This is a genomic window from Halomonas sp. IOP_31 (genome assembly GCF_021151495.1).
Lineage (GTDB): Bacteria > Pseudomonadota > Gammaproteobacteria > Pseudomonadales > Halomonadaceae > Modicisalibacter > Modicisalibacter zincidurans.
Genome location: NZ_JAIRBP010000018.1, coordinates 1 through 56,722, shown reverse-complemented (window position 1 = coordinate 56,722; position 56,722 = coordinate 1). Strand labels below are relative to the sequence as shown.

General features: G+C 64.6%; 52 protein-coding genes, 4 tRNA genes and 1 pseudogene. 39 read left to right on the top strand and 18 right to left on the bottom strand.

Annotation, left to right across the window (positions count from 1 at the left end; all coding sequences use genetic code 11):
* Positions 1-71: 71 nt before the first annotated feature.
* Positions 72-806, bottom strand: a complete 735-nt coding sequence (gene flgA, locus K7I12_RS10845; RefSeq protein ID WP_231664127.1) for a flagellar basal body P-ring formation chaperone FlgA — start codon at positions 804-806, stop codon at positions 72-74.
* 161 nt (positions 807-967) lie between these two features.
* On the opposite strand from flgA, the gene flgB reads away from it, so the two are divergent.
* The 11 genes from flgB (at position 968) to flgL (ending at position 11,870) form a co-directional block, all read left to right on the top strand.
* Positions 968-1,381, top strand: a complete 414-nt coding sequence (flgB, locus tag K7I12_RS10840; protein WP_031383751.1) for a flagellar basal body rod protein FlgB — start codon at positions 968-970, stop codon at positions 1,379-1,381.
* A 5-nt stretch (positions 1,382-1,386) separates the two neighbouring features.
* Positions 1,387-1,794, top strand: coding sequence for a flagellar basal body rod protein FlgC (gene flgC / locus K7I12_RS10835; RefSeq protein WP_031383750.1), 408 nt, complete (start codon positions 1,387-1,389; stop codon positions 1,792-1,794).
* 174 nt (positions 1,795-1,968) lie between these two features.
* Entirely contained in the window at positions 1,969-2,652 is a 684-nt protein-coding gene (gene flgD / locus K7I12_RS10830) for a flagellar hook assembly protein FlgD (protein WP_031383749.1), read from the top strand.
* 74 nt (positions 2,653-2,726) lie between these two features.
* Positions 2,727-3,998, top strand: a complete 1,272-nt coding sequence (gene flgE, locus K7I12_RS10825; protein WP_031383748.1) for a flagellar hook protein FlgE — start codon at positions 2,727-2,729, stop codon at positions 3,996-3,998.
* Between the two features lie 65 nt (positions 3,999-4,063).
* Positions 4,064-4,801 (top strand): flagellar basal-body rod protein FlgF, encoded by a 738-nt coding sequence (gene flgF / locus K7I12_RS10820; protein ID WP_031383747.1) that lies wholly within the window; start codon positions 4,064-4,066, stop codon positions 4,799-4,801.
* 25 nt (positions 4,802-4,826) lie between these two features.
* A complete protein-coding gene (flgG, locus tag K7I12_RS10815) occupies positions 4,827-5,609 on the top strand; it encodes a flagellar basal-body rod protein FlgG (protein ID WP_031383746.1) in 783 nt (260 codons plus the stop codon).
* A 50-nt stretch (positions 5,610-5,659) separates the two neighbouring features.
* Positions 5,660-6,334 (top strand): flagellar basal body L-ring protein FlgH, encoded by a 675-nt coding sequence (locus tag K7I12_RS10810; RefSeq protein ID WP_231664126.1) that lies wholly within the window; start codon positions 5,660-5,662, stop codon positions 6,332-6,334.
* Positions 6,335-6,447: 113 nt separating this feature from the next.
* Positions 6,448-7,500 carry a flagellar basal body P-ring protein FlgI gene (locus K7I12_RS10805; RefSeq protein ID WP_231664133.1) on the top strand — a complete coding sequence of 351 codons (1,053 nt, stop codon included), beginning with the start codon at positions 6,448-6,450 and terminating at the stop codon, positions 7,498-7,500.
* Complete coding sequence (gene flgJ, locus K7I12_RS10800) at positions 7,500-8,609, top strand: flagellar assembly peptidoglycan hydrolase FlgJ (RefSeq protein ID WP_231664125.1); 1,110 nt, start codon at positions 7,500-7,502, stop codon at positions 8,607-8,609. The genes K7I12_RS10805 and flgJ overlap by 1 nt, the downstream gene beginning before the upstream one ends.
* Positions 8,610-8,698: 89 nt before the next feature.
* Positions 8,699-10,645: a flagellar hook-associated protein FlgK gene (flgK, locus tag K7I12_RS10795; protein ID WP_031383742.1), complete on the top strand. Its 1,947-nt coding sequence runs from the start codon at positions 8,699-8,701 to the stop codon at positions 10,643-10,645.
* Positions 10,646-10,676: 31 nt separating this feature from the next.
* A complete protein-coding gene (gene flgL / locus K7I12_RS10790; protein WP_031383741.1) occupies positions 10,677-11,870 on the top strand; it encodes a flagellar hook-associated protein FlgL in 1,194 nt (397 codons plus the stop codon).
* Positions 11,871-11,904: 34 nt separating this feature from the next.
* Here flgL and K7I12_RS10785 read toward each other — a convergent pair whose 3' ends face one another.
* The 5 genes from K7I12_RS10785 to K7I12_RS10765 form a co-directional block, all read right to left on the bottom strand.
* The gene (locus K7I12_RS10785) at positions 11,905-13,626 is read right to left on the bottom strand and encodes a proline--tRNA ligase (protein WP_231664124.1); all 1,722 of its coding nucleotides are present in this window, start codon (positions 13,624-13,626) and stop codon (positions 11,905-11,907) included.
* 187 nt (positions 13,627-13,813) lie between these two features.
* Positions 13,814-14,557, bottom strand: coding sequence for a DUF3307 domain-containing protein (locus tag K7I12_RS10780; protein ID WP_231664123.1), 744 nt, complete (start codon positions 14,555-14,557; stop codon positions 13,814-13,816).
* A complete protein-coding gene (locus tag K7I12_RS10775; protein ID WP_231664121.1) occupies positions 14,554-15,189 on the bottom strand; it encodes a SatD family protein in 636 nt (211 codons plus the stop codon). The genes K7I12_RS10780 and K7I12_RS10775 overlap by 4 nt, the downstream gene beginning before the upstream one ends.
* 277 nt (positions 15,190-15,466) lie before the next feature.
* Positions 15,467-16,393 carry a GGDEF domain-containing protein gene (locus tag K7I12_RS10770; protein WP_051907439.1) on the bottom strand — a complete coding sequence of 309 codons (927 nt, stop codon included), beginning with the start codon at positions 16,391-16,393 and terminating at the stop codon, positions 15,467-15,469.
* A 270-nt stretch (positions 16,394-16,663) separates the two neighbouring features.
* Positions 16,664-18,436, bottom strand: a complete 1,773-nt coding sequence (locus tag K7I12_RS10765; RefSeq protein ID WP_231664120.1) for an ABC transporter transmembrane domain-containing protein — start codon at positions 18,434-18,436, stop codon at positions 16,664-16,666.
* Between the two features lie 191 nt (positions 18,437-18,627).
* Here K7I12_RS10765 and K7I12_RS10760 point away from each other — a divergent pair, with 191 nt between their 5' ends.
* On the top strand, positions 18,628-18,843 hold the full coding sequence (locus tag K7I12_RS10760) for a hypothetical protein (RefSeq protein WP_160171094.1): 216 nt from the start codon (positions 18,628-18,630) through the stop codon (positions 18,841-18,843).
* A complete protein-coding gene (locus K7I12_RS10755; RefSeq protein ID WP_031383735.1) occupies positions 18,807-19,358 on the top strand; it encodes an O-acetyl-ADP-ribose deacetylase in 552 nt (183 codons plus the stop codon). The genes K7I12_RS10760 and K7I12_RS10755 overlap by 37 nt, the downstream gene beginning before the upstream one ends.
* 155 nt (positions 19,359-19,513) lie before the next feature.
* On the opposite strand, the gene betA is transcribed toward K7I12_RS10755, so the two are convergent.
* The 3 genes from betA to betI all read right to left on the bottom strand — a co-directional run bounded on the left by betA (position 19,514) and on the right by betI (position 23,404).
* The gene (betA, locus tag K7I12_RS10750) at positions 19,514-21,208 is read right to left on the bottom strand and encodes a choline dehydrogenase (RefSeq protein ID WP_031383734.1); all 1,695 of its coding nucleotides are present in this window, start codon (positions 21,206-21,208) and stop codon (positions 19,514-19,516) included.
* A gap of 79 nt (positions 21,209-21,287) precedes the next feature.
* Positions 21,288-22,757: a betaine-aldehyde dehydrogenase gene (gene betB / locus K7I12_RS10745; protein WP_231664119.1), complete on the bottom strand. Its 1,470-nt coding sequence runs from the start codon at positions 22,755-22,757 to the stop codon at positions 21,288-21,290.
* A gap of 47 nt (positions 22,758-22,804) precedes the next feature.
* Positions 22,805-23,404 (bottom strand): transcriptional regulator BetI, encoded by a 600-nt coding sequence (gene betI / locus K7I12_RS10740; RefSeq protein ID WP_231664118.1) that lies wholly within the window; start codon positions 23,402-23,404, stop codon positions 22,805-22,807.
* 227 nt (positions 23,405-23,631) lie between these two features.
* Between betI and K7I12_RS10735 the strand changes: the two genes are divergently transcribed.
* From K7I12_RS10735 to K7I12_RS10715, 5 genes are all read left to right on the top strand, one after another.
* A complete protein-coding gene (locus K7I12_RS10735; RefSeq protein WP_031383731.1) occupies positions 23,632-24,585 on the top strand; it encodes a choline ABC transporter substrate-binding protein in 954 nt (317 codons plus the stop codon).
* Between the two features lie 99 nt (positions 24,586-24,684).
* Positions 24,685-24,761 (top strand) — tRNA-Met (locus K7I12_RS10730).
* 125 nt (positions 24,762-24,886) lie between these two features.
* Positions 24,887-24,962, top strand: a tRNA-Asn gene (locus tag K7I12_RS10725).
* 45 nt (positions 24,963-25,007) lie between these two features.
* Positions 25,008-25,083, top strand: a tRNA-Asn gene (locus K7I12_RS10720).
* A 31-nt stretch (positions 25,084-25,114) separates the two neighbouring features.
* Positions 25,115-25,190 (top strand) — tRNA-Asn (locus K7I12_RS10715).
* A 54-nt stretch (positions 25,191-25,244) separates the two neighbouring features.
* Here the strand turns inward: K7I12_RS10715 and K7I12_RS10710 are convergent.
* The 5 genes from K7I12_RS10710 to K7I12_RS10700 form a co-directional block, all read right to left on the bottom strand.
* Positions 25,245-25,778, bottom strand: coding sequence for a hypothetical protein (locus K7I12_RS10710; RefSeq protein ID WP_201448185.1), 534 nt, complete (start codon positions 25,776-25,778; stop codon positions 25,245-25,247).
* Positions 25,753-25,893 (bottom strand): cation transporter, encoded by a 141-nt coding sequence (locus K7I12_RS17690; protein WP_422723644.1) that lies wholly within the window; start codon positions 25,891-25,893, stop codon positions 25,753-25,755. Before K7I12_RS17690 ends, K7I12_RS10710 begins: the two co-directional genes overlap by 26 nt.
* A gap of 196 nt (positions 25,894-26,089) precedes the next feature.
* A complete protein-coding gene (locus K7I12_RS17520; RefSeq protein ID WP_150113097.1) occupies positions 26,090-26,458 on the bottom strand; it encodes a TFIIB-type zinc ribbon-containing protein in 369 nt (122 codons plus the stop codon).
* A 133-nt stretch (positions 26,459-26,591) separates the two neighbouring features.
* The gene (folK, locus tag K7I12_RS10705) at positions 26,592-27,029 is read right to left on the bottom strand and encodes a 2-amino-4-hydroxy-6-hydroxymethyldihydropteridine diphosphokinase (protein ID WP_031383728.1); all 438 of its coding nucleotides are present in this window, start codon (positions 27,027-27,029) and stop codon (positions 26,592-26,594) included.
* A 92-nt stretch (positions 27,030-27,121) separates the two neighbouring features.
* Complete coding sequence (locus K7I12_RS10700) at positions 27,122-28,246, bottom strand: ISAs1 family transposase (RefSeq protein ID WP_231664117.1); 1,125 nt, start codon at positions 28,244-28,246, stop codon at positions 27,122-27,124.
* Between the two features lie 226 nt (positions 28,247-28,472).
* Between K7I12_RS10700 and folE the strand changes: the two genes are divergently transcribed.
* The gene (gene folE / locus K7I12_RS10695; protein WP_031383726.1) at positions 28,473-29,075 is read left to right on the top strand and encodes a GTP cyclohydrolase I FolE; all 603 of its coding nucleotides are present in this window, start codon (positions 28,473-28,475) and stop codon (positions 29,073-29,075) included.
* A gap of 48 nt (positions 29,076-29,123) precedes the next feature.
* Here the strand turns inward: folE and ligB are convergent, their stop codons facing one another.
* Together ligB and K7I12_RS10685 are read right to left on the bottom strand one after the other, a co-directional pair.
* A complete protein-coding gene (ligB, locus tag K7I12_RS10690; RefSeq protein WP_051907438.1) occupies positions 29,124-30,857 on the bottom strand; it encodes an NAD-dependent DNA ligase LigB in 1,734 nt (577 codons plus the stop codon).
* Positions 30,858-30,948: 91 nt separating this feature from the next.
* Positions 30,949-33,033: a carboxy terminal-processing peptidase gene (locus tag K7I12_RS10685; RefSeq protein WP_231664116.1), complete on the bottom strand. Its 2,085-nt coding sequence runs from the start codon at positions 33,031-33,033 to the stop codon at positions 30,949-30,951.
* 128 nt (positions 33,034-33,161) lie between these two features.
* Between K7I12_RS10685 and K7I12_RS10680 the strand changes: the two genes are divergently transcribed.
* Entirely contained in the window at positions 33,162-34,460 is a 1,299-nt protein-coding gene (locus tag K7I12_RS10680; protein WP_031383723.1) for a M18 family aminopeptidase, read from the top strand.
* A gap of 255 nt (positions 34,461-34,715) precedes the next feature.
* On the opposite strand, the gene rne is transcribed toward K7I12_RS10680, so the two are convergent.
* On the bottom strand, positions 34,716-37,862 hold the full coding sequence (gene rne / locus K7I12_RS10675) for a ribonuclease E (protein WP_031383722.1): 3,147 nt from the start codon (positions 37,860-37,862) through the stop codon (positions 34,716-34,718).
* Positions 37,863-38,586: 724 nt separating this feature from the next.
* Between rne and K7I12_RS10670 the strand changes: the two genes are divergently transcribed.
* The 18 genes from K7I12_RS10670 (at position 38,587) to K7I12_RS10585 (ending at position 54,588) form a co-directional block, all read left to right on the top strand.
* Positions 38,587-39,543: an RluA family pseudouridine synthase gene (locus K7I12_RS10670; protein WP_231664115.1), complete on the top strand. Its 957-nt coding sequence runs from the start codon at positions 38,587-38,589 to the stop codon at positions 39,541-39,543.
* Between the two features lie 29 nt (positions 39,544-39,572).
* On the top strand, positions 39,573-40,274 hold the full coding sequence (locus K7I12_RS10665) for an HAD family hydrolase (protein ID WP_231664113.1): 702 nt from the start codon (positions 39,573-39,575) through the stop codon (positions 40,272-40,274).
* On the top strand, positions 40,267-41,334 hold the full coding sequence (gene sppA / locus K7I12_RS10660) for a signal peptide peptidase SppA (RefSeq protein ID WP_031383719.1): 1,068 nt from the start codon (positions 40,267-40,269) through the stop codon (positions 41,332-41,334). The genes K7I12_RS10665 and sppA overlap by 8 nt, the downstream gene beginning before the upstream one ends.
* A gap of 284 nt (positions 41,335-41,618) precedes the next feature.
* Positions 41,619-42,146, top strand: coding sequence for a YceD family protein (locus K7I12_RS10655; protein WP_031383718.1), 528 nt, complete (start codon positions 41,619-41,621; stop codon positions 42,144-42,146).
* Between the two features lie 32 nt (positions 42,147-42,178).
* Complete coding sequence (gene rpmF / locus K7I12_RS10650) at positions 42,179-42,349, top strand: 50S ribosomal protein L32 (RefSeq protein ID WP_031383717.1); 171 nt, start codon at positions 42,179-42,181, stop codon at positions 42,347-42,349.
* Positions 42,350-42,383: 34 nt separating this feature from the next.
* The gene (gene plsX / locus K7I12_RS10645) at positions 42,384-43,475 is read left to right on the top strand and encodes a phosphate acyltransferase PlsX (RefSeq protein WP_084173443.1); all 1,092 of its coding nucleotides are present in this window, start codon (positions 42,384-42,386) and stop codon (positions 43,473-43,475) included.
* Between the two features lie 5 nt (positions 43,476-43,480).
* Positions 43,481-44,446 (top strand): ACP S-malonyltransferase, encoded by a 966-nt coding sequence (fabD, locus tag K7I12_RS10640; RefSeq protein WP_231664112.1) that lies wholly within the window; start codon positions 43,481-43,483, stop codon positions 44,444-44,446.
* 13 nt (positions 44,447-44,459) lie between these two features.
* The gene (gene fabG, locus K7I12_RS10635) at positions 44,460-45,203 is read left to right on the top strand and encodes a 3-oxoacyl-ACP reductase FabG (protein WP_031383714.1); all 744 of its coding nucleotides are present in this window, start codon (positions 44,460-44,462) and stop codon (positions 45,201-45,203) included.
* A 100-nt stretch (positions 45,204-45,303) separates the two neighbouring features.
* On the top strand, positions 45,304-45,537 hold the full coding sequence (gene acpP, locus K7I12_RS10630; RefSeq protein WP_031383713.1) for an acyl carrier protein: 234 nt from the start codon (positions 45,304-45,306) through the stop codon (positions 45,535-45,537).
* A 194-nt stretch (positions 45,538-45,731) separates the two neighbouring features.
* Positions 45,732-46,970, top strand: a complete 1,239-nt coding sequence (fabF, locus tag K7I12_RS10625) for a beta-ketoacyl-ACP synthase II (RefSeq protein WP_031383712.1) — start codon at positions 45,732-45,734, stop codon at positions 46,968-46,970.
* 22 nt (positions 46,971-46,992) lie between these two features.
* Positions 46,993-47,787, top strand: a complete 795-nt coding sequence (gene pabC, locus K7I12_RS10620; protein WP_031383711.1) for an aminodeoxychorismate lyase — start codon at positions 46,993-46,995, stop codon at positions 47,785-47,787.
* 48 nt (positions 47,788-47,835) lie between these two features.
* Entirely contained in the window at positions 47,836-48,837 is a 1,002-nt protein-coding gene (gene mltG, locus K7I12_RS10615; RefSeq protein WP_031383710.1) for an endolytic transglycosylase MltG, read from the top strand.
* Between the two features lie 9 nt (positions 48,838-48,846).
* Entirely contained in the window at positions 48,847-49,491 is a 645-nt protein-coding gene (tmk, locus tag K7I12_RS10610) for a dTMP kinase (protein WP_031383709.1), read from the top strand.
* Positions 49,479-50,465, top strand: a complete 987-nt coding sequence (locus K7I12_RS10605) for a DNA polymerase III subunit delta' (RefSeq protein WP_031383708.1) — start codon at positions 49,479-49,481, stop codon at positions 50,463-50,465. The genes tmk and K7I12_RS10605 overlap by 13 nt, the downstream gene beginning before the upstream one ends.
* Positions 50,466-50,492: 27 nt before the next feature.
* Positions 50,493-50,828: a PilZ domain-containing protein gene (locus K7I12_RS10600; protein WP_031383707.1), complete on the top strand. Its 336-nt coding sequence runs from the start codon at positions 50,493-50,495 to the stop codon at positions 50,826-50,828.
* An 82-nt stretch (positions 50,829-50,910) separates the two neighbouring features.
* A complete protein-coding gene (locus K7I12_RS10595) occupies positions 50,911-51,759 on the top strand; it encodes a TatD family hydrolase (protein ID WP_231664111.1) in 849 nt (282 codons plus the stop codon).
* A 13-nt stretch (positions 51,760-51,772) separates the two neighbouring features.
* Entirely contained in the window at positions 51,773-52,333 is a 561-nt protein-coding gene (locus tag K7I12_RS10590; RefSeq protein WP_031383705.1) for a DUF1285 domain-containing protein, read from the top strand.
* Entirely contained in the window at positions 52,330-54,588 is a 2,259-nt protein-coding gene (locus K7I12_RS10585) for an ATP-dependent helicase (protein WP_231664110.1), read from the top strand. The genes K7I12_RS10590 and K7I12_RS10585 overlap by 4 nt, the downstream gene beginning before the upstream one ends.
* A gap of 18 nt (positions 54,589-54,606) precedes the next feature.
* Here K7I12_RS10585 and K7I12_RS10580 read toward each other — a convergent pair whose 3' ends face one another.
* Positions 54,607-56,250, bottom strand: coding sequence for an electron transfer flavoprotein-ubiquinone oxidoreductase (locus K7I12_RS10580; protein ID WP_031383703.1), 1,644 nt, complete (start codon positions 56,248-56,250; stop codon positions 54,607-54,609).
* A gap of 351 nt (positions 56,251-56,601) precedes the next feature.
* On the opposite strand from K7I12_RS10580, the pseudogene K7I12_RS10575 reads away from it, so the two are divergent.
* Positions 56,602-56,722: pseudogene (locus tag K7I12_RS10575) on the top strand (electron transfer flavoprotein subunit beta/FixA family protein); the annotation flags it as partial.

Genomic DNA, 56,722 nt, shown 5'->3' with positions numbered 1-56,722 from the left:
ACAGGGCATTAACTTTAATGACCGCCGGCAATCCCCGGCAGTTTAGTTTCCGGCAACTTCGGCGGCTAGCCTCAGAACTCGACGCTCAATCGCTTCGGGCCGATTACCCGTGCCTGAAGCAGTTCGCCGTTGGCGATGCGCAGTCTGACCTGTTCGCCCATCGCGCCGTTATCCATCGCTTGGGCCTCGCGGCGAACCTGAAAGCCCTCGCCGCGGGCAATGACGCTCACCGTCTGTCCGCGCTTGACGAGATTCTCACGACGCAACTGGTAGCTCTGCAGTGTCGTGCCCGCGCGCAAGGCCCGGGTGGCTACCAGCCCGACGGCGCCCTCGATGCGTTTGACGGCCTGTCGCGGCAGCTTTTCCAGGAAACCCTTTTCAAGCATCAGATCCTGCGACGTCAGAGTCGCACCACGCGGAACGTCCCGCGCCAGGACGACGTGTTCAATGGTCACCGAGACGTCGGCCTGAACATACCGGGTGCGACCACCTTCACCGTTGCAATCGACGCCGACCGCGACCCGTCCATATAGCCGTTGATTGTTGCGGGGCAGGAAGGGCTGGGGATTCTCGCAGGCGGGCAGGCGTGCCTGAGCGCGCTGCACGCTGACGCTGACGCTTACGCTGTCACCGAGGGGGCGGGCCTGCTCGATCAGGAAGTCACGAACGCGCTGCTCGATCAGCGCTTCTTCGCTGCTGTCGGCCAGCGCCGGGGGAGCGCCCAGCCAAATCAAGGCGGCGATAGCCAGCAGCTTGATGAAGTGGGCGCCATGATCCGGGTAGACGTTGTGGTTCTGGTTGCGCATCGATTTCTCCCCCCATGCGATGGTGACGATTCTAGTGCTGGAGGGGAATTGCCATGCGCGGAAATAATGAGCAAATCAGGGCCTGTTTCTTCCTTTGGGAAGACAGCTTGGCGTCTATTCTCCAGCCTGAACCTTATCCCAGCCGAGCCAGGGAGCAAGAAATGATCGACATGCTTGACGGAGCGCTGCGCTTCCCCCAGGAAGCTCTGAACCTGCGCGCGGAACGTCAGAAAGTGCTGGCAAGCAATATCGCCAATGCCGACACGCCCAATTATAAAGCGCGCGACTTCGATTTTTCGGCTGAATTGTCGCGTGCCATGCAGCAGGGGCGTCCGGGCGACGGCGGACTGGAACTGGCACGCACTTCAGGCCGGCACATCGCGGCCCAGGCGCCAGCCGGCACGGGCCGCGAGCTGCTTTATCGCGTACCCGACCAGCCAAGCCTCGATGGCAACACGGTCGACATGAACCGCGAGCGCGCTCAGTTTGCCGACAATGCGATTCGCTACCAGGCGGGGCTGACCATCATGAATCGCAAGATTCAGGGGTTGAAGACCGCGATGCAACCGGAGTAATTGGCATGGCCATGTTCAGTATCTTGGATATTTCAGGCTCGGCGTTGACTGCTCAATCTCAGCGCATGAACGTCACGGCGAGCAACCTGGCCAATGCCGACAGCGTTGCCGGGCCCGATGGCGAGGCCTATCGCGCCAAGCAGGTGATGTTCGAGACGCGTTCCGACGTGTCCAGCGGCATCGGCGGTGTTCGTGTCAGCGAAGTCATCGACGATCCCTCGCCGATGCGTCGCGAATATCGGCCGGCGCATCCGATGGCCGACGCGGAGGGCTACGTGACGATGCCCAACGTCGAGCCGGTCAACGAGATGGTCAACATGATTGCTGCCTCTCGTTCCTATCAAGCCAACGTCGAAGTCATGAACACCAGCAAGACGCTGATGCTCAAGACGCTGACGTTGGGCGAGAGCTAAGGGAGCGCTGAATAAATCGACGAGCGGTGTAAAGCGCAAGGCGCACGGAGCACAGGAGCCGGAGCCTATGGGTATAGGTGAGGATTCCGAGCACCGCGCAACGAAGCGATTTCCTCGCGCAGGCATTTATGCAGTGTTCCCACAGCGAACTTTTGGTAGCCATCAGGAGCCCCCATGGCCAATACCATCGATACCAGCGTACTCAACAGCCTGAACCAGACCACGGGGGGATCGGCAGGCAAGGCATCGGCGACCGGCGATCTCAGCAACAGCTTCATGACCCTGCTGGTCACCCAGCTGAAGAACCAGAATCCGATGAAGCCGATGGAAAATGCCGAGATGACCTCGCAGTTGGCGCAGATCAACACGGTCAATGGCATCCAGGACCTGAACAAGACGCTGGAAGGCATCACCAGCCAGGTCAATGCCGGGCAAAACCTGCAGGCGGCGGCGCTGATTGGCCAAGGAGTCTTGGTGCCCGGCAATCGGGTAGTGAAAGACGGTGAGGCAACCACGCCGTTCGGCGTCGAGCTGGAGGGGCCGGCCGATGACGTCGCGATCACCATCGCCAATGACTCCGGTGAAGTCGTGCGCAGCTTCAGTGCCGACGATATAGGCGCACTCGAGGCCGGTGTTCAATCCTTTACTTGGGACGGAACGCTGCAAGATGGCAGTGCTGCGCCCGATGGCCGGTATCGTGTATCCATTGCCGCCAATCAGGGTGACGAGCCGGTGAGCGTGACAGCCCTGAACTATGCCCCGGTTAACGGCGTAGTGTCGACCGAATCGGGCCCGCGTCTCGATCTCGGTGCGATCTACGGCCAGGTCGGCCTCGATGCCGTCCGCCAGATTCTTTAATGGCCGCAGTGCTGCCAGAACCAACCAAGAATCAACTAAGCAGCGGGCGACTTGGCTCGCAGGGAGACTGAAGAATGGGTTTTTCACAGGCATTGAGTGGCGTCAACGCCGCTTCGCAGCAGTTGAATGTCGTCGGCAACAACATTGCCAACTCGCAGACCACCGGTTTCAAGAGCTCATCGGTGCAATTTTCCGATGTGTTCGCCAATAGCCAGGTGGGTCTGGGTACCCGCGTGGCCGATGTCTTGCAGAATTTCAGTAACGGCAACCTGGAGACGACCGGGCGTAATCTTGACCTGGCGATCAGCGGCACCGGTTTCTATCGCTTCGAGCAGGAAGGGCAGATCGGTTATTCGCGCAATGGCCAGTTGACCATGACCGCCGAGGGCGACCTGGTGAATGCCCAGGGCGCCAAGATCATGGGCTACGGACTGGGCGGCGGCCCGTTCTCCGACGTGGTGGCCGGCGGTCAGCCGGTGGCGATGAACATCCCCGCCGATGACATGCCGGCCTCGGCGACGACCCAAGTCAGCGGCACCTACAATCTGGATGCCAGCATCGATCCTGCCGATGCCAGCATGAAGAGTTCAGTCGAGCTTTTAACGTCCAACCCCGGCGTAACGCCCGAGACGACCACCGACGTCACTTATAATTATTCGAATAGTTTCACCACCTATGATTCATTGGGAAATGCTCGTAACGCCACGGTTTACTTTGAAAAGACTGCCAACCCCAACGAGTGGAACGGCAAGGTCGCTCTCGACGGCTTCTACGATACCAGTAACGACTTCACGCTCGGCTTCGATACCAACGGTCAACTCGACTCCATTACTCAGGGTGCTGCGACAGTCGACCAGCCGCAGGTCAACTTCACGACGGCCCAATTGGGCGGCGATCCCGCGCCGCTGGCCTTTGAGCTAGACCTTCAGGGCACGACCCAGTTCGCCAACGACTCGACCCAGAACTCGCTGGCTCAGGATGGCTATACCTCCGGCACCCTGGTGGGAATCTCCATTGCCAATGACGGCACCATCATGCGCAATTTCACCAACGAGAAATCGGTGGCCGCCGGTCAGATTGCCCTGGTCAACTTCCGCAACCCTGAAGGCCTCAAGTCTGCGGGCGACAATATGTGGGCGGCGACCGCCGAGTCCGGCGCCGAGGTGGTGGGTACGGCGGGCGTGGGCCAGTTCGGCTCCATCGAATCTGGCACGCTGGAAGCCTCCAACGTCGATCTGACCAAGGAACTGGTCGACCTGATCATCGCTCAGCGCAACTACCAGGCCAACACCAACTCGATCCGCACCCAGTCCGAGGTGATGGACCAGATTGCCCAGCTGCGTTAATGCCGAACTGATGCCGGGGCTGTATGCCTCGGCATCGTGATGCGTCACGTCGAGAGACAAACATCATGGATCGCATTCTTTATACCGCCATGAGCGGCGCCAGGCAGAGCATGGACCAGCAGGCGGTGGTCAACAACAACCTGGCCAATGTTGCCACGCCGGGCTTTCGTGCCGAGCTCAGCGCCATGCGCGCAGTTCCGGTCCAGGGCGATGGGCTGGCGACCCGCACATCTGTCATGGCCTCCACCCCGGGCAGCGATTTCAGCCCCGGGCCGCTGTCGACGACCGGGCGAGAGCTCGACGTGGCGATCGATGGCGACGGCATGCTGGCCGTGCAGACCGCCGACGGCGAAGCCTACACCCGGCGTGGCGACCTGCAGGTCGATGCCAATGGCGTGGTCAACGTCATGGGGCGTCCGGTGATGGGCGATGGCGGGCCGATCATCGTGCCGCTGGGCGCGGAGGTCAGCATCGGCGCCGACGGTACCCTGAGCGCCGTGGTTCCCGGGGGCGCACCGAATACCCGTGGCCCGGTAGGCCAGCTCAAGCTGGTCGATCCCGAGCCGGGTTCGCTGGTCCGTGGCGGGGATGGCCTGTTCCGTCCGCAAGGCGGTGGCCAGCTTCAGGCCGACGATGCGATCAGAGTGGTCAGCGGGGCGCTGGAAGGCAGCAACGTGAGCGCCACCGAGGCGATGGTCGCGATGATCGACGGCGCACGCCGCTACGACATGCAGATGAAGACCATCGAGAGCGCCGACGAGAACGCCCAGCGCGCCAACAGCCTGCTGTCCGTTACCAGCTAGCGTTAACCCTTCGAGGTATTGAATCATGATTCGTTCATTGTGGACTGCCAAGACTGGGCTGGAAGCTCAGCAGGTGCAGATGGATGTCATCGCCAACAACCTGGCGAACGTCAGCACCAACGGCTTCAAGCGCTCGCGGGCGGTGTTCGAGGACCTGCTCTACCAGAACCTGCGCCAGCCCGGCGCGCAATCGAATGTCCAGGACAACCTGCCGTCGGGCATGCAGATCGGCAGCGGTGTACGTCCGGTCGCCACCGAGCGCCTGCATACCCAGGGCAACCTGGAAAACACCGAGAATTCGCGCGATCTGGCGATCAGCGGCAAGGGTTTCTTCCAGGTGACGCGTGCCGATGGCAGCACGGCCTATACCCGTGATGGCAGTTTCCAGGTCAATCAGAATGGTCAATTGGTGACCGCCAGCGGTTACCCCATCGAGCCGGCCGTTTTCATTCCCGAGAATGCGCTGTCGGTTTCCGTTGGTCGCGACGGCATCGTCTCGGTGACCCAGCCGGGCAGCGCGCAGTCCAACCAGGTCGGGCAGTTGACCCTGGCGACCTTCAGCAACCCCACGGGGCTGGAGAGCATCGGTGAAAACCTCTACCTCGAGACGACCGCCTCCGGTCCGCGCAACGACAACGTTCCCGGGCTGAATGGTGCCGGTACGCTGTATCAGGGTTACGTCGAGACCTCCAACGTCAACGTGGTCGAAGAGATGGTCGGGATGATCCAGACCCAGCGTGCCTACGAGATCAACAGCAAGGCCGTCAAGACTTCCGACGAGATGCTGGCGCGTCTGGCTCAGCTGTGATCGATGATTGCCACATGAATACTGGCCCGATGCGGGAGGTGGGGAAACGCATGCCGAACCGTGTGCTGCGGAGCTTGTGGGTGGGGATCGTGATGCTGGTCGTAGGCGGTTGCGCGCAGTTGCCGCGCCCGTCGGTGGTCGGCGAACAGGAAAAGGTGGTGATCAACGAGCCGCCGCCGCCGATTCCCAATGGCTCGATCTTCCAGCCGGCCACCGGCTATCAGCCGTTGTTCGAGGATCGCCGTCCGCGCAACATCGGCGATATCCTGACTATCGTCCTCGACGAGGATGTCAGCGCCAGCAAGAACTCCTCGGCCAACGCCGGCCGCGATGGCAGCGCGAGCCTGGAGCTCGCTCAGTTGCCCGATGCGCTCGACCAGCTGGCCGAATACGGTTTCGATGTGTCCGGCAAAAACGACTTTTCCGGCAGCGGCGGTGCGGCCGCCAACAACAGTTTTACCGGCACGATCACCGTCACGGTCATCGACGTGCTCTATAACGGCAACCTGAAGGTGCGTGGCGAGAAACAGATCGCCATCAATCAGGGCACCGAGTTCATTCGTTTCTCGGGGGTCGTCAATCCGCGCACGATCAGCGGCCGCAATACCGTCGTCTCGACCGAAGTCGCGGATGCGCGCATCGAGTACGTGGGCGACGGTTATATCAACGAGGCGCAGACCATGGGCTGGCTGCAGCGCTTCTTCCTCAATGTGTCGCCGTTTTGATGTTATATCGCAGGCATCAAGGGTTGATGATCATGTCTATTCACCGCTTCCTTTCATTCTCTCAGCCGGGCTTTCGCTGGCTGGCCGGCTTGTGCCTGCTGGTTGCGCTGACGATGCCGGCACAGGCCGAGCGTATTCGCGACCTCGCTTCCTTCGCCGGGGTCCGTGACAACGCCCTGGTGGGCTATGGCCTGGTGGTCGGTCTGGATGGTTCGGGCGACCAGACCACCCAGGCGCCGTTCACCACCCAGAGCCTGACCAACATGCTTTCCCAGTTGGGCATCAGCGTGCCGGCCGGGACCAACATGCAGCTCAAGAACGTGGCGGCGGTCATGATCACCGCCCAGTTGCCGCCGTTTGCCCGTCAGGGCCAAGAGATCGATGTCGTCGTTTCCTCGGTGGGCAACGCGCGCAGCCTGCGCGGCGGCACCTTGCTGATGGCGCCACTCAAAGGGGCCGACGGCAACGTCTACGCCATGGCTCAGGGCAACGTCTTCGTCGGCGGCGCCGGCGCGCAGGCGGGCGGCAGCAGCGTGTCCATCAATCAGCAGGCCGGCGGCAGCATCAGTGGCGGGGCCACCGTCGAGCGCGAGGTGCCGCTGCAGCTCGGCGCCAACGGTATCCTGGACCTGCAGCTAAACGAATACAGTTTCGACAACGCCCAGCGCGCCGTGACGGCAATCAATCAGGAATTCGGCGCACCGGTAGCCGCGGCGCTCGACGGACGGGTGATCCGTTTAAAGGCCCCCATGGACAGCAACAATCGTGTGCGTTTCATGGCCCGGGTACAGAACATCGACCTGGCGTTGGGGATGGAGCCGGCCCGGGTGATCATCAATTCGCGTACCGGATCGGTGGTATTGACCAGCACCGTGACGCTGCGCCAGGCGGCTGTGGCGTATGGCAATCTGTCGATCACCATCGACAACAATCCGCAGGTCAGCCAGCCGAATCCGCTGTCGCAGGGACAGACGGTAGTGGTGCCCAATGCCGAAGTGTCGGTGTCACAGGAAGGCGGCGCGTTGCAGATGCTCGATACCAGTGCCGATCTGGCCAAGGTGGTCAGTGCGCTCAATGCGCTGGGTGCAACGCCGCAGGATCTGATGTCGATCCTCCAGGCCCTCAAGGCCTCGGGCTCGCTGCGTGCGGAACTGGAGATCATCTGATGTCGATGAATAGTACCGGCGGCCAGTTCGCACTCGACATGCAGGGGTTGCAGCGACTCAAGCAGACGGCCAGCAACCGGCCCGAGGAGGGTGTACGCGAGGCTGCCAAGCAGTTCGAGGCGGTCTTTCTCAAGATGATGCTCAAGAGCATGCGCGACGCGAGCCCTCAATCCGGATTGCTGGACAGTCAGCAGACGCGCTTTTATACGGAGATGCTCGATCAGCAGTGGTCGCAGCACTTGTCGGGGCAAGGCATCGGACTCGCCGAACAATTGGTGCAGCAACTCGAGGATCGTGGCCTGGTGCCCAAGGCCGACAGCGTCAGTGAGTCGCTGATCGCCGGGATACCACGGGGCGCGCCGCGAGTATTGCATGGCGGTCTGCAGGGCGGCGATCTGCCGACTGCTTCTCGGGCTGGCGAGGCGCTAACCGAGGAATCACCGACGCGGTTCCTCGATGCGCTGGAGCTGAAGCCGGCGGGGAGCGGCTATGAATCGACTGCTGGCGGTGCATCGGCGGCCATTGACGCTAGCGGCCGCGAGCGCCCGGCGCACGTCGCCGAGTTCCTGCGCGAGCTCCGCGGCCCGGCGCAGGCGGCCAGCCGCACCACCGGCGTGCCAGCCGAGCTGATTCTGGCACAGGCCGCGCTGGAAACCGGCTGGGGGCGCAATGAAATACCCACCGCGGATGGCAACAACAGCTACAACCTGTTCGGCATCAAGACGGGCAGTCAATGGCAGGGCGAGACCACCGACATCACCACCACCGAATATGTCGACGGGCGGGCGGTCAAGATCGTCGATCGCTTCCGCGTCTATGACGATTTCGAGGCGGCATTCACCGACTACGCCCGGTTGATCGGCGACAACCCGCGCTACGCCGGGGTGGTCACTGCCAGCAATGCCGACGCTGCGGCGCGCGCCTTGCAGGCGGGCGGTTATGCCACCGATCCGGCCTATGCCGACAAGCTGATCGCGATCATGGATACGCTGGGCTTGCGCGGGACGGATGAACCGCAACAGGCTGCGAATGCGTCGAGGCCGGCCAGCGACGCCCGCGCCAAGCTCGATGCCTACGCCATCGACCGGTTGCCGACGCAAATTTTCTGAGTCGTCCAGAAAATGGTGGCCGGCTTCAAGTTTCATGAGCGCCGGCCGATAAATCGGGTAATTGCAAGCTCCTAGATCGGGATGGACCCATGAGCCTCTTCTCCACTGGCCTTAGCGGCCTCAGCGCTGCCCAGGTTGCCCTGCAGACGACCAGCACCAACATCAGCAACGTCTATACGCCGGGCTACAACCGCCAGATCACCCAGCTGGGTGAAACCAGCCCCAGTGGCGGCGGCGTCCAGGTCAACGACATCGAGCGCCAGTTCAACCAGTACATCGCTTCGCAGCTCAACGAATCGAGCAGTCGCTCGAGCGCGCTGCAGGCCTACGATACCCAGGTCAGCCAGCTCGACAATCTGCTTGCCGATGGCGAGGCCGGGCTCGCACCGCTGATGCAGAGCTTCTTCTCGTCGCTCGAGGACCTTTCCGGGGCGCCTTCCGACCCGGCGGCACGCCAGGGGCTGATCGGCAGCGCGGATACGCTGACCGCCCAGTTCCGGGCTTTCGACAGCTATCTCGACGACATGCAGTCGGGTATCAACGGCCAGGTACGCGACGAAGTCACTCAGATCAACAACACCACCGAGCAGTTGGCCAAGCTCAATCGGCAGATCTCGCTGACCCAGGCCAAGACCGGCGAGGTGCCCAACAATCTGCTCAACCAGCGCGATAATCTGGTCGCCGGGTTGAGTGAGCGCATCGATGTCAAGCTGTCGATCCAGGATGGCGGCACCTACAACCTGACCATGGCCAATGGCCAACCGCTGGTCGCCGGCAACAACAGCTATTCGCTGGAGGCGGTCCCGTCGTCATCCGATCCCACGCGGACCGTGGTTGCCTACAACGATCCCGGCGGCAGCACGATCGAGCTGGCCGAGTCGACTTTCGAGGGCGGCACGCTGGGCGGCTTGATGACCTTCCGCAGCGAAACGCTGGACAAGACCCAGAATCAGGTCGGCCAGATGGCGCTGGCATTGGCCGAAGGCTTCAACGAGCAACATCGCGCCGGTCAGGATCTGAATGGCGCCCAGGGCCAGGACTTCTTCGCCATCGGTTCACCGAGTGTCTTTTCCAATGAGAGGAACGCCAGTGGCGCGAGTTTCAGTGCCGAATTCAGCGCTTTCTCGGCGGTGACGACCAGCGATTATCAGATCAAGTACGAGAGTGGCGATTTCGTCGTTTCCCGGGCCGGGAGCAAGACGCCGCTGGACCCGCAGCCGACGGCCGGAACCGATGCCGGCAGCAACACGACGCTGTCGTTTGACGGCATGACCCTGACCCTCGATGAGTCCTCGGGCGCCATCGCCGAAGGCGATACGTTCCTGATTCAGCCGACCAGGAACCTGGCCGGACAGCTTGAAAACGTCATTGACGATACTTCCAAGATTGCCGCCAGCGCCCATGTCCAGGTGACGCCGTCGCTCAAGGCGGGAAGTACACTGGCGGCCAGCAGCGTGACGATCGAGGATGGTTTTACGCTGCCCACCACGAGTATCCAGATGGATATTTCCATCAGCGCTGCCGATGCCGCCAATGACGCATTCACGCTGAGCCCCAATGCGCCTGCCGGCAGCCAAGTCCTGGTCAATGGCGAGGTTCCGGCAGATCCGTCGAGCGTCAAGCTGTCCGCGGGCGATACGCTGTCCATCGACGGGATCAGCATGACGTTCAGCGGAAAGCCCGTCGATGGGGACACGCTGACCTTGTCGTCGGATCCCGCCAGCGGCGACAACCGCAATGCCCTGGCGTTGCAGAGTCTGCAGCAGGGCGGGCTCGTCGAAGGCAAGGCGAGCTTGAGCGAGGCCTATGCGTCGCTGGTCAGCGACGTGGGCAACCGGACCAACGTCGTCCAGGCGAATCTGAGCGCGCAGTCGGTGCTGACCGAGCAGCTGACGGCCGTGCAGCAGTCCGAGTCGGGGGTCAATCTCGACGAGGAGGCCGCCAACCTGATCCGCTTCCAGCAGTTCTATCAGGCCAACGCCAAGGTCATCCAGACAGGCAGCACGTTACTCGACACCATCCTGGGCATTCGTTGATCCCGGTTACTTAGATTATTGAGGTTTCGTCATGCGCATCAGTACCGTGACCATGTTTGAATCCAGCCTGTCGTCGATGAATCGCCAGCAGAGCGCCTTTCTCGATGTCGGCCAGCAGCTGGCGACCGGGCGCCGCGTCGTCAACCCGTCCGACGACCCGCAAGCGGCCTCGCGCGCGGTCAGCGTCTCGCAGTCGATGGCGGTATCGCAGCAATACGCCGATGCCCGCGTTACGGCGCGCAATGCGCTATCGCAGGAAGAGAGCGTACTCAATAGCGTCAGCGACGCGATCTCCAGCGCCAAGACACTGATCGTGCAAGCCGGCAACGGTACCCTGAGCGATGCCGACCGCTCCGCGATCGGTAGCGAGCTGCGTGGCATCTACGAGAGTCTGCTGGGTCAGGCCAACACCACCAACGGCAACGGCGACTACCTGTTCGGCGGTGTCAAGGACAACGCTTCGCCGTTCGTCAAGCAGGGCGGTAGGATCGTATACCAGGGCGCCGATTCGGTGCGTGCCCAGCAGGTCGATTCGTCGCGTCAGATGCCGGTGGGCGACAGCGGCCTGGACGTCTTCTCCGGAGTCCACGCCGGATCCGATTACGTGGCCGAAGCCACGACGGCAGCGGACAGCACGTTGACCTTCACCGGGCCCAGCGTCAGGGACGCAGCGGCGGATGGCTTCGGCGCAAGCTATACGCTAACGTTCACCGATGCGACGACCTTCAGTATCACCGACGGTCTGGGCACTGCACTATTGACCGATACCTACACGGCTGGCGAGCCCATTGAATTCAATGGCATGTCCATCACGCTGGAAGGCGAGCCGAAGCAGGATGATGCCATCGAGATGACCAAGGGCCAGGATCAGAGCGTCTTTGCAACACTGGAAAGTGCCCTGGCCGCCCTGGAGTCGCCTGCCGATACCTCGGCCAAGCAGGCGGATCTCAGCAACACGCTGTCATCGGTCAGTCGCCAGCTCGACAACAGCCTCGACAACGTACTCACCGTGCGGGCCTCGGTCGGTGCGCGACTCAACGAACTGGACGTGCTGGACACCGTGGGCGGCAACCGCAGCTTGAACTACGAATCGACCCTGTCCGAGCTGGTCGATCTGGATTACGCCAGTGCGATTTCCGACTACACGCTACGCCAGGTAGGCCTGCAGGCCTCGCAGAAGACCTTCGTCGACATGCGTGGCATGAGCCTGTTCGAGATGCTTTGAACCGTGACGGCCACGCGGCCATGACCGGCGCCGCTCAGCCCTGCAGGCGTTCACGCAGGAAGTCGACCAGGCTGTCGGCGGCAATCATGGTGTTGTCGTTGTCGCGGCGCCCCTTGTATTCGAGCTCGCCGTTATCGAGTCCGCGATCGCCGATCACCACGCGATGCGGAATGCCGATCAGCTCCTGGTCGGCAAACTTGACGCCGGGACGCGTATCGCGGTCGTCGAGCAACACGTCAATGCCCTGGGCCTTGAGCTCGCCGTACAGGCGTTCGGCGGTTTCGCGCACGCGCTGCGACTTGTGCGCATTCATCGGCACCAGCACCACCTCGAACGGGGCGATGGCGTTGGGCCAGATGATTCCGGCGTCGTCATGGTTCTGTTCGATCGCCGCCGCGACGATGCGGGTAATGCCGATGCCGTAGCAGCCCATCCACAGCTTGGCGGCCTTGCCGCTGTCGTCGAGCACCGTGGCGTTCATCGCCTGGGAATATTTCTGACCCAGTTGGAAGACGTGGCCCACCTCGATGCCGCGGGCGATGGACAGGGTGCCCTGACCGTCCGGCGAGGGGTCGCCCTCGACCACATTGCGCAGGTCGGCGACCTTGGGCAAGGCCACGTCGCGCTCCCAGTTGATGCCGAAGTAGTGCTTGCCGTCGACGTTGGCGCCGGCGCCGAAATCGCTCATCAGCGCCACGCTGCGATCGACGATGACCGGCATGTCGAGGCCGACCGGACCCAGCGAGCCCGGACCGGCGCCCACCGCGGCGCGGATCTCGGCCTCCGTGGCCATGGTCAAGGGTGTCGCCACTTCGGCCAGGTTCTCGGCCTTGATCTCGTTGAGTTCATGGTCGCCGCGCACCAGCAGGGCGATCAGCCCGCCCTGGGCGGCATGCACCATCAGCGTCTTCAGGGTCTTGTCGATCGGCAGGCCGTGCTGCTCGACCAGCGCGGCAATGGTGCGGGCATCGGGTGTGTCGACCAGGCGCAGCTCTTCCTGTGGTGCCGGACGTTCAGGGGCCTCGCCCAGCGGGGCAGGCAGTGCCTCGGCCTTCTCGATGTTGGCGGCGTAATCAGACGAGGTGGAGAAAATCACCGCATCCTCGCCGGAGTCGGCCAGCACCTGGAACTCGTGGGAGCCACTGCCGCCAATGTCGCCGTTGTCGGCCTCGACGGCGCGGAAATTCAGACCCAGGCGAGTGAAGATGCGCATATAGGCGTCATACATCGCCTCATAGGAGCGCTGGAGCCCGGCCTGGTCGACATCGAATGAGTAGGCATCCTTCATGATGAATTCCCGCGAGCGCATCACCCCGAAGCGCGGACGGGTCTCGTCGCGGAACTTGGTCTGAATCTGGTAGAAGTTGCTCGGCAGCTGCTTGTAGCTGGAGAGCTCCTTGCGCACCAGATCGGTGATCACTTCCTCGTGGGTCGGGCCATAGCAGTAGTCACGCTCGTGGCGGTCACGGATGCGCAGCAGCAGGTCGCCGTACTGGTCCCAGCGGCCGGATTCCTGCCACAGTTCCGCCGGCTGGACCGAAGGCATCAGCACCTCCTGGGCGCCGGCGCGATCCATCTCCTCGCGAACGATGCGCTCGACCTTGCGCAGCGTGCGCAGGCCGATCGGCAGCCAGGTGTAGAGCCCCGAAGTCAGGCGGCGAATCATGCCCGCGCGCAGCATCAGCTGGTGGCTGACGATCTCGGCGTCGGCGGGCACTTCCTTGAGGGTGGCGATCAACAGTTGGCTGGCGCGCATGGGTCCGGCGTTTCCTTCATCTGGGCATCGTGGACGGGACGGTAAGAATGCTCGTGGCATTGTACGGTCAAGCCGGGGGCGCGGCAAAAGCGCGCTCACCGAACGCTGCCTCAGCGCCGCGGCACGTCCAAGATCGGAGCGGCAGCCGAGCCTGCCGAGGTTGATAATTGGCCGTCGCGACAGGCTTCTAGAGTGCCGCCAGCGCGCGGCGGATCAGGATGCCCAGGCACAGTGTCAGGGCGAAGCTCAGCATGGTGCCCAGCAGCACGTATTCGGTCAGCTTGCGGTCGCGGTCCTCGCGCAATTCGCCGAAGCGCAACACTGACTTGGCGGCGAGCAGGAAACCGATCGGCACCAGTTGGTCGGCCAGCACGAAGGTCAGCACCAGAAAGCGCTCGAGCATGCCGATGCGCGCGCCGGCATCGGCGAGCATGCCGCTGGTGTCGACCTGGCGGCTCCAGCGCCGCATGATCAGCGCGATCAGGATCGAAGTGGGGCGCAATACCAACAGATAGCCGAGCGCCACCAGCAACGGCGCCGGGTGCAGCAACCAGCCGCCAAGCTCGGCGAGCCATGCGGGGGATTCGACCAGCAGCGCCCAGACCACCAGCAGCACGCCGATGTGCAGCGCCTGGTCGAGCAGAAAATAGCGCGCCTGCGGCGGGGCGTAGCTCTTGGCGATATCGATCGCCAGATGCGTCACGCTGATCGCCACGACGGCAACGAGGGTCGCCAGGCCGGCCTGTGCGCTGGCCAGCAGCGCGGCCAGCGCCAGCAGTCCGTGCACGACGGAATGCAGGTAGACGGCCGGCGAAAGGTAGTGACGGCTCTCCTTGCTGCGTACCCAGGCCTGACTCTGGAGCAGAAAATCGCCGATCAGATGGCCGAGCAGCAGCAACAGCAGCAGCGACAGGCCGTTCGAATCCATCATGCTTCCCCCAGGCACTGGCTGACGTAGGCAAGATAATCACGGATCAGCGGCCAGCGGGCGGCAATCAGGCGGCGGTTGATGGTCGGTTGGGTTCGCGCGAGGCGCCGTGCCAGGGCTTGCTGCGATTCGTCGTGCAGCAGGCTGCAATAGGCGACTTCGGCCGAGTAGCGGGACCAGTGGCTGAGGATGTCGTCGGCGAAGCGGGTCAGCAGGGCGAGATGCGCATCCGGTTCCGCCTTGCCGGTGACCACGAGCAGTCGCTGCGGCGTCTCGCCGAGGGCGTCCAGGTGACGCCCGGAGCGCACGAAGGCGTCGCCCTCGGCCTCGGCGAAGCGAGCCGCGTCGGGCACTTCGCCGTCGCCTATGGCGACGGCGATTCGGGCATCCCACATGACCTGGCGTGACGGTGAGTGCTGAATGAGCGCTGCGCGCAACAACACCGCAGCGGTCACGCCGTCGCGAGGATCGCCTATGGCGATCTGGAAACCGTCGCCGCGATAACGGTCGCTACGGGCTTCGAAGCGCTTCTCGAGCAGCGTCAGCGCCTCATCCAGCGTGCGGCTCAAGCGCGGTTTGTCGCTGACTTGCTGTGAGCCGACGATGTCGCCGGTCAAGACCGCGATAGTGTTCATGGTGCTGCACCTACTTTAATAGTCATTTATGACTATAATGGTGTTTAATAGCTATAATTGACTATTAATAAATAGCCTAAATAGCCTGAAAAGACTATAAGTTATTTTTATAGCTTCATTTGGCTATTATTCAAGGTTCGATGAGAGGTGGCCTTCTTGTGCTGTAATTATATACAGTATTTGGCCGGGTCCAAGCATTACGCCGAGCTCAGCTGTAGCAAAATGTAAGCCACCGGAGCGCTCAATGCATCGGCTCGTGGCAGTTGGGCGGCTGGCTTCAAGCCTTTGAGGGGGGCTCCACGGGTACGCTGCAACGCGCGTCGACCAGGCTGCTGACGGTGCGATTGCGGCCTTCCGCCTTGCATTGGTAGAGCGCGGCATCGGCGCAGGACAGCAGGCTGTCGAGATCGATCGGGATGCCCGGCGCGGCGGTGGCCACGCCGATGCTGACGGTGACCACCTCGGCGGTGGGAGAACTCTCGTGGGGAATGCCGACGGCCTGGAGCATGCTGCGCATGGCCTCGGCCAACCGGGTAGCCTCGCCGAGATCGACATCGAGCAGCACCACCAGGAATTCCTCGCCGCCGAGACGCACCACGATATCGGTCTCGCGGCGGAAGATATCCCGCAGCACGTTGGCAATCTCGAGCAAGCAGTCATCGCCGGCGGGGTGCCCGTAGTGATCGTTGTACTGCTTGAAATGATCGACGTCGATCATCAGCGCCGACAATGGCGTCATGCGCCGGCGACTCAACGGCAGGGCAATTTCCAGGCGCTGTTCGAGCAGGCGGCGATTGCCGAGCCCGGTCAGCGGATCATTGAGGCTCTGCTCGAGCAGTTGCTGATTCTTCTCGCGCAGGCTGAGCAGCAGCTTCTCGATCTGGCAGGTCAGGTAGGCGATGTCGTCGTGGCGTTCGAGCAGCGTCGCGGGGGGAGTTTCAGGCTCGCCGTCATGTTGATTCTTGACGTAATCGACGAGGCGATGAAGCGGCTGGATGTATTGGCGGTGGATCAGCAGGCTGGACGTCAGAATGAAGCCCAGCAACAGCAGCGCCAGCAGGGCGATACGGTTGTCGGTGATGGTTTCGCCCAGCTGCAGGGAATCGGCGCGGGCGAGCAGCCACAAGGCCGCTCCGACCACCAGGAACAAGCCGCTGAACGTGGACAGAAGGCGCAGCAGGGTACTATGTCGAAGCGATCGCATGGGCCTGTTTCACGGAAATGAGCGCGCCTTGCGGCAAGCCTGTTGGTGAGTTTCGCGAGCGGATTCGACACACGAATCAGGGAGGGTTTTCCGCTCCCCGCTGCCTTTCGGCAACCAAGCGGAGACGGTGCCCGGCTCCCCGGCGCTACACGGCATGTCGCCACCGGGTAGCTGTCTCGTGCGGAGCTTGACCGGTCCTTCACTTTACTCAATCGGCTGCGTTGAGGGGAACTTGAATTCAGAAACGCTGCCCGGCGACAAGTTGCGGGGTCACCGGTCGAAGTCGAACTGCAGGCTGGCCAGATGGCGATAGAGCGGATTGGTCGCGAGCAGCTCGGCGTGAGTGCCGGCACCGACCAGGCGACCATGGTCGAAGATCAGCAGGCGGTCGGCGGCTACCACCGTGGCCAGGCGATGAGCGACCACCAGCGTGGTGCGCCCGACCATCAGCCGGTCGAGCGCTTCCTGGACGAGGCGCTCGCTTTCCGCGTCCAGCGCGCTGGTCGCCTCGTCGAGCAGCAGCACTGTGGGGTCGCGCAGCAGCGCACGGGCGATGGCCAGGCGTTGACGCTGGCCGCCGGAGAGCTGGACGCCGCCCGGCCCCAGGTAGCTGTCGAAGCCCACCGGCAGCGCCTCGATGAAATCCAGCGCGCTGGCGTCGCGGGCCGCCTTTCGTACCGCGGCGTCGCTGGCGTCGGGCATGCCGTAGCGGATGTTGTCGGCGGCGCTGCCGCTGAACAGGATCGGCTCCTGGGCGACCAGGCCGATGGCGCCGCGCAACGCCGCCGGGTCGAGTTCGCGCAGGTCGATGCCGTCCAGGGTCAGGCGCCCGGCTTGCGGATCGTGAAAGCGCAGCAACAGTTGCAGCAGGGTGCTCTTGCCGGCGCCCGACGGGCCGACCAGGGCGACGCGCTCGCCGGGGCGAATGAGCATATCGAACTCGTCCAGGGCGGGTGGGCTGGGACGCGACGGGTAGGCGAAGCGCAGCCCCTCGGCGCGGATCTCGCCGCGCAATGGCCTGGGCAAGGCACGCGGCGCGACCGGTGAGCGAATGTTCGGCTTAGCGTCGAGCAGTTCGAGCAGGCGCTCAGCCGCGCCCGCGGCGCGCTGGATGTCACCGGCGACCTCGGCGAGTGCGGCGACGGCACCGGCGGCGAGCACCGCATAGAATACGAACGCCGACAGTTCGCCGGCGCTCATCGAGCCGTCGAGTACCGCGTGGCCGCCTTGCCACAGCATCAGCCCCACCGCCGTGAAGATCGCCAGCATGGCTATGCCGGTCAGCCAGGCGCGCTGGCGGGTGCGCGCAATCGCCACCCGAAACGCCGCCTCGGCGGTGCGTGCGTAATCGCGCCGGTCGATCGCCTCGTGGCCGAAGGCCTGCAGGGTGCGGATGCCTCCCAGGGCCTCGCCGGCATAGCGTCCCAGCTCGGTGACCCGGTCCTGGCTGTGCCGCGACAGGCGACGCACTCGGCGCCCGAACCACAAGATCGGCAACACCGTGGCGGGAATGCCCAGCAGCACCAGCGCACTCAACCAGGGCTGGGTGACCAGCATCAGCACGATCGCCCCGAGCAGCATCAGCAGGTTGCGCAGCGCCACCGACAGCGATGAGCCGAACAGGCTCTGCAGCACGCTGGTGTCGGCGGTCAGTCGCGACTGGATCTCGCCGGCGCCGCCGTGCGGAGTACGGCTGTTCTCGAAGAAGTCGGGCTCCAGCGTCAGCAGGTGATCGAAGACCCGACGCCGCAGGTCGGCGGCCAGCCGCTCGCCGATCCAGGTGATCAGGTAATAGCGCGTCGCCGAGGCCACGGCGAGCAGCGCCACCACCACCAGCAGACCGGCCAGGGCCCGGTTGAGTTGGCCGGCGTCTTCGGCCATGAACCCGCGATCGATCACCAGGCGCAGTCCCTGGCCCATGACCAGCACGCTGGCCGAGGCGATTAGCAGCGCGATGCCGGCTCCGGCCAGGCGCCAGCGGTAAGGGCTTAGCAACGCTGCGAGACGAAACAGGATGCGCGGGTCGGGACGGATAGCGGGCATGGGCGACTCGTTGGTGAAAGTTGAACGACGGATGTCGCAGGGTTCCCGCAGCATCGAGTGCCGTGCCTGGCGCGTCAATGGCGGCCGGCGTTGTGGCTGTCTACCCGGATCGTGAGGGCCTGCTCCTTGACCGTCGCGCTGGCGGCGCTGGTCGACAACGCCGGCATCCTCGCGCACCTCAAGGATAGAGGGTGTCCATGCAGCGTGGCGGGCAGACCGAAAAGATCGCCCGGGCGATTCTCTGGCTGCTCTCCGAGGAGGCCTGGTATACCGCGGATAGCTTCATCGAGGTCACCGGCGGGCGCTGGACGACCCGTCGCGGCCATCCACTGCTAGGCTGTCGGCATAGCACTCGAATACGGAGGTTGCCATGTCCGTCACTCTGCTCGATCGGCGCGTCGAGGTGATCGCCGGCGACATCACCCGACTGGGGGTCGACGCCATCGTCAACGCCGCCAACCCTTCGCTGAAGGGTGGGGGTGGCGTCGATGGCGCGATTCACCGCGCCGCCGGTCCCCAGCTCAAGCAGGCCTGTCTGGCGCTGCGTGAGACGCAGTGGCCCGGTGGGCTGCCCGATGGCGAGGTCGCCCTGACCGAGGGCTTCGAACTGCCGGCACGTTACGTGATCCACACGGTCGGCCCGGTCTACGCCAAGACCCAGGACAAGTCGCGGCTGCTGGCCAACTGCTACCGCAATGCCCTGGCACTGGCCGCCGAGCATGACTGCCGTAGTGTCGCCTTCCCGGCGATCTCGACCGGGATCTACGGCTACCCCTTCGACGAAGCCGCGCCTATCGTGATCGATACGCTGGACGAGGCGCTGAATAGGTACGAATTGCAGGTAACGCTGTGCTTCTTCAAGGACCGCGATCGCCAGGCATTCGAGGCCATCGCCGAGCAACGCGGCGTGGTGGATCGCTGAGCCGTATCGTGGTGGAGAGGCTGGTTTCGCTGACGTCTCGGGTCGCGCGCTGATCTTGAGCGCGAGTCGCCGACCGAGTGCAGCTTGCCGGTCTCGGCCATGGAGCTCGAACTGACGGAGAGTGCGATGATCGGCATGGCTCACGATCTCGGCTATCACGTGGTCGCCGAAGACGCGGGTGTGCCACGGGCCGGGGTGTCGCCGGCGACGAAATAGGCCACCTCGGCCTTGGGCAATGGCTTGCGGCCACGGACCTTGTCGGCCATCTTCTCGGCGATCATGATCGTCGGCGCGTTGAGGTTGCCGGTAGTGATGACCGGCATGATCGAAGCGTCGATCACGCGCAGCCCTTCGAGGCCGTGAACGCGGCCGGCGCCGTCGACCACCGCCATGTCGTCATGGCCCATCTTGCAGGAGCCGGCGGGATGATAGGCGGTCTCGGCATGCTGGCGGACGAATTCGTCGAGTTCGGCGTCACTCTGCACATCGGGGCCGGGCGAGATCTCGCGGCCGCGGTATGCGTCCATCGCCGGCTGGTTGATGATCTCGCGGGTGATGCGGATGGCGTCGCGGAACTCTTCCCAGTCCTTGTCGTGACACATGTAGTTGAACAGGATGCTGGGGGCCGCCTGGGGATCGCGCGAGGTCAGGCGAATCCGCCCGCGGCTCATCGAGCGCATCGAGCCGACGTGGGCCTGGAAGCCATGGGCCTGGACCGCGCTCTTGCCGTTGTAGCTGATGGCGATCGGCAGGAAGTGGTACTGCAGGTTGGGCCACTTTTCGGCGTCGTTGGTGCGAATGAAGCCGGCCGCCTCGAACTGGTTGCTGGCGCCGATGCCGGTGCCGTTGAACAGCCACTCGGCGCCGATCTTCGGCTGGTTGTACCACTTGAGCGCCGGGTAGAGCGAAATCGGCTTCTTGCACGCGTACTGGATGTACATCTCCAGGTGATCCTGAAGGTTTTCGCCGACGCCCGGCAGTGCGTGGACCAGCGGGATGTCGTACTCCTTGAGGTGTCGGGGATTGCCGACCCCCGAGCGCAGCAGGATCTGCGGCGAGGCGATGGCGCCGCCGCACAGCAGCACCTCGCGGCGTGCGTGCACTTCCTGGGGCTGGCCCTTGCGGGCATAAGCCACGCCCACCGCACGCTTGCCCTCGAACAGGATGCGATCGGTCAGCGCGTGGGTTTCGATGGTCAGGTTGGAACGCTGCTTGGCGATGTCCAGGTAGCCGCGTGCCGTGGAGGCGCGACGCCCATTGGGCGTGGTGGTGCGGTCCATCGGACCGAAGCCTTCCTGCTGGTAGCCGTTGACGTCCTCGGTGGCCGGGTAGCCGGCTTCGATGCCGGCCTGGATGAAGGCGCCGTAGAGCTCGTTGTTGCCCCGCTTGGGGGTGGCCACCGAGACCGGACCGTCGCCGCCGTGATAGTCGTCGGGACCGATATCGCGGCTCTCGGCGCGCTTGAAGTAGGGCAGGCATGCGAGGTAGTTCCAGTCCTCGAGCCCGGGTGTCTTGGCCCAGCTGTCGTAGTCCAGCGCATTGCCGCGCAGGTAGCACATGCCGTTGATCAGCGACGAGCCGCCCAGGCCCTTGCCGCGCCCGCACTCCATGCGACGATCGTTCATGTAGGGCTCGGGATCGGTTTCGAAGGCCCAGTTGTAGCGCTTGCCCTGGAGTGGATAGGCCAGCGCCGCCGGCATCTGGGTGCGAAAGTCGAAACGATAGTCCGGGCCGCCCGCCTCGAGCAGCAGTACCTGGACATCGGGATCCTCGGTGAGCCGGGTGGCCAGCACGTTGCCGGCCGAACCGGCGCCGATGATGATGTAATCGTATTCGCGAGCCTGGGGCATGAGCGGCCCTCCTTTGTCGTTTTCAGCGTGGCGCGGTGAATCGGCCGGGCCGGGCGGTCCGGCCCTTGGCGGCAGGCTTCTAGAAGACGGCCGGGAAGGGGCCCATCTCGATCTGCACGGACTTGATCTGGGTATATTGATCGAGGGATGACAGGCCGTTCTCGCGGCCGATGCCCGATTCCTTGTAACCGCCGACCGGCATCTCGGCGGGGGAATCGCCCCAGGTGTTGATCCAGCAGATGCCCGCCTCGAGCCGGTGGATGACCCGGTGGGCGCGATTCAGACGCTCGGTGAACAGACCGGCCGCCAGCCCGTAGCGGGTGGCGTTGGCGCGACGTACCACCTCGTCCTCGTCGTCGAATGCGAGGATCGCCATCACCGGGCCGAAGATTTCCTCACGCACGATCCGCATGTCGTCGCGGCAATCGGTGAACACCGTCGGTGCGGCCCAGGCGCCCTTGGCGTAGTCGTCGTGCACCCAGCGCTCGCCGCCGATCAGCAGGCGGGCACCTTCCTGCTTGCCGGCTTCGAGATAGCCGATCACCTTGTCGAGATGATCGAAGCTGACCAGCGGGCCGAAGTTGCTGGTTTCGTCCAGCGGATCGCCGGCCTTGATGCGCTTGACGCGCTCGAGGATCTTGGCTTCGAAGGCGCTCTTGATCGAGCGATGGACGAAGACCCGGGTGCCGTTGGTGCAGACCTGGCCGCTGGAGTAGAAGTTGGCCATCATCGCGGCATCGGCGGCGCGATCGAGATCGGCATCGTCGAAGACGATCAGCGGCGACTTGCCGCCGAGTTCCATGGTCACTTCCTTGAGCGTCGAACCGGCGGCGGCGGCCATGACCTTCTTGCCGGTGCCGGCTTCGCCGGTGAAGGTGATCTTGTCGATGTCGGCATGGTGGGTGAGCATCTCGCCGACCCGGCCGTCGCCGTGGACGATGTTGAAGACGCCATCCGGCAGGCCGGCTTCGGTGAGGATCTCGGCCAGCATCATGGTGGTCAGCGGGGTGACCTCGCTGGGCTTGAAGACCACCGCGTTGCCGGCGGCCAGCGCCGGCGCGCTCTTCCAGCAGGCGATCTGAATCGGATAGTTCCAGGCGCCGATGGCGCCGATCACGCCCAGCGGCTCGCGACGGGTATAGACGAAGGAGTCCTCGCGCAGCGGGATCTGCCGGCCTTCGATGGCCGGGGCGAGGCCGGCGTAGTATTCCAGCGAGTCGGCGCCGGTGACGATGTCGACGCTGGTGGTTTCGCTGATCGGCTTGCCGGTGTCGAGCGTTTCCAGATGCGCGATCTCGTCGTTGCGTTCGCGCAGCAGGGCGACGGCGCGATGCAGGATGCGGCTGCGTTCGAGGCCGGTCATCGCCGCCCAGATCTTCTGGCCTTCATGGGCCGAGGCCACGGCGCTGTCGACGTCGGTCGGCGAGGCTTGCTGAATACTCGCCAGCACCTGGCCATTGGCGGGGTTGATGCTGTCGAAGGTCTCGCCGGACGTGGCGTCCACCCGGCGTCCGCCGATGTAGAGTTGCTGTGTCTGCAATGATGCCATGGAAGTCTCCCTAGGTGCGTTTGAACGGGCCTCGAGCGAGCCGCCGGTCAGGCGAAACACTCCCTTTGAGCCAGTTGTTCGTCCAGATAGTCATAGGCCAGGCGGCGCGCCCGGTCGACGTCGAGGCCCTCCGGCGCCAGCGCGCCGCGCAGCCACAGGCCGTCGATCATCGCCGCCAGCCCGCGTGCGGCGCGGCGGGCGTCCTGCTTGTTCAGGCAACGCCGGAACTGGCTGCACAAGTTGGAGTACAGGCGCCGGTCGTTGACCCGCTGCAGGCGCTGCAAGTCGTGCTGGTGCATGCTCGATGCCCAGAATGCCAGCCAGGTCTTCATCACCGATTGATTGACCTGGCTGCGGTCGAAGTTGCCGTCGATGATGGCGCGTATGTGCGCTTGCGGGGTGTCCTCGGCGGCAGCGGCACGGCGCTCGGCCACCGCGCTGCCTAGATCGTTGAGAATCTGGCGCATGGTGGACTCGAGCAGGCCATCCTTGCCACCGAAGTAATGGCTGATGATGCCGGCCGAGACGCCCGCGCGCTTGGCGATGCGGGCCACGGTGGCGTCGGCCAGGCCGACCTCGTCGATCGCGTTCATGGTCGCCTTGATCAGTTGCTGACGGCGAATCGGTTCCATTCCGACTTTGGGCACCGGGCACTTCTCCTCTGCTGGCTCGCCCCGGGCTGAGCGGTGGTCGTTGAAAGGGCATTCCGTCGCTCCACGCCCTGATGGAGTATAGTCTGCAATGTTTTTATTGAACGTTCAATCAATAAAAATATATTGTATAGTGGAATGCGAAGTCGAGTATCGCATAATTCAATGTTATTGAACTGCCTGTTGCCACCCTGGCGGCAGGCGCCACACGCAGGAGACAGTCAATGCACGATAAGACCTCAATCAAATTGCTCGCCGGTGGCCTGTTGGTCGCCGCCTCTCCCTTGACGCTGGCGGCCGTGCCCGACAGTTGCCGGAGCGTCGATTTCGCCGAGGTGGGCTGGACCGACATCACCGCGACCACGGCTTTGGCCAGCGAGGTGCTGCAAGGGCTGGGTTACGAGGCCGGGAGCGATACGGTCTCGGTGCCGATCGCCTATTCGGGCATGAAGAACGGCGATTTCGATGTCTTTCTCGGCAACTGGATGCCCTCGATGGCCTCGATCAGCGATCCCTACATCGACAAGGGTGACGTCGATCGCGTGGCGGCCAACCTCGAGGGCGCCAAGTACACGCTGGCCGTCCCGCAATACGTTTACGATGCCGGGGTGACTTCGGTGGCCGATCTCGACGATTACGCCGACAAGTTCGGCAAGCGCCTCTATGGCATCGAGGCCGGCAATGACGGCAACCTGATCATCCAGGACATGATCGACAACGACGCCTTCGGCCTCGGCGACTGGCAACTGGTCGACTCTTCCGAAGCGGGCATGCTTGCCGAGCTCAAGGCCAAGACCACCAGCGACGAATGGATGGTCTTCCTGGGCTGGGAGCCGCATCCCATGAACACCAACTTCGACATGGCCTACCTGAAAGGCGCCGACGACTATTTCGGCCCCGATCTGGGCGGGGCGACGGTCTACACCAACACGCGCGGCGGTTACGTGGAGGAGTGTGCCAACGTGGGTCGACTGCTCGAGAATCTGACCTTCACGCTGGCGATGGAAAACCAGATCATGGGGGCGATCATGGACGGCGGTGAACAGCCCTCGGCGGCGGCGCGCAACTGGCTGCAGGATAACCCGCAGGTGCTCGACGACTGGCTTGAGGGCGTGACCACCGTCGATGGCGAACCGGGGCTGCCGGCGGTCAAGCAGGCGCTGAATATCGGCCAATAAGGCAAGCGGCTCGGGACTTGTCACGTCGGCGGCCCGCGTGCATAATTCGCCCCCGCTGACGAACATCGCGATCCGTCGTGGTGGCGCCCGAGCGCGGTTGGCTACGTAGCTCAGCTGGTTAGAGCACATCACTCATAATGATGGGGTCCCCTGTTCGAATCAGGGCGTAGCCACCAGGTATTGCGAAACGCCCGCCGGTTTTCCCGATGGGCGTTTTTAATGCGCGGCTGCCGGCCCGGCGGGGCGAGGCCTTGACGGGAGAGCCTCGATCCGTATACTACGCCGCGTGCTCCGGCATTGTTCCCCGATAGCTCAGTTGGTAGAGCAAATGACTGTTAATCATTGGGTCGCAGGTTCGAGTCCTGCTCGGGGAGCCAACTTGCAACGTTCGATCGTTGCCGGTCGCACAGGGTATTCGTTGTTCCCCGATAGCTCAGTTGGTAGAGCAAATGACTGTTAATCATTGGGTCGCAGGTTCGAGTCCTGCTCGGGGAGCCAAGCCTACGAATACCACCACCGCATCCGTCGTTCCCCGATAGCTCAGTTGGTAGAGCAAATGACTGTTAATCATTGGGTCGCAGGTTCGAGTCCTGCTCGGGGAGCCACCGCCTTTTCTATGCCGCAGCGCGATATGTCGTCCAAAGCTCTCTGAACTACGGTCAGTGTCGGCGCGCGCCAAGTAACCGGCCGAGCCTTGGCAGGATCACGGGCGCGGCAATGAGGGTAAGGGCGCCGATCGCCCAGAAAACAATAATGGCCGGCCTGGCGATGACTCGTAGCAAGGCGATAACTTGTCCCGAAAGGCCGCTGACGTTCAAACCATCGACGAAGTTGCCGACCTCCTTCCCGACGCCGGCGGCAGTTGCCAGGCTCTTTCCGCCATCCTCCAGGAGGCCGGCGCTGATCGCGATCCAGCCGAGCACGGGATCGACAAGCGCGTAACCGATCAAGGCGAGCAGCGACCACAGAGCGAGACCGACAAGAACGACGGCCATTCGCAGCCGGCTCGGACTAGCATTGCAATCGACAGGCCCGCCCGTCATCATCGGATCGCGATCATCGCTCCGACCGTAAGTATTGCGATACCCGCGGTCATGGTGGCCGTGTCTTCCCATGGCGATCTCCGTTTTAACCGGGGCAGGATTTTCAGGGAAATCAGCCCGTTGTTCAAGCACGTCCAGCCGCAGCTCCAATCATTGTCGTCGTTTCGCGCTTCGCGAAACGGATGGCGATCAGTGCCAGGGCGAGACCGCCCGCGTCCGTAAGCGTATGCGCCGCATCGGCTAGAAGCGCTAGGCTCCCGTCCAGAGACCGCCAATAACCTCGACTGCCATGAAAGTCGTCGTCAGAGCAAGAGCTACTATGAGCCTGCTCTTGTGTCGCCCGGCGGCGGTCCCCGGCGAAGCTGTCGCTGCGTGTGAATGCTCTATACTCACGGTCAACTCCCGTCGTCAGTTAAAGCCCGGCGATGCGAAACTCGACCTTGTATCATGAGCGAATATCGTTAGTCGAACAGCCGTCTGAGGAATGATCCGTGTCTGCGGCTTTGACCGTGTCCACCACCATGACCGTGTCCACCACCATGACCGTGTCCACCACCATGTCCCGAACCATGACTGTTATCGTAGTGGCCTTGAGACGGATAAGACGGCCCCTGTGGCGTGGGTTGCGCCTGCGCACCCCGGACCTCTTCGCTAGCGCTTCGCTCGATGATCTTGTCGAGCTCACCGCGATCCAGCCAGACCCCCCTGCACTTGGGACAGTAGTCGATCTCAATGCCCTGGCGTTCGCTCATGAGTAGATCGACCCTGCAGGTAGGACAAAGCAGCCCATGGCCCTGGCCTTCCGGACGTGTATTTTCGACATCTAGCATCATCATCCCCTTGTGTTTGCTCGACGAAGCTAATTTTCTCGAGCAAGATCATCATATAGGTTCCCCAGCCACTAAGTCATATAGGTTTTTGTTGTTGCCAAATACGCCGTCTACCGGCCAGCGGGGCAATCGGCTATCGCCGAGTCGCGGCATGGTCGCCCTCGCTGCGTTCCAGGGTCAGGTGCGTCTTGGCGATTAGTTCGTCGACGGGAATTCTTACGTAGTCTTCCTCCAGGCCGCTGGCGTCGATCACCCGGCCGTTCCACGCCACGATATCCAGATCGATGGTCCGAGGTCCCGATTTTATCGGTCCGCGTATGCGGTCCAGACGGTCCTCGACGCGCTTGAGATAGTCGCGGAAGCTCGCACAATCGAGCGGCGTCGCGACCAGAAAGGCACCGTTGAGGAAGTTGGCCTGGTCCTGATAGCCCACCGGCTTCGTTTCGATGACCGTCGCGCTGGCGATCAGGCGGGATTCCCGGGCGAGAATGTCCCGCGCCCGCTCGATGTTGCGCTGCGGATCGATATTGGATCCCACGGAAATTAGACACTGATGTTCGGTTGGCTGCATGGCGGTCCCTTTGCATTGCCCGACTAGCTGACTGTGTAGCAGGGTGGCGTGTCAAGCGCGCAAGCAGGGCAATCGCACGTAGCGATCTATTCTCATTCAAGGCCCAGCAGATGAGCCCGGTATTCATCTGACGTCGCTGCGATGATCCGCTTGGTCTTGAAGCTGCCTTTGCGCTTCGCCGGATCCAGGCGGATCAGGTTGAGGGTCAGGCGCTTGAGGATGGCTAAGTTGTGCGCCGCATGGCCCGTGCGGGCTCGCATCTGATCATCAGCAAACGTCACGTCAAGACACCAGTGCACGCGGTCCTCAATCCCCCAGTGCTGACGGACTGCCGCGGCCAGTTGCTCGGCATCGGGCACCAGGCTGCAGATGTAGTAACGCCGTTCCCGGGTCATCCTGCCCTGCCTCTCGCGTGTCGATTCGATGACCGCAAAGCAACGCAGGTCCGGCCAGCGCGTGGGGGCGGGCAAGCATTCCAACGCATCAAAGACGTAGCAGCGGCGCGTTTCCAGCCGTCCGTGATCCTTGCTGACCGCTTCGCTGACGTGATGGGGCGTCTTGTCCGGCGGCGCTGACTGGAACAGCTCGAAAAAGTCGTTTATCGCCGCATTGAGCTGTGGCTGATTATCCTTCACTGCCAGCACATAGTCCGCCCCACGGTCGCGAATCGCCTGCGCGATGCTGGGTTGGGTCCCCATGGCATCGATCGTCACGATACATCCCTCCAGGGCCAACGTGGCCAGCAGCTCCGGAATGGCGGTCTTCTCGTTCGACTTGGCCGGTGTCGCCTGCTGGCCGAGGATGACCCCGGCAGCCGCCGCGAACGCGCTGACCCAGTGCAGAGGCCCTTCACACGCCTTCGCCGACCGCCGGCTGGTTTTGCCATCCAACGCGACGACCTGGGGCGAGAGGCCAGGCAGCGCCCCCGCCACCCAGCAACGGAAGGCATGCTCGAACTCCTTGGGGTCCATCAAACCAAAGAGGCGTGCGAAGGTATCATGTGATGGGATGCCGTTGGGTAAGGAGAGATGCTGGCGTAACCAGGCTTGCTTCTCTTGGGCCCAGAGCTCGATCTCCTCGAAGGTATCGGCGCCGACCAGGATGCCACAGGCCGCCACGGTGAGCACTTCCGGCAAGGAGTGCTGGACCTTGTTGGACTGGCGAGGATCGGTAACGGAGACGAAGACATCCATGAGAGGCTGTGAAGACTGAGGCATAGTGACGCTCGAACCAAATGCCTAGTAATACCGGCCCGCTCTAATTTCTTCAAATGCGATCGATTACCGACGTGCGATCGCCCTGAGCGCGCAAGCCCGATGCACGACGGGCGCTGCAATCATGATATGCTTTCGCGGCCACGACCGGCCTGCTTGCCGCCGCAGTCGCCGCGGCACGTCCAACTGGACCGGCACTCGAACTTGTTTGATCCAATGAGGGATTGGAATGTCAAAGAATCCTCCCAGTCGCGAAGCGGCGGAACAGGCTGTACGCACCTTGATTCAATGGGCCGGTGACGATCCCGACAGAGAGGGGTTGCTGGATACGCCGTCGCGGGTCGTGCGTGCCTATGAAGAGTTTTTTGCCGGCTATAACGCCGATCCGGCGGTGATTCTCGAGCGTACTTTCTCGGAAGTCGAAGGCTATGACGAGATGATCGTGATGAACGACATCCGCTTCGAGAGTCACTGCGAGCATCACATGGCGGCGATTATCGGCAAGGCGCATATCGGCTATATCCCCGATCGTCGCGTGGTTGGCATTTCCAAGCTGGCGCGGCTGGTCGAGATCTATGCCAAGCGCCTGCAGATCCAGGAAAAGATGACCGTGCAGATCGCCGACACGTTGCACGACGTGTTGCGCCCGCTGGGTGTCGGCGTGGTCATAGAAGCCTCTCACCAATGCATGACCACGCGCGGCATCCATAAGCCCGGTGCGAGTCTGGCGACCAGTCGCATGCTGGGCAGCTTCCGCAAGGACCCGGCGACGCGCCGCGAGTTCCTGCGCATGCTCAGCCTTTCCGGTGCCGGTACGCTCGATAACATCTGAATGCCTCCTCAGGCGAGCATCGCCTGCGCCGCCATGCCGAATGCGGGATCAAGGCGTGAGGTTATGCTCCGCGACCAGGCGCTCAAGCAATGGTGCTGTCTGCGGGCCGTTGAGAAAGCGCCAGAGCGCCTCGCTGCGTACCGGGCCGATGCCTTCGGCGCGTTGCCATTGCGCGATGGTGCGCTGTCTCAACGCGGCGAGGCTCAGCGTTGGGCTGGCCTGCCTGAGCACCTCTTCATCGACCGGCGGTAGCCCCAGGGCCCGGAGCCAGGCGATGACCGGCCGCCGCTGCGCATCTTCGAAGCTTTCCAGCCATTGCCTCGCACGTGCCTCGCCGACGCCAGGCAGCGCTTCGAGGGTCGCCCGGTCGAGCGTCTGCCAGGCGAGCAGGTCATCGACCAGGCCGCTTTCGACCAACTGCAGCCAGGTGCCTTCGCCGATGCCGGTCAGGTCGAGTCCCTGATCGCTCGATAGCCAGTCGAGTCGGGCGACGAACTGTTCCCGACATCCCGGCCCCGGCGTCAGGCAGCTCCACGGCCCGTAGTCGTCGGCCTCGGGGGCGTCGATCGCCGGGCGCGGCTGGCGCCTGAGCACCACGCCGTCGACCTGGGGGATGGTCAATCCCGCAAGCGCCACGCGGAGTTGATCGCCGGGGCGCACGTCGAGTTCGCGCCAGCGATCCAGCGAACCCAGGCTGACCCGGCTTACCGTACGATCGTTGAGCGTGACCGGCGCGAGCTCGGCGACCGGGGTGATTCGTCCGGTACGACCCACCGAAAAATCGATTCCCTCGACCACGGCCAGGGTGCGCTGGGCCGGGTATTTCCAGGCCAGCGCCCAGCCCGGCGGTTCGGGCCGCCAGGTCGCTGCGGCGGGGCGGCGACTCTGGCGCAGCACGATACCGTCGCTGGCGAAGGGCAGCGGTGAGTTGAACCATGCCTGGCGCTGGGCGACGACCTCGGCGAGCGTATCGACCGGCAGTGAATAGGCCTGGGCATCGCTAAAGCCCCAGGCAGCGAGTTGCGCATTGCGAGCCGGCAACTCGGCTGCACCGTTCGGCCAATCCCAGACGAACAGGCCGATCGAGGCCGCCGCAGACTTGTCGAGTCGCTCCCGGGCCATCAAGCCGACGACGGCAGCGCGTGCGCCATCGGTGCCGTCGCGGGCCTGCACGTGACCGGGACGCTTGGCATACAGCTCGCCTTGCAGGATCACGCGATCGGGCGCGGCGTTCAGCCGCTCGGGAATGGCCTCGATAAGCCTGGCCTGAGTCAACCAGTCCTGCCCCTGCACGCCATCGCCACGGCTGATCGCCGCACTGAGCGTGCCACCTCGGTACACCAGAGTGACGGCGACGCCGTCGACCTTGGGCTGAACCCATAGCGAGCGATCGTCTCGATCGGCCAGCCAGTTCGCCACGGCCTGACGGGAATCGGCCTTGTCCAGGCCGGTCTGGGCGATGGGATGGGCGACGAGTGGGGCGGTGGTGGATGGCAGGGGTCGCCCGACGCTTTCGTTGCCGGCCTCTTGCAGGCAGGTTCGCCAGTCGAGCTGGCGCCGCTTGGCGGCATCGTAGACGCCGTCTTCGACCAACCGCCTGCCATCCTGGTAGTAGGCTTCATCCCAGCGCGCTATGCGCGCCGACAGTTGGGCCAGCGCTGCCTGACGCTGTGCCGGACCGCCGGGAGGGCAGTCCGCCGCGTGGGCCTGAACGCCGCCGAACGCGAAACCCAGGATGAGACCTGCACCCACCAGCATGCGAACAGCGCTCTGAATCGACATGCCTGCTTCTCGAAGTCGGCTCGACGATTCGAGCGCGCTATAGCCGATGACCTCGCGGTGCAGTCGCGATCCAGGCCCCGATAGCGGTGATTCAGCTGGCGCCGCTGAGCCGCGCATAATCGAGAACGATCTCGGAACCCTCGATCACCTGGGCCCGGTCGATGGGGTCGGCTGTCTCGTCATCCTCGTCACCTTGATCATCCTCGGTGTTCTGCTGGGCGGCGCTGTCACGGGTCTGCGTCCAGTCTTCCAGCGGATCGAGTCCCAACGCTTGACGGCGACGGTTTTCGAGCGCCAGTTGCTCACTCTCCTGGGCATCCATTTCGCGCTGGCGCTGCTCGCGGTTGAGGCTGACGGTGGTCTGCTGATCGCGCAAAGTCTTGATCAGCGCGGACTGCTCTTCGAGGTAGACGAAGTTGGGGTCTTGTGCGATGCGCGCCTGATGGCGGGCCTTGAGGGTGCTCAGGTAGCGTTCCGGATTGCCGTAATCGCGATATTCAACGGCACGGACGGTGTCCCAGGGCAGGGCGTTGTCCAGGCTGCTTTCGCCGATCATCTCGGGGTCGACCAGGCTGGGGAAGCTGATATCCGGTGTTACGCCGCGCAGTTGGGTGCTTTCGCCGGAAACACGGTAGAACTTCGCGCGGGTCAGCTTCAGCTGGCCATGGCTGAGGTCGCTCAAGGTCTGCACGGTGCCCTTGCCGAAGGTCTGGCTGCCGATGACCAGCCCGCGATCGTAATCCTGAATCGCGCCGGCAAGAATCTCCGAGGCCGAGGCGGACAGACGATTGACCAGTACGCCGAGTGGGCCATCATAGGCGACGCCGCTGTCGGTGTCGCCATACAGACTGATGCGACCGCGTGCATCGCGGACCTGCACGGTCGGGCCGCGATCGATGAACAGGCCGACCAGCGAGTTGGCTTCCTGCAGCGCGCCGCCGCCATTGTTGCGCAGGTCGAGCAGAATCCCCTCGACATTGGCGGCCTTGAGGTTGGCGATCTCCTTGGCGACATCGCGCGTCGAGCTGCGATAATCCTCCTCGCCGGCCTGCCAGGCATCGAAATCGACGTAGAAGGTGGGGATATCGATCACCCCGATGCGATGCTTGCCATCCTCGCGTTCGATCTCGATGACTTCGCTGCTGGCTGCCTGGTCTTCCAGTTTCACGGTGTCGCGCACGATCTTGACGACTTGCGAGCGGGTCACGTCGACCGCCTTGGCGGGAATGACGTCGAGGCGCACGGTGGTGCCCTTGGGGCCTCGGATCAACTCGACCACGTCATCAAGGCGCATGCCGACGACGTTGACCATCTCGCCGCTTTCGCCCTGGCCGACGCCGACGATGCGATCCGCCGGTTGCAGGGCGCCGCCCTTGTCGGCCGGCCCCCCGGGCACCAGGCTCGAAACCTTGACGTATTCGCCCTCGGTCTGGAGCAGCGCACCGATGCCTTCCAGCGACAGGCGCATCTGAATGTCGAAGGATTCCCCCTGGCGTGGCGATAGATACTCGGTATGTGGATCGACGGTGCCGGTGACGGCGGCCATGAACAGCTCGAAGACATCCTCGGAGTTGGTCTGGCGCAGCCGCGCGAGCTGCCCCTGGTAGCGGTCCACGAGCGTGTCCTTGACCTCCTGATTCGACTGATCGCTGAGCGACAGCGACAGGGCGGCGTTCTTCAGGCGCTTCTGCCACAGCCGGTCGAGTGCTTGCTGGTTGCCGGCCCAGGGTTCGCCCTGGCGGTCGATCAGCAGCCGCTCGTTGCCGGTGTAATCGAAACTGAAGCCGTTCTCGAGTTGTGCCAGCAGCCATTCGAGGCGCGTTTCCAGGCGCGACTGATAACGCTCATAAAGGGCGTAGACCCGCTCGAGCTGGCCTTCACTGATCGCCTCGTCGATGGAATTGCGCAGATCATCGAAAGCCGTGACATCGCGTTTGAGCAGGTAGGCGCGCTGTGGGTCGAGCACGTCCAGCAACCGGTTGAAGGCACGCTGCGACCAGGTATCGTCGAGTTTGACGTCGGCATAGTGTCCATACTTCAGTGATTCAGCGATCTCGACCGAGGCTTGCCGCTGGGCATCCGTGGGGCTCGGACTCGGGCCGGCGAATGCCGGTACACTCAACGCGCTCAGTAAGCACAGGATCCATACGCGCTGAATGGCTGCAGTCAGGCTCATTGATGAAGCACTCCCGGTTTCATGTACACTCTGATTCGTTAGTGACCGGCGCAAGCGAGGCTGGCACGAGCCGATTCGGCATTGTAGCAGCCTGTGTCGCCATACACAGACCCAAGATGAGGATCCGCATGCTCCAAGACCCGACTCTGGAACGCCTCCTGACATTTCTGCGGCGCTCCCCGACACCTTGGCATGCCACGTCCAACATGGCGAGACGCCTCGAACAGGCCGGCTATCGGCGCCTGGATGAGACCCAGGCGTGGTCGCTGAGCCCGGGCGATCGCGTTTACGTGACCCGCAACGATTCTTCGTTGATCGCTTTACAGTTGCCGTCTGGCAAGCTGGAGACGCTGCGCATGATCGGTGCGCATACCGACAGTCCCGGGTTGCGACTGAAACCCAATGCGGCGCAGGCCGGCCACGGCTGGCTGCAACTCGGGGTCGAGGTCTACGGCGGTGCGCTGCTGGCCCCCTGGTTCGATCGTGACCTGGGGTTGGCCGGGCGTGTGCATGTGCGACGCGCTGATGGCCGCACCCAAGGCGTGCTGATCAATGTCGATCGCGCCATCGCGACGATCCCCAATCTGGCGATACATCTTGACCGTGAAGCCAACAATGGCCGTGCCCTCAACGCCCAGACCCAAATGGCGCCGGTCTTGTGGCAGGGCGGCGGCGAGACCGGCTTCGAGGGGCTGCTCAAGCGCTGGCTGTATGAGCAGCACAATCTCGAGAGCGTCGAAGTGCTGGCGTTCGAGCTGTGTCTTTACGATGTACAGGGCGCGAGTCGCGTGGGCATTGATGGCGAGTTGATCGCCAGTGCGCGGCTCGACAATCTGCTGTCGTGCTTCTGCGCCATCGAGGCGCTGCTCGGCGGTGACGGTTCCCAGGGCGCGCTGCTGGTGGCCAACGATCATGAGGAGGTCGGCAGCGCCAGTGCCAGCGGCGCTCAGGGGCCCTTTCTCGGCGATGTGCTGCGCCGGGTCAATGCGCAATGCGGCGATGCCGGCGAGGAGGGTCTCGCGCGGCTGATCCAGGCCTCGCGGCTGGTCTCCTGCGATAATGCCCATGCGCTGCATCCCAACTTTCCCGACAAGCACGATGCGGGGCATGGGCCGACGATCAACGGGGGGCCGGTCATCAAGGTCAACGCCAATCAGCGCTATGCGACGACCAGCGAAACGGCGGCGCTGTTCCGCGAGCTGTGCCGTGAGGCGGGGGTGCCGGTGCAGACCTTCGCGGCGCGCGCCGACATGGCCTGCGGCAGCACGATCGGCCCGCTCACCGCCGCCGAGCTAGGGGTGCCGACCCTCGACGTGGGGGTGCCGCAGTGGGCGATGCATTCGATCCGCGAGACGGCCGGCAGCCAGGACATCGATTACCTGATCCGTGCGCTGACGACGTTCGTCGATCGCCGCACGCTGCGCTGATGAGCTGATTTCGCGGCAATCGCCGAGAATGGCACCAAAAAGCCCGCGACCGATCAGGTCGCGGGCTTTCTGCGGCTCGGCGTCCAACGCCCGAGCAGTCTGTCGGATTTGACCGATCGTCGCGAGAAAAGCGGATTTCGAGACAAGTTGATCGATCTGATGAGGCGAATAGCGCGCTATTTAACGAATCAGAGCGAATGAAATTGGCCGAAAGCCCGGGTTTCGCAGCAGATCAGCGTTAAGTCCGACAGGCTGCTAGCAGCTGTCTTCGGTCTGGCCGCTCTCCTGGTGACGCTTCAGGCGCGGATCGTTGTGGGCACGACGGCGCTGACGACGACGTGCGGCGCGCTCACCGGCGTCGGCGGCGCTGCCCGTGGTCTCGCCGCCGGGCGCCTGGCGCTGATCGGCATCAGCCTGCGTCGCTTGCTCCGGGGCCTGGGAGGCGTCCTGGTCGGTTGCCGATTGCGCATCGTCGGCGAGCGCCGCTTCCTCCCGATCGGCCGCAGCCGGGACCGCTGCGGTCTCGTCGGCCGTCGGCGCCGACGAAGTATCAGCCGGTGTCGCGTCTGCTGAACGCTCCTCGGCGCCCGGTTCGCTGGTGACGTCGGTCGTGTCGGCTTGCGACGCGCGCTGCGCTCGCCGGGATCTCGTGCGCTTGGGCTCCGCCTGGGCAGCGTCGCTCTTGGTTTCGCTTTCTTGAGCGGTTGCCGGGGGATTGCCGGTATCGGCGCTCGTGGTTGCCGGTGACTCGGTGGCGTTGCGGTCGTCGGCGGTCTGCTTTTCAGCCTCGGGCTGCACGGCTTGCGGCTCGGCGTCCGTGTGCGGCGCAGGCGCCTGCTCGGCTGTTTCGGCGCGCTTGACACTCTCGGTGCTTGCAGCGTTTTCGACACGTGTCTGTGCCGGCTGAGCATCGCCGTCGACCTGGTTCACCGGCGCGGCGTCATGGGCGGCGACGGGCGAGTCCGCCGGCGCCTGGATCGACTCTTCCGCGTCCTGCGACTGCTCCACGTCCTGCGACTGCTCGGCTTCGGCCTGTAACCGCTCCTGCTCGGCGATCGCGGCCGGGTTCAGGGCATGCTTGCGGCTGCGCTGGCGTGGATTGTTTCGGGTACGCTGGGGCTTGCCGTCAGCCTCGGTCTTGGCCGTGCCTTCGGTGCTGCTGCGCTTGTCGAGGTTGGCGGACTGGTCGGTATCGCTGGGCTGGTCGGCGGTGCCGCGCTTGTTGCTGCCCTCGGCGGGCTTGGCAGTGTCGCGACCCTTGGCCTCGGCCTGCTTGGCATCGCTGGACTTGTCGCCGCGCGAACGCTCACCCTTGGCCTCGCTCCTGCGCTTGCTGTCGGGCTTGTCGCCACGCCGTGCGCTCTCGTCCGTAGCCGTGCGCTCCTGGCGCGCGGCGGGCTTGCGATTGGCGTTTCGGCCGGCATTGGCGCTGCGCTCGTTGCCGTTGTCCGGAGAAGGCGCATTGGCGCCGCTTTTGTCGCTGCGCGTATCGTTGCGATTGTCGCTGCCTTCCGGGCGCCGCCGGCGGTTGCCGTTATTGCGGCGTTGATTGCGTGTGTCGCCGTCGTTGGCGCTCGCGTCGCTGGGCTGCTGGGTGACGCTCTTGTCAGGGCGCGCTTCAACGTGGGCTCGGCGACGGTCCGCGGCGGCCTCTTCTTCGGAACTGCCGATCAGCTTGCCGAGGCCCTTGATGAAGCGCGACACGAGTCCCGCCGGGGCGATCTCGACGGGAGTTGCCGGGGGCGCCGGCGTGGAGGTGGCGGCGGTCTCCGGCGGTTGCTGCAGCGAGGAGGGCGCGGGTGCGGTATGCGCCACGGACTTGACGGCCGCTTCGGTACGCTGGATGGGCTTGGCGAGCGACAGGTCGGGCTCCTTGCCGACTTCGCTCTCGGTGGAGAGCTCGAAGCTTGACCTGGCCTCGTCCTCGTCGTCGATATGGTCGTCGCGCAGGCGCTGGACGTCGTAGTGCGGGGTATCCATGTCCGGGCTCGGCAACAGGACGACCTTGACCTCCTGACGCCGCTCGATGTCGGCGAGGGTGCTGCGCTTCTCGTTGAGCAGGTAGGTGGCGACCGGGACCGGCAGGATGGCGCGGATCTGCGCGCTGCGCTCCTTCATCGCCTCCTCTTCGATCAGACGCATGATCGACAGCGATATCGAGCGGACATCGCGAATGGTGCCCTGGCCGTCGCAGCGCGGGCAGACCACGCCGCTGGTTTCGCCCAGCGAGGGGCGCAGGCGCTGACGCGACATCTCCATCAGGCCGAAGCGCGAGATGCGGCCGATCTGCACCCGGGCGCGGTCGAGCTTGAGGGCGTCGCGCATGCGGTTCTCGACGTCGCGCTGGTTGCGCGCCGGGCCCATGTCGATGAAGTCGATGACCACCAGGCCGCCGATGTCGCGCAGGCGCAACTGGCGGGCGATCTCGTCGGCAGCCTCGGAGTTGGTCTGCAGCGCGGTTTCTTCGATGTCGCTGCCGCGGGTGGCGCGTGCCGAGTTGATGTCGATGGACACCAGCGCCTCGGTGTGGTCGATGACCACCGAGCCGCCGGACGGCAACTTGACCTCGCGCTGATAGGCAGTCTCGATCTGGCTCTCGATCTGGAAGCGCGAGAACAGCGGCACGTCGTCGGCGTAGAGCTTAATCTTCTGCTGATAGGAGGGCATCACCTGGCGAATGAAGCCCAGCGCCTCCTGGTGGATCTCGGGACTGTCGATCAGCACCTCGCCGATGTCCTGGCGCAGGTAATCGCGCATGGCGCGGATGATCACGTTGGACTCACGATAGATCAGGAAGGGGGCGGAGCGCTTGACGGCTTCTTCGGTGATTGCTTCCCAGACCTGGACCAGGTAGTCGAGATCCCACTGCAGCTCTTCGGCGCTACGCCCGATGCCCGCGGTGCGCACGATCACGCCCACCTTGTCGGGCAGCGTGAGTTGCGCCATGGTGTCCTTGAGCTGGCTGCGCTCCTCGCCCTCGATGCGCCGCGAGATGCCGCCGGCACGCGGATTGTTGGGCATCAGCACCAGGAAGCGCCCGGCCAGGCTGATGAAGGTGGTCAGCGCGGCACCTTTGCTGCCGCGCTCCTCCTTGTCGACCTGGACGATGACTTCCTGGCCTTCCTTGATCACTTCCTTGATGTTGGGGCGACCGGAGGGCTCCTTGCTGAAGTACTCGCGGGAGATTTCCTTGAGCGGCAGGAAGCCGTGACGCTCGGCGCCGAAATCGACGAAGGCGGCTTCCAGGGAAGGCTCCACGCGGGTGATCTTGCCGCGATAGATGTTGGCTTTCTTCTGTTCTCGGGCGCCGGATTCGATATCCAGATCGTACAGGCGTTGTCCATCGACAAGCGCGACGCGCAGCTCTTCGGGCTGGGTCGCATTGATGAGCATCCGTTTCATGTTGTCTCGCTAGTTGGCTCGCACCGGTAGGCGGGCCTGGGGACAACGCTGCTGCAATGTCGGTGTGGGCGGTGCGGCGCGCCGGGCGCCGGGAGGAGGTTGCTAGACTCCTTGCCTCGGCGTGGTACGCGGCGCACCGTCTCCACACGTCGATCTAACCAGCGATTCCTTGTGCGTCGGCGACGGCGAATCGCTTCTTGCTCGTGCTGTGCTCAGCGCATGTCGAGTGTGCGTCGTCAGCGACGATAAAGCGCGTCGCTGCAAGATCATGTTGAGTACGCGGCGGCGACAGGACATGTCTCGGTGGGTAATTGATGCTCCCCGTCCGGCCCTGCGGACAACCGCCAGACACCTGGCATTGTTCGATTCGCCGACGCCGGCCTCCGGCACGGTGTTGGTAATCCCCGTGGCGCGCGGCCTTCCCTGTCTTGGTGGGATCGACCCGGGCTCGGGCGTGGCGTCGTCTTTTCGCTTTTCACTGCATGGCGCAAGGCATGGCCCTGTCGCCGTGTTTGTCGCTCCGGCCTGCGTGCGGGTCGTGCAGGCGCTGAAAACAGGCCTGACAGCCTGTTCGAGCGATTTGGGAATATAACAGCAAAGCGACGGAGCAGCAATTGACCCTGAGCCGGCATCGTTGGGTTAGAATGGCCCTTTGCGCGGCGGGTCGGGTGATTGCCGGCTGGCCACGGTGGGCGACGAGATGGGCGACGAGATAGGGGGCCGAATGGCCGAAGGGCGTGACATTCAATGGGTCGAGATAACCGCGGCCCACGCGGGACAACGTATCGACAACTTCCTGCACACGCGCCTCAAGGGGGTCCCGCGCACCCTGGTCTACCGCATCGTTCGCAAGGGCGAGGTGCGGGTCAACAAGAAACGCATCAAGGCCGACTATCGCCTGGCCGAAGGCGACCGGGTGCGTATTCCGCCGTTGCGCATGGCCCCCGAGGAAGCGGTGCGCGAAGTCAGCGACAACCTGCGCAACCTGCTGGCCGGCAGCGTGCTCGTCGAGGGCCCGGGTTGGTTGGTGATCAACAAGCCCTCGGGGCTGCCCGTGCACGGTGGCAGTGGCGTCAAGATCGGCTTGATTGAGGCATTGCGTCAGGTGCGCGACGATCTCGAGTTTCTCGAGCTGGTGCATCGGCTCGACCGCGACACCTCCGGTTGCCTGCTGTTGGCCAAGTCGCGCCCGGCGCTGCTCACGCTCAATGCGGCGCTCAAGCAGCACAAGATGGACAAGCGCTATCTGGCGCTGGTGCAGGGGCGCTGGCCGGTGCGCCGCGATTTCGTCAGCGCCCGGCTCGACCGCTTCGACGCCGGCAACGGCGAGCGGCGGGTGCGGGTCGATCCCGACGGCAAGGTCGCGCGCACGCGCTTCGCGGTGCGCGAAACCCTGCCGGGGGTGACGCTGATCGAGGCCGAGCCGGTCACCGGGCGCACCCATCAGATCCGCGTGCACGCCGCGCACGCCGGTTTCCCGCTGCTCGGCGACGACAAGTATGGCCGTCGCCAGAGTCATCAGCTGGCGGCCCGGCTGGGACTCGAGAGATTGTTCCTGCATGCCGCCTCGCTGGAATTTCCCGAGCCCAGCAGCGGCCGGCCGGTACGCATCCGCGCGCCGCTGGGCGAGGATCTCGAAGGCGTGCTCGCCCGGGCGCGCGACCAGGCCGATGACCGGTGAGCGGCAATCAGCAGCGGGGAGGGCATGACTTGCGTTATCAGATGGTGATCTTCGATTGGGACGGCACGCTGGTGGATTCCGAGGCGCGCATCGTCGCCTGCATGCAGGCGGGCGCGCGTGACGTCGGCTGTCCGGCGCTGAGTCGCGACAGCATTCGCGACATCATCGGCCTGGGGCTGCCGGAGGCGATCGCCCGGCTGTACCCATGGCTCGGGTCGGACCAGGCCGAGGCGCTTCGCCAGCGCTATTCGGGTCATTTCGTCAGCGCCGATCAGGTGCCTACAGCATTCTTTCCCGGTGTCGAGACGGGGATCGCTCGGTTGCGTGGCGCCGAGCAGTTGAAGCTGGCCGTGGCGACCGGCAAGAGCCGGCGCGGGCTCGACCGGGCATTGGCCTCGACGGGCAGTCGCGACTGGTTTCACGCCAGCCGCACCGCCGACGAGACGTGTTCGAAGCCCGACCCGCGGATGCTCCAGGAACTGCTTGCCGAACTCGGGGTCGAGCCGGGCGCGGCGCTGATGGTCGGCGATACCGAATACGACATGCAAATGGCGCGTACATTGGGCATGGATCGACTGGCCGTTACCTACGGCGTGCATTCACGGGAGCGCCTGGCGGCCTGTGAGCCGATCCATACCGCGACGTGTTTCGCCGAGGTCATCGACTGGCTGCATGCGGACGCCGATTCGGTCGGTTCGGGCGTGATGGAAACGGGAGTCTGCGATGAGTGACGACAAGCGCTACGACGAATGGACCCAGGGCCCCGAGGTGCCGCCGGGGCAACGGCATCGGGTGAGCGATCGGCCGGTGGCCGAGGGCGAGGATGCCGATGCCCTGCGCGAGCGACAGCGCTTGCAGCAGTTGGAGATGATGGATCGCTGGATGTCCGGCGTGCTCACCGAGCAGCGTCGGTCGCGGCGCTGGAAGCTGTTCTTCCGCTTGTTCTTTGCGGCGCTGATCCTGGCTTCCTTGTCGCTCACGGTCTATGGGCTGTTCTTCGTCGCCGACAAGCCCGCCCCGGCCGGGCCGCTGCTGGGCGTGGTGCGCGTCGAGGGCGTCATCGACGCCCAGGGCGAGGCGAGCGCCGAGCGGGTCATCGAGGGGCTGCGACGCGCCTGGGAGGATTCCGCCGTCAGCGCGATCGTGCTGAAGATCAACAGCCCCGGGGGCAGCCCGGTGCAGTCGCAACGCGTCTACGCCGAGCTGCGTCGGCTTCAGCAGCAAGGCGCCAAGCCGATCTATGCGGTGATCGAGGATATCGGCGCGAGCGGTGCCTATTACATCGCCGCCGGCGCCCGCGAGATCTATGCCGCGCCGGCCAGTCTGGTCGGCTCGATCGGCGTGATACAGGCCAGCTTCGGCCTGCAGGAGGCGATCGACAGGCTGGGCATCGAGCGGCGCGTGTTCACCGCCGGCGAGAACAAGGCCTTCCTCGACCCCTTCAGTCCCATCGAGCCCGATCAGCGTCGCTTCTGGCAGCAGGTGCTCGAGACCACCCATCGGCAGTTCATCGACGATGTCAAGGCCGGTCGCGGCGAGCGTCTGGCCGACGACCCGCGGCTGTTCTCGGGACTGATCTGGACCGGCGAACAGGCGCAGCGGCTGGGATTGATCGATGGTCTCAAGAGCGTCGACGAGCTGTCCCGCGAACGCTTCGGCGAGGTGCGGGTCAAGGACTATACCCCCGGCCTGGATCCGTTCGAGCGCCTGACGCGCCAGTTCGGGCGTGTCGCCGCGCAGTGGCTGGGGCTGCCCAGTGCCGCTTCGCCGGTCCGCTATCAACTGCCCTGAGCGGTGCCGGCGGCGAGCGTCTCGGCGCTCTCGCCGGGGTGGCGTCGCTCGTCGATGTCGGGCTCTCCCAGCTGTAGGCGAGGTCGAGCCGGTCGAGCAACTGGCGTCGCCAGCGCGAATTGGAAGCGAGAACCAGGCGAGTCAAGGCAACTCTCTTGTGCTGTGGACTTGAATCTTGTCGTGGCGGGCTTGAGTCGCTAGTCTGCCGCGTCGTGGGGCTTGCTGTACACAGGCACGACGCGCACTTTGACAGCCACCGGGGGAATCCCTATTATTGCGCGCCTATGATGAGCACTAGACTTCCCGCACAGGTCGAACCCTACCGGCTGGCCGCCAACGGACAACGCCTCGAGGGGCTGATGTCGCTAGCGGCGTTGCCGCGCCTGGCCGAGGAGGCCGGCGTTCAGCAGGGCGACTGCGAAGTGACCCTGCAGTTCGACCTCGACGCCCAGGGGCGGCGTTACATCGAAGGCTGGCTCAAGGCCGACGTGCAGCTCGCCTGCCGGCGCTGCCTGGAGCCGATGCCGGTGGCCATCGACAGCCACTGGCTGCTGGGAATGGTCACCAGCGATGCGCTGGCGGCAACACTGCCCGGCGATTACGAGCCGGTACTGGTGGAAGACGAACAGCTTGACTTGCTGCCCGTACTCGAGGACGAAATCATCCTCAGTCTGCCGCAGGTGGTCTATCACGACGAGGCGCATTGCGCCGTCTCGCGGGACCAGCTGGTCAGCGGTGACGCCAGCGAGACTTCGGAAGCGGCGCCCGCGAGCCCCTTCGACGTGCTGCGCACGTTGAAGGACAAACACTGAATCAACCTCGATACGCTCTGGAGTATTACCCCATGGCAGTTCAAAAGAACCGCAAGACTCGTTCCAAGCGCGGCATGCGTCGCAGCCACGATGCCCTGACCACGCCGACCCTGGCCCAGGACAAGGAAACCGGAACGACTCACCGTCGTCACCACATCGCGCCCGATGGTTTCTACCGCGGCCGTCAGGTCGTCGAAGTTTAAGACGTAGCGCGTCCCGGCGGCATTACACGTAGCCGTGCGTATCGCCATCGATGCAATGGGCGGGGATCTGGGTCCCCGCGCTGTTGTTCTGGGGACGGCCGAAGCGCTACGTGACGACCCCGGGCTGAGTGTCGACATCTACGGTATCGAGGATGAACTCGAAGCGGCTGTCGAACGCTTGCCGCGACCCTTCCAGGGGGTGGCGGAGCGCCTGACGTTGTGTCATGCCCCCGGGGTAATCGCCCAGGCGACCAAGATCTCCCAGGCATTGCGTGGCGGCGGCGATTCCAGCATGGCGATGATGCTCGAGGCGGTTGCCTCGGGTCGCGCCGCGGCCGGCGTCAGTGCCGGCAACACCGGGGCGTTGATGGCGCTGGCGCGGCGTGCGCTGGGCATGGTCGGCGATATTCCCAGGCCGGCGATCGGCACGGCGATCCCGAGTGGCAAGGACGGGCGCTGCTACATCATCGACATGGGCGCCAACGTCGAAGCGCCGGCCCGCCGGCTCGTCGATTTCGCGCGCATGGGCGATGTGATGGCTCGTCACGTCGATGGTATCGAGCGCCCGCGGGTGGCGCTGCTCAATGTCGGCGTCGAGGCGACCAAGGGGCCGGACAGCGTGCGCGAGGCGGATACCGTGCTGCGCACCATGCCATCGCTCAACTATATCGGCTTTATCGAAGGCGATGGCTTGTTTGCCGGCGCCGCCGACGTCGTGGTGTGCGACGGTTTCGTCGGCAACATCGTGCTCAAGGCCAGCGAAGGGCTGGCGCGCATGCTCGTCGATCGCTTCCAGGCCACGTTCGCGGCCCATTGGGGTAGCCGCCTGGTGTCGCTGCTGGCTCGACCGGCCTTGCTGCGGGTCAAACGTCAACTCGACCCGGTGCGCTACAATGGGGCCAGTCTGCTGGGATTGTCGGGAATCGTGATCAAGAGCCATGGGCGCGCCAATGCCCAGGGCTTTGCCTTTGCCGTGTCGCGGGCTGCGCAGGAAATACGCATGAACCTGCCTGCACAACTGGCGCACGAACTGCGGCAGTCGGCTATCCCGTCGGCCGCGTGCGGCCGACGGGATAGCGGGTTGGCAACCCGTTCGATACCCGATGAATACAACCCTCAAAGGTGAATGCCATGACTCAATCCCTGGCCCTCGTGTTCCCGGGGCAGGGCTCCCAGCATCTGGGCATGCTGAGAGAGCTGGCCGAACGTTACAGCGTGGTAAGAACGACCTTCGAAGAGGCGTCGGAGGCCTTGGGGTACGATCTCTGGCACGTGGTACAGGAAGGGCCCGAAGAGGCGCTCAATGCCACGACCTGCACGCAACCGGCGCTGCTCACCTCGAGCGTGGCGGTCTGGCGAGTCTGGCAGGAACTGGAAGGCCCACGCCCGCGAGTCATGGCCGGGCACAGCCTGGGCGAATACAGCGCCATGGTCTGTGGCGGCGCGCTGAGCTTCGCCGAGGGCGTGCGTCTGGTACGTCTGCGTGGCGAGGCCATGCAGGCGGCCGTGCCGGCCGGTGAAGGCGCGATGGCGGCGATCCTGGGGCTGGACGACGCCGCGGTCGAGCAGGCCTGCGCCGATGCCGCTCAGGGCGCCGTGGTCGCGGCGGTGAACTACAATGCTCCGGGGCAGGTGGTCATCGCCGGCAACAAGCCGGCGGTCGATCGGGCGGTGGCGCTATGCCAGGAAGCGGGCGCCAAGCGGGCCCTGCCATTGCCGGTTTCGGTGCCCTCGCATTGCGCGCTGATGAAGCCGGCCGCCGAGCGCCTCGCCGCGGCGATGAACGATGTCGAGCTGAAGACGCCGCGCTACACGGTGATCCAGAACGTCGACGCTCATGCTCATGCCGATGTCGAGACCCTGCGTACGCGCCTGGTCGAACAGCTTTATCAGCCGGTGCGCTGGACTGCCTGCGTCGAGGCGATGATCGATCTGGGCGCCGAGGTGATCATCGAGTGCGGCCCGGGCAAGGTGCTGACCGGGCTCAACAAGCGCGTCGCCAAGGGGGCCAAGGGATTGGCGGTCAACGATCCCGACAGCCTGAGCGCGGCTCTCGAACTGGCGCGCGAGGCGGTGGACCAGCAAGCCAATGACTGATTCAGGAACGACTATGACAAGCGAGCGCAGAATCGCCCTGGTCACCGGTGCCAGCCGCGGCATCGGTCGTGCCATCGCGCATGAGCTAGGGCGTCAGGGGCGGGTCGTGATCGGCACCGCGACCAGCGATGCCGGCGCCGAGCGTATCGACTCGGATCTTCGCGAGCAGGGCATCGAGGGGGCTGGGCGGCGTCTCGATGTTACCGACCAGGCGAGTGTCAATGCGCTGATCAAGGCGATCGCTGACGAGTTCGGCGCGCCGACCATTCTGGTCAACAACGCCGGCATCACGCGCGACAACCTGCTGATGCGCATGAAGGAGGACGAATGGGACTCGGTGCTCGATACCAATCTCAAGTCGGTCTACCGTGTCAGTAAAGCGTGTATCCGTGGCATGACCAAGGCGCGTTTCGGACGCATCGTCAGCATCAGCTCCGTGGTGGCGACCATGGGCAACCTGGGACAGACCAACTATGCTGCCGCCAAGGCGGGAATGGAGGGCTTCTCGCGGGCACTGGCCCGCGAAGTCGCTTCGCGTGGGATCACCGTCAATGCCGTGGCGCCGGGATTCATCGCCACCGACATGACCGAGTCGCTGCCCGAGTCGCAGCATGAGGCCTTGCTCGGGCAGATCCCGTTGTCTCGCTTGGGTCAGCCCGAGGAGATCGCTGCCGCGGTAGGCTTTCTGACCAGCGATGCCGCCGGCTATATCACCGGCGAAACGCTGCAGGTCAATGGCGGCATGAACATGCGTTGAGGCCGCTGTCGATGCCTTGGTTGCGTCGATTAGGGGCCGTCTATAAACTACCCGGCAGTTTTCCAGCTGGCGGATATGTACCACTAGGAGTAACGACATAATGAGCACCATCGAAGAGCGCGTGAAGAAGGTTGTGGCCGAGCGCCTGAACGTCAAGGAAGAGGACATCCAGAACTCGTCCTCCTTCACCGAGGACCTCGGTGCGGACTCCCTGGATACCGTCGAACTGGTTATGGCGCTCGAAGAGGAATTCGATACCGAAATTCCCGACGAGGAAGCCGAAAAGATTACCACGGTGCAGGAAGCGATCGATTACGTCGTTGCTCATCAGTAAGCGAGTCGGCATGAGCAAGTCATTATGAGCAAGTGACCCGCGGTTCCGACCGCCGGCGCGCAAGAAAGCCGTTCTGGAAACAGAGCGGCTTTCGCGTTTATGGGCGGCATAGCCGGTAGCCTTCGGGTATACTTGCGCGCAGCGCTGGCAGGTCTACGTAGGCGTGCCCATTATGGACATCTGGAGGAGAGCTGATGCCTCGTAGAAGGGTCGTGGTGACCGGGCTGGGTCTGGTGACGCCGGTCGGTAACACCGTCAAGGAGAGCTGGAGCAATATCCTGGCAGGCAAGAGCGGCATCGCCTCGATCGGGCATTTCGACACCAGCGGATTCAATACGCGCTTCGGCGGATCGATCAAGGACTTCGACATCAGTCCCTATCTGAATCCCAAGGAAGCGCGCAAGATGGATCTGTTCATCCAGTACGGCATTGCGGCGGCTTCCCAGGCGGTCGCCGATGCCGGCGTCGAGTGTCGCGCGGACAATGCCCATCGTATCGGTGTGGCGATCGGCTCGGGCATCGGTGGCCTGCCGATGATCGAACATAACCACGATACCTTGCGCAAGGGCGGCGCGCGGCGTATTTCACCGTTCTTCGTGCCGGGCTCGATCATCAACATGATTTCCGGCAACCTGGCGATCAAGTTCGGCTTTCAAGGGCCCAATATCGCCATTACCACGGCCTGTACCACGGGCACCCACAATATCGGCTATGGCGCCCGCACCATCGCCTATGGCGATGCCGACATGATGGTCTGCGGGGGCGCCGAAATGGCGACCACGCCGCTGGGTCTGGGTGGCTTCTCCGCGGCACGCGCGCTGTCCACGCGCAACGACGATCCCGCCGCGGCCAGCCGGCCGTGGGATCGCGATCGTGATGGTTTCGTGCTCTCCGATGGCGCCGGGGTCGTGGTACTCGAGGAATACGAGCAGGCCAAGCGGCGTGGCGCGACCATTTATGCCGAGCTCAAGGGCTTCGGGATGAGCGATGATGCCCATCACATGACGGCGCCGCCCGAGGACGGACGCGGCGCGGCGCAGGCGATGACCAACGCGACCCGCGACGCCCGTATGGATCCGGCGCAGATCGATTACATCAACGCCCACGGCACGTCCACGGCGACCGGCGATCTGGCCGAGAGTCGCGCCGTCGAGCGGGTCATGGGCGATGCGGCGAACAAGGTCGCGGTCAGTTCCACGAAGTCGATGATCGGCCACTTGCTGGGGGCGGCGGGCGCCGTCGAGGCGGTGTTCAGCATCCTCGCTCTGCGTGATCAGGTGGCGCCGCCGACCATCAACCTCGATAACCCCCAGGAAGGCTGCGTTCTCGATTACGTGCCGCATACCGCGCGCGACATGACGATCAACAACGCGCTGTCCAACTCGTTCGGCTTCGGCGGAACCAATGGGTCGCTGATCTTCTCGCGTGTCTGACGCGGGCCCTCTAGACGCCGGTATGCCGGTGCCGTTCGATGACCGCGGCCTGGCCTATGGCGACGGTCTGTTCGAGACCGTACTGGTGCGTGACGGCCGGCCATCGCTGTGGGACTACCATCTGGCGCGGCTACGGCGCGGCTGTGCGGCACTCGGCATCGATGCCCCCGACGAGGCAGTGCTGGCAACCTTGCCCGCCGCGGCCGAGTCGGGACTGTCGGTGCTCAAGGTCATCGTCACCCGGGGCAGCGGCGGCCGCGGCTATCAGGCGCCGGCCGACCCCGAACCACGCCTGCGCTGGCAACTTTCCGCGTTCGAGCCACGTCGCGAGCGTTGGCAGCATGGCGTGGCGGTTCGTCATTGTCGGCTGCGTCTCGCCGAGCAGCCGGCACTGGCCGGTATCAAGCACCTCAACCGGCTCGAGAACGTGTTGGCGCGTCGCGAATGGACATCCCCAGACATTGCCGAAGGTCTGCTGACAAGCATTGGCGGGCATTTGATCGAAGCCACCAGCATGAATGTCTTCTGGCGACGCAACGGCCGCTGGCAGACACCCTGCCTCGAGCGCTGCGGCGTGGCCGGCACGCTGCGTGCCGCGCTGCTGGAACGGCTCGGCATCGACGAAGTCGAGTTCGAACCGACGGCGCTGGAAACGGTCGAAGGGCTCTGCCTGGGCAATTCGGTTCAAGGCCTGTGGCCGGTAACCGCACTGGAGAGTCCATCGGGAGAACCCCTGGAGCGATGGCGCATCAGCGATGATTTGCGTTTCTTTCAGCAACAAGCCCACGCGCTGCTCGGCTATCCCGCCGGTATCTAACGGCGCCATTGCCGAAGTTCACGCCACGATTTGCGACAAGGATTTACCATGCGCTTGCTGAAAATCATCCTGGTCCTGGCCGTTTTACTGGCGGTGGCCGGGTTCGCCGGGTTTCGCTATTGGCAGGCCCAGCTCGACCGTGCGTTGTCCATCGATGCGCCGGTGGTCTACGAAGTGCCCCGTGGGGCTAGCTTCAATCAGGTGGTTGGCGACCTGGCCGAACGCGGCATTATTGCCGAGACCTGGTCGCTGCGGTTGCTCAAGCGTGTCGATGCGCAGAGTCTGCCGGCGCTGCGGGCCGGCGAGTTCCGGCTGAAGCCTGGCATGAGCGCCCGCGAGGCTCTCGTGCTGCTCGGCAGCGACAACATCGTGAGCTACTCGCTGACCATTCCCGAAGGATGGACTTTTGCGCAGATGCGCGCGGAATTGAATGCCGCCACCAAGCTGGAGAATCGCACCGCCGCCATGAGCGACGCCGAAGTGATGGCTGAGCTGGGCTATCCCGACCAGTATCCGGAAGGCCGCTTCTTCCCCGATACCTACCGTTATCACAAGGGCGTCAGCGATCTCGAACTCCTCGCTCAGGCTTACCAACGCATGCAGCGCACCCTGGAGTCGGTCTGGGCGAAGCGGGACGAGGGGCTGCCGCTTAAGACGCCCTACCAGGCACTGATCATGGCTTCGTTGATCGAGCGTGAAACCGGCGCCGACGGCGAGCGTCGCAAGATCGCCGGCGTGTTCACGCGACGTCTGACCAAGGGCATGCGCCTGCAGACCGACCCGGCGGTAATCTACGGGCTGGGCGACGACTACAATGGTGATATCAGCAAGGCGGACCTGCGCCGCGAAACGCCCTACAATACCTACCTGATCGAGGGTCTGCCGCCGACGCCGATCGCCATGCCCGGGCGCGCCGCGCTCGAGGCAGCGGTGAATCCGGCCGAGGGAAAGGCGCTGTACTTCGTCGCCAAGGGCGACGGCAGCCATAAGTTCTCGGAGACGCTCGACGAGCACAACGCCGCCGTGCGTCGTTACATCCTCAATCGCTAAGGGCGCAGCATGCATTCTCTCGGACGCTTCATCACCCTCGAAGGCAGCGAGGGGGTTGGCAAGAGCACCAATGTCGGCCTGGTCTGTGAGTTGCTGCGCGCGCAAGGCCACGAGGTTGTGGCGACCCGCGAGCCGGGCGGCACACTGCGGGGCGAGGCGATACGCGAGTTGTTGCTGAATCCGGACGAGCAGGAGCCGCTCGCCGAAGACGCCGAGCTGCTGCTGATCTTCGCCGCCCGCGCCCAGCATCTCGCCCGGCTCATAGGGCCCGCGCTCGAACGCGGCGCCTGGGTGGTCTGCGACCGTTTTACCGATGCCACCTTCGCCTACCAGGGCGCCGGCCGCGGCATCGATCGACAGCACATAGCGACTCTGGAAGCCCTGGTCCAGGGGACGCTGCAACCGGATCTGACGCTGTTGCTCGACATGCCGGTGACGGCGGCCCGCGAACGCGTGGTCGCGCGCGGCACCCCCCCCGACCGTTTCGAAGGCGAGCGCGGTGCCTTCTTCGATGCAGTGCGGCGTGCCTACCGCGAGCGTGCCGAAGCGGCGCCTGGGCGATTCGAGATCGTCGACGCCGCGCGGCCGCTCGAGGCGGTACAGGCCGACATACGTCAGCGCTTGCTGGCAAGGCTGACGCGATGGAATACCTGACGCCGCCGCCCTGGCACGCCGCCATCTGGCAGCGGCTGTGCGCGATGCAGGACGATGGCCGCCTGCCGCATGCGCTGTTGTTGTCCGGGCCGCATGGGGTTGGCAAGCAGCAGCTCGCCGATGCGCTGGTGGCGCGCACGCTGTGTCGCCGGCCGGGCGTTTCCGCCTGCGGCGAATGCCATAGCTGCCGGATGCTGGCCGCGGGCTATCATCCCGATCTGCTGCGGGTCGCCCCGGCCGATAACCGGCGCCAGATCCGCATCGACCCGATCCGCGAGGTCAATGCCTTCGTCGCCCAGACCGCCCAGCAGGGCGGGGCGCGGGTGATCGTCCTGCAGCCCGCCGAGGCGATGAACGTGGCGGCCGGCAATGCCCTGCTCAAGAGCCTCGAGGAGCCCGGCGAGCGTACCCTGTTCATCCTGCTCGCCGACATTCCCTCGCGCATGCTGGCGACCATTCGTTCGCGTTGCCAGCACTGGGCGCTGGGCATTCCCGATCGCGCGCAGAGCCTTGCGTGGCTCAATGAAACGCTCGGTGAAGTCCAGGATGGCGATTTCTGGTTGCGCGTCGCCGGCGGCCTGCCACTGCTGGCCGCCGACATGGCGGGCGGCGAGGCGCGCGGGCTGCGCCAGGACCTGCAGGAACTGTTCGATTCGCTGGTGCGCGGTGGCGAGCCAATCGCCGAAGCCGCGCGGCTCGATCGCCAGGCCGTGGAACGTATCCTGTGGTACGGTATTGCCTGGTTGGAGGACCTGATTCGCCTGGGCTTGTCAGGCGATATCGACCAGCTTCGCAACCCCGACCTGCTGCCGCTGTACCGTCAGGCGGTCAAGAACGCCCGCCTGCGCGACTGGTTCCGTCTGCTCGATTACGCCCGCGAGCAGCAGCGGCTGCTGATTGCCGGCGGCAACCCCAATCCGCAGCTGGTGCTGGAAGCCTGGCTGGTTCGTTGGTCCGCCCTGTTGCGTTCCTGACGCAGCGGGCCATGGGAGCTTGAGACGATGGCCGAACAGAAAGCGCTTTCATTGACCTTCAAGGACAGAGCGACCCTGCTGTCGGCGTTCATGCCGGCGCTGGAGCGGGGCGGGGTGTTCGTGCCCACCCGCGATCGCTATGTGCTGGGCCAGACGGTCTATCTGTTGCTGACCATGCCTGGCGAGATCGAGCGCCTGCCGGTCACCGGCCAGGTCGTGTGGATCTCGCCGCCGGGCGTATCCGGGCGTCGGGTGCCGGGTATCGGCGTGCACTTCAGTTCCGACGACCGGCGCGTGCGCGACCGCATCGAGAATCACCTGGCCGGGATGCTCGACAAGGGCACGCCGACCTATACGCTTTGAAGAGCTTCGAGCTTCGAGCTTCGAGCTTCGAGCTTCGAGCTTCGAGCTTCGAGCTTCATGTTTCCGATCCGAGTAAATCTGCATGTTCGTCGATTCCCATTGCCATCTCGATCGCCTCGATCTTGGCGCCCACGACGGTGACCTGAACACCGTGCTGGACACCGCGCGTGAGCGTAACGTACGCCAGTTCCTGGCGATCGCGGTAACGCTGGAGGACGTCCCCGGGCTGGCGGCACTGGCCCGCGAGCACGTCGACGTGGCGATCGCCGCGGGCCTGCATCCGCTGCAGCGAGTCGACAGTGAGCCCGATGTCGCCGCAATCAAGGCCTGCGCCGAGCGTCACGCGGCGGTCGCGATCGGCGAAACCGGGCTGGATTATCACTATCAGGACGTCAGCCAGGCGACACAGCGAGCGCGCTTCGCCAATCACCTGATCGCCGCCCGCGAACTCGAGCTGCCGGTGGTCGTGCACACCCGCGAGGCCCGCGAGGACACGCTGGCGCTGATTCGGCGTCACACCGACCCGGCGGTGGGCGGCGTGTTGCACTGTTTTACCGAGGAACTCGACATGGCTCGCGAGGCGGTGCGTCACGGCTTCTACATCTCGCTGTCGGGCATCGTGACGTTTCGCGACGCCGACACGGTGCGTGAACTGGCGCGGCGCATACCCCTCGATCGGTTGCTGATCGAGACCGACAGCCCCTACCTGGCGCCGGTGCCCCATCGCGGCCGAGCCAACGAACCCCAATGGGTGGTGGAAGTCGCCGAGTGCATCGCCGCCGAGCGGGGCATCAGCGTCGACGAGGTGGCCATGCAGACCACGGCCAATTTCTACCGGCTGTTTCGCGGCGCGGTGCCCCAGGCGCCCGAGGACGTGCGCCAAACGCTGGCCGAGGCGCGGATGATCGGCGCCGATGGCCAAGCAGTCTGACGGGGGATGGCCAATGTCGCTTGATGGGCTGCTCACCCCTGTCGAGGGTGACGGAGCAATCCCGCCGCTGGAGCGCTGGCAACCGGCGCTGAGCGGCGACATGGATCTGCTGATACGTGCCGATGGCGGGTGGCTGCACGACGGCGAGCCGATCCGCCGGCCGCGGCTGGTGCGTTTGCTGTCGACGATTCTGCGCCGCGAGGCCGATGGCGACTATTACCTGGTCACACCGGTGGAGAAGTGGCGCATCCAGGTCGAGGACCGACCGTTCCTGATCGTCGATGCGGATGCGCAGGGCGAAGCCGATGCGCTGGCCTGGCACATCGACACCAATGTCGGCGACCGTGTCACGCTGGGCGCCGAGCATCGCCTCGTACTCAGCGAGACCCCGCGCGGCGAGCCGGTGCCCGAGGTCGCGATCCGTTTCGGGCTCGCCGCGCGTCTGCATCGCAATGTCTATTATCGGCTGATCGAGCAGGCCGAGCAGCGTAGCCAGCCGGGCGGTATCGCCCTGGGGCTGACCAGCAATGGCGTCTGGCAACCGCTCGGTTGGCTCGACGAGGCGGCGCCGTGAAATTGACCGACGAGCAGCGCGCGGTGGTCGGGCATGCCGGCGGCCATGCGCGGGTCGCCGCGGTGGCGGGTGCCGGCAAGACCACCACGCTGGTCGCCCGGGTGTTGCACCTGTTGGCCGCCGGCGTGCCGGCGCGACGCATGCTGGTGCTGATGTTCAATCGTTCAGCGCGCGAGGACTTCACCGCCAAGCTGGTGTCCCTGGCGCCGGCCGGCCAGGCGTTGCCCGAAGTGCGTACCTTCCATTCCATCGGCCATCGCCTGACCCAGTCGCTGACCCGCTGGGGGCGGCTCGCGCCGCGCCAACTGCTGGCCGCCGACTGGCAGCGTGAGAAGCTGTTGCGCCAGGCGGCGATGCGCGCGCTCGAGGGCGCCGACCCCGCGACACGCGAAGCCGCACTCGACCCCGAGCGCATCGAAGCCCTCGGGCACTTCTGCGAGATGGTCAAGGCCGAGCTGGAAGCACCCGAAATGCTCAAGGAGCGCCTCGACCTGGGCGAGCATACCGGTCACTTCGTCGAGGCCTTCCGACAGATGGAGGCATTGCTCGAGCAGCAGGGCGGCATGACCTACGCCGATCTGCTGTACCGGCCGCTGCGTTGCCTGGAAAGCGACGCCGAATCCCGCGCCCGGGTCGAGGGCTTTCTCGATCACGTGATCATCGACGAGTATCAGGACATCAACCTGGCCCAGCAGCGCCTGCTGGCAGTGCTCGCCGGAAGCCGGGCGGCGGTGATGGCGGTCGGCGACGCCAATCAATGCATCTACGAATGGCGCGGCGCGCGTCCGGACTACATGCTCCAGCGCTTTGCCGCGAGTTTCGGCGAGGCCACCGACTACCCGCTGTCGACCACGTTTCGCCACGGTCATGCCCTGGCGCTGTCCGCCAATCATGCCGTGCGTGCCAACCGTCGGCGCCCCGACCAGTTGTGCCTGGCCGCCCCCGGCAATCCGCGCACCTCGCTGGCCGTGGGCCAGGGCGGCGCGCGGCTGATCGCGGCGCTGCAGGGCTGGCAGCGTGAGGGGCGCACCCTTGCCGAGGGTTGTGTGCTGGTGCGTAGCTGGGCGTTGTCGGTCTCGGTGCAGTTGCAGTTGCTGCGCGCCGGGATTGCGTTTCGCCTGTCGCGGGACGACCGCTTCGTGTTCCGTCTGCCGCTGGTCCAGGCCCTGGCCGGCTACCTGCGCCTGGCTCGCCAACCACGACTGCTCAACGATCCCGAGCATCTCCTGTTGCTGTTCTCCCAGCCGACGCCGTTCGTCGCCCGCGAGCGCTTGCAGGCGCTGGTGGTGCAGCTGGCGGACCGACAGCGCTGGCCGGAGCGTCACGACCCGCTGTTGGCCGAGCTCAAGCCGATCCAGCGGCGCAACCTGAAGAAGCGTTGGGAGCTGCTTTGCGAGTTGCCGCGGCTGGGCAACATGCCGGCGTCGCGACTGCTTGAGCTGGTGGTCGAGCGGCTCGATGCCGAGAAGGTCCTCAAGCGGGCGGCGGCGCGGCGCGAGAAGGGCGAGGAGGACGTGCGGCTGCTGGATATCCTGATCGAGCAGGCGGAGGAGCTGACCCAGGCGCCGGACGCCTTGCTGGAGCTGCTCGATCGCCGGGTCGAGGGCGCCGAGGACGGCGTGCTGATCACCACGGTGCATGGCGCCAAGGGGCTCGAATGGCCGCTGGTGGCGCTATGGGGGCTCAACGAAGAGGACTTTCCGCACTACAGCCGCGACAACCCCATCGATGACGAACGTCTCGAGGAGGAGCGCCGGCTGTTCTACGTGGCGATGACCCGCGCCCAGGAGCGGTTGCTGATGCTTCACGACGGCGGTGAGCATCGCCCCAGCCGCTTTCTGACGGAAAGCGCCTGGCGGGACTGTCAGCGCGTCGGCGATGCGTTGGCGGAGCAGAGCGATGCGTTGGTAAGCGATGCGTTGGTAAAAGAGAGGGTAGAGAAAGCTGCGCTCGAGGTGGGCGATCCGGCCTTGGTCGAGCGCTACCTGCGGCGCATCGGCGCGGACGGGGCGCTGAGCGTCACGCCGGCGACGCGGGTAGCCGGCCCCGGGGCAGCGTATGCCGCATCAGTGCAGGAAATGGGCTTCGCCGTCGGCGAACGGGTGCGTCACGCGGTATTCGGCCCCGGCGAGGTCGTCGTGGTCGAGGGCGACCCGCGCAGCCCGGTGCTCGAGGTCCGCTTCGAGCAGGCGGGGCGGCGGCGTCTGATCGCCGAGCGCGCCCCGCTCGAGCGCCTGGCCGGCGGGCGCGCCTGACCAGCCCGTTCCTGACCCTCACATGTTGGGGTAGTTGGGCCCGCCGCCGCCCTCCGGGGCGACCCAGGTGATGTTCTGCGCCGGGTCCTTGATGTCGCAGGTCTTGCAGTGGATGCAGTTCTGGAAGTTGATCTGAAAGCGCGGCTGGCCGCTATCGTCCTCGACCACTTCGTAGACGCCCACCGGGCAGTAGCGCTGTGCCGGTTCGTCGAATTTCGGCAGGTTGTCGCGGATCGGTATGTCCGGATCGGCAAGCCTTAGATGGCAGGGCTGATCCTCCTCGTGATTGGTGTTCGACAGGAACACCGACGAGGGCTTGTCGAAAGACAGCTTGCCGTCCGGCTTGGGATAATCGATCGGCGTGGCCGCATCGCGGGTCCTGAGCCGGGCATGGTCGGGGGTGGTGTCGTGGACCTTGGGCAGCCTGCCGCCGAGCAGTTGGTCGGCGAAGTTGTAGGCGCCACCGAGCAGGGTGCCGTACTTGTGGATTGCCGGGCCGAAGCTGGCGGTCTCCTTTAGCTCGGCATAGGCCCAGCTCTGTTCCCAGCGGGTCATGAAGCGGCTCAGTTCGTTGCCGCCCTCGTCGCCGTCGGCTATTGCCTCGAAGACCGTCTCGGCGGCGATCAGCCCCGATTTCATCGCCGTATGCAGGCCCTTGATCTTGGCGAAGTTGAGCGTGCCGGCATCGCAGCCAATCAGCAAGCCGCCGGGGAAGCACATCCTGGGCAGGCAGTTGAGCCCCCCCTTGGTGATCGCCCTGGCGCCATAGGCGACCCGCGAGCCGCCCTCCAGGTACTGCTTGAGCAGCGGATGATGCTTCATGCGCTGGAACTCGTCGAACGGCGAGAGATAGGGATTGGCGTAGGCCAGGTCGACGATCAGCCCCACCACGACCTGCTGATTCTCGGCATGGTAGAGAAAGAACCCGCCCTGGGTGTCCGTGGGCAGCGGCCAGCCCGAACCATGCACCACCAGACCCGGCTGATGCTTGTCGGCGGGCACGTCCCAGAGTTCCTTGAGACCGATGCCGTAATGTTGCGGGTCCTTGCCGGCGGCCAGATCGTAGCGTTCGATCAGGCGCTTGCCGAGATGGCCGCGCGAGCCTTCCGAGAACAGCGTGTACCTGGCGCGCAGCTCCATGCCCGGCATGTAGCCGCTCTTCTCGCTGCCATCGGCGGCCACGCCCATGTCGCCGGTGATGATGCCGCGCACGCCGCCATCGGCGTCATGGAGCACTTCCTGGGCGGCGAAGCCGGGGAAGATCTCGACGCCCAGCGCCTCGGCCTGCTCGCCGAGCCAGCGGCATAGATTGCCGGCGCTGATCACGTAGTTTGGTGAGTGGCCCCCGGCGTTGTGCATGCTCCTGGGCACCAGAGCGTTGGGCAGCTTCTGCGCCGACTCGCCATCCTTGAGCAGGTAGACCTCGTCGTGGCTGGCCGGCGTGGTCAGCGGCGCGCCGCGCTCGGCCCAGTCGGGAAACAGCTCGTCCAGCGCGCGGGTCTCGAAGATCGCCCCGGAAAGAATGTGGGCACCGACTTCGGAGCCTTTCTCGACCACGCAGACGCTGAGTTCGCGTTCGGCCTGGTTGGCCTGCTGCATCAGGCGGCAGGCAGCGGACAGGCCGCTGGCGCCGGCACCGACGATGACAACGTCGAAGTCCATGTATTCGCGTTCCACGGCTCGTCTCCTCCTCAAGCGACATCATTGATGGGCGATGTCGGCCCGGTAGCCGTATCGAGCTGGCGCTCGGTTGTCAGGCTTGGCCTACCGGGCATGTCTTTAGGTAATATCGCGATTATTGCCACTATAATTAAAACGGTCGTTTGCTTCTACTCCCGTTTGCTGCTAGTCATATTCTCCTGCAAGACTGGCGACAAGCACTTATGCAGATGCCGGATGCCAGCTTGGGCGGCTTTGTAAGCTGTGGCAAACTAGAATGCAGGTCTCAACCCTATCAAACGCTTGCATGAGTCGACACGAAATGCCGGCCGGTTCCAATCTAGCGAGGACGCCATGAAAGTACTCGTCGCGGTCAAACGCGTCATCGATTACAACGTCAAGATCCGCGTCAAGGCGGACAACTCCGACGTCGATCTGACCAACGTCAAGATGGCCATGAACCCGTTCTGCGAAA

What these genes read in the sequence shown, in the direction of transcription:
- fabD (WP_231664112.1), top strand. Translation starts at nt 43,481, where the DNA reads ATGACTCAATCCCTGGCCCTCGTGTTCCCGGGGCAGGGCTCCCAGCAT.
- K7I12_RS10685 (WP_231664116.1), bottom strand. Translation starts at nt 33,033, where the DNA reads ATGAGCCTGACTGCAGCCATTCAGCGCGTATGGATCCTGTGCTTACTG.
- flgJ (WP_231664125.1), top strand. Translation starts at nt 7,500, where the DNA reads ATGTCGATGAATAGTACCGGCGGCCAGTTCGCACTCGACATGCAGGGG.
- flgF (WP_031383747.1), top strand. Translation starts at nt 4,064, where the DNA reads ATGGATCGCATTCTTTATACCGCCATGAGCGGCGCCAGGCAGAGCATG.
- K7I12_RS10670 (WP_231664115.1), top strand. Translation starts at nt 38,587, where the DNA reads ATGGCCGAAGGGCGTGACATTCAATGGGTCGAGATAACCGCGGCCCAC.
- flgA (WP_231664127.1), bottom strand. Translation starts at nt 806, where the DNA reads ATGCGCAACCAGAACCACAACGTCTACCCGGATCATGGCGCCCACTTC.
- flgL (WP_031383741.1), top strand. Translation starts at nt 10,677, where the DNA reads ATGCGCATCAGTACCGTGACCATGTTTGAATCCAGCCTGTCGTCGATG.
- K7I12_RS10735 (WP_031383731.1), top strand. Translation starts at nt 23,632, where the DNA reads ATGCACGATAAGACCTCAATCAAATTGCTCGCCGGTGGCCTGTTGGTC.
- flgK (WP_031383742.1), top strand. Translation starts at nt 8,699, where the DNA reads ATGAGCCTCTTCTCCACTGGCCTTAGCGGCCTCAGCGCTGCCCAGGTT.
- K7I12_RS10605 (WP_031383708.1), top strand. Translation starts at nt 49,479, where the DNA reads ATGGAATACCTGACGCCGCCGCCCTGGCACGCCGCCATCTGGCAGCGG.
- K7I12_RS10775 (WP_231664121.1), bottom strand. Translation starts at nt 15,189, where the DNA reads ATGAACACTATCGCGGTCTTGACCGGCGACATCGTCGGCTCACAGCAA.
- flgE (WP_031383748.1), top strand. Translation starts at nt 2,727, where the DNA reads ATGGGTTTTTCACAGGCATTGAGTGGCGTCAACGCCGCTTCGCAGCAG.
- rne (WP_031383722.1), bottom strand. Translation starts at nt 37,862, where the DNA reads ATGAAACGGATGCTCATCAATGCGACCCAGCCCGAAGAGCTGCGCGTC.
- K7I12_RS10770 (WP_051907439.1), bottom strand. Translation starts at nt 16,393, where the DNA reads ATGCGATCGCTTCGACATAGTACCCTGCTGCGCCTTCTGTCCACGTTC.
- K7I12_RS17520 (WP_150113097.1), bottom strand. Translation starts at nt 26,458, where the DNA reads ATGCTAGATGTCGAAAATACACGTCCGGAAGGCCAGGGCCATGGGCTG.
- folK (WP_031383728.1), bottom strand. Translation starts at nt 27,029, where the DNA reads ATGCAGCCAACCGAACATCAGTGTCTAATTTCCGTGGGATCCAATATC.
- ligB (WP_051907438.1), bottom strand. Translation starts at nt 30,857, where the DNA reads ATGTCGATTCAGAGCGCTGTTCGCATGCTGGTGGGTGCAGGTCTCATC.
- K7I12_RS10810 (WP_231664126.1), top strand. Translation starts at nt 5,660, where the DNA reads ATGCCGAACCGTGTGCTGCGGAGCTTGTGGGTGGGGATCGTGATGCTG.
- K7I12_RS10700 (WP_231664117.1), bottom strand. Translation starts at nt 28,246, where the DNA reads ATGCCTCAGTCTTCACAGCCTCTCATGGATGTCTTCGTCTCCGTTACC.
- flgG (WP_031383746.1), top strand. Translation starts at nt 4,827, where the DNA reads ATGATTCGTTCATTGTGGACTGCCAAGACTGGGCTGGAAGCTCAGCAG.
- K7I12_RS10805 (WP_231664133.1), top strand. Translation starts at nt 6,448, where the DNA reads ATGCCGGCACAGGCCGAGCGTATTCGCGACCTCGCTTCCTTCGCCGGG.
- sppA (WP_031383719.1), top strand. Translation starts at nt 40,267, where the DNA reads ATGAGTGACGACAAGCGCTACGACGAATGGACCCAGGGCCCCGAGGTG.
- K7I12_RS10780 (WP_231664123.1), bottom strand. Translation starts at nt 14,557, where the DNA reads ATGATGGATTCGAACGGCCTGTCGCTGCTGCTGTTGCTGCTGCTCGGC.
- K7I12_RS10765 (WP_231664120.1), bottom strand. Translation starts at nt 18,436, where the DNA reads ATGCCCGCTATCCGTCCCGACCCGCGCATCCTGTTTCGTCTCGCAGCG.
- K7I12_RS10785 (WP_231664124.1), bottom strand. Translation starts at nt 13,626, where the DNA reads ATGCGCGCCAGCCAACTGTTGATCGCCACCCTCAAGGAAGTGCCCGCC.
- K7I12_RS10655 (WP_031383718.1), top strand. Translation starts at nt 41,619, where the DNA reads ATGATGAGCACTAGACTTCCCGCACAGGTCGAACCCTACCGGCTGGCC.
- folE (WP_031383726.1), top strand. Translation starts at nt 28,473, where the DNA reads ATGTCAAAGAATCCTCCCAGTCGCGAAGCGGCGGAACAGGCTGTACGC.
- betB (WP_231664119.1), bottom strand. Translation starts at nt 22,757, where the DNA reads ATGGCATCATTGCAGACACAGCAACTCTACATCGGCGGACGCCGGGTG.
- pabC (WP_031383711.1), top strand. Translation starts at nt 46,993, where the DNA reads ATGCCGGTGCCGTTCGATGACCGCGGCCTGGCCTATGGCGACGGTCTG.
- K7I12_RS10600 (WP_031383707.1), top strand. Translation starts at nt 50,493, where the DNA reads ATGGCCGAACAGAAAGCGCTTTCATTGACCTTCAAGGACAGAGCGACC.
- K7I12_RS10755 (WP_031383735.1), top strand. Translation starts at nt 18,807, where the DNA reads ATGTCCGTCACTCTGCTCGATCGGCGCGTCGAGGTGATCGCCGGCGAC.
- fabG (WP_031383714.1), top strand. Translation starts at nt 44,460, where the DNA reads ATGACAAGCGAGCGCAGAATCGCCCTGGTCACCGGTGCCAGCCGCGGC.
- flgB (WP_031383751.1), top strand. Translation starts at nt 968, where the DNA reads ATGATCGACATGCTTGACGGAGCGCTGCGCTTCCCCCAGGAAGCTCTG.
- acpP (WP_031383713.1), top strand. Translation starts at nt 45,304, where the DNA reads ATGAGCACCATCGAAGAGCGCGTGAAGAAGGTTGTGGCCGAGCGCCTG.
- flgC (WP_031383750.1), top strand. Translation starts at nt 1,387, where the DNA reads ATGGCCATGTTCAGTATCTTGGATATTTCAGGCTCGGCGTTGACTGCT.
- K7I12_RS10595 (WP_231664111.1), top strand. Translation starts at nt 50,911, where the DNA reads ATGTTCGTCGATTCCCATTGCCATCTCGATCGCCTCGATCTTGGCGCC.
- flgD (WP_031383749.1), top strand. Translation starts at nt 1,969, where the DNA reads ATGGCCAATACCATCGATACCAGCGTACTCAACAGCCTGAACCAGACC.
- fabF (WP_031383712.1), top strand. Translation starts at nt 45,732, where the DNA reads ATGCCTCGTAGAAGGGTCGTGGTGACCGGGCTGGGTCTGGTGACGCCG.
- tmk (WP_031383709.1), top strand. Translation starts at nt 48,847, where the DNA reads ATGCATTCTCTCGGACGCTTCATCACCCTCGAAGGCAGCGAGGGGGTT.
- K7I12_RS10680 (WP_031383723.1), top strand. Translation starts at nt 33,162, where the DNA reads ATGCTCCAAGACCCGACTCTGGAACGCCTCCTGACATTTCTGCGGCGC.
- K7I12_RS10580 (WP_031383703.1), bottom strand. Translation starts at nt 56,250, where the DNA reads ATGGACTTCGACGTTGTCATCGTCGGTGCCGGCGCCAGCGGCCTGTCC.
- rpmF (WP_031383717.1), top strand. Translation starts at nt 42,179, where the DNA reads ATGGCAGTTCAAAAGAACCGCAAGACTCGTTCCAAGCGCGGCATGCGT.
- betA (WP_031383734.1), bottom strand. Translation starts at nt 21,208, where the DNA reads ATGCCCCAGGCTCGCGAATACGATTACATCATCATCGGCGCCGGTTCG.
- mltG (WP_031383710.1), top strand. Translation starts at nt 47,836, where the DNA reads ATGCGCTTGCTGAAAATCATCCTGGTCCTGGCCGTTTTACTGGCGGTG.
- K7I12_RS10590 (WP_031383705.1), top strand. Translation starts at nt 51,773, where the DNA reads ATGTCGCTTGATGGGCTGCTCACCCCTGTCGAGGGTGACGGAGCAATC.